This is a genomic window from Vibrio sp. Makdt, assembly GCF_027587015.1.
GTDB lineage: Bacteria > Pseudomonadota > Gammaproteobacteria > Enterobacterales > Vibrionaceae > Vibrio > Vibrio chagasii_B.
Genome location: NZ_JAPPTH010000001.1, coordinates 461373 through 506573 on the forward strand (window position 1 = coordinate 461373; position 45201 = coordinate 506573).

41 protein-coding genes (1 of these 41 cut by a window edge) are annotated in these 45201 nt (G+C 44.9%); 30 read left to right on the forward strand and 11 right to left on the reverse strand.

Annotated features, from left to right (window positions below):
* Positions 1 to 685: the 3' portion of an L-2-hydroxyglutarate oxidase gene (gene lhgO / locus OH460_RS02040; RefSeq protein ID WP_269994599.1), read on the forward strand. 530 nt of this gene lie to the left of the window's left edge; 685 of the gene's 1215 nt are visible here — the last part of the coding sequence; its start codon lies beyond the left edge, outside the window; the stop codon is at positions 683 to 685.
* 142 nt (positions 686 to 827) lie between these two features.
* Here lhgO and OH460_RS02045 read toward each other — a convergent pair whose 3' ends face one another.
* The 5 genes from OH460_RS02045 to OH460_RS02065 form a co-directional block, all read right to left on the reverse strand.
* Positions 828 to 2363, reverse strand: coding sequence for a M28 family metallopeptidase (locus OH460_RS02045; protein ID WP_269994601.1), 1536 nt, complete (start codon positions 2361 to 2363; stop codon positions 828 to 830).
* 113 nt (positions 2364 to 2476) lie between these two features.
* Complete coding sequence (locus OH460_RS02050) at positions 2477 to 4846, reverse strand: M4 family metallopeptidase (RefSeq protein WP_269994603.1); 2370 nt, start codon at positions 4844 to 4846, stop codon at positions 2477 to 2479.
* Positions 4847 to 5385: 539 nt separating this feature from the next.
* Positions 5386 to 5661, reverse strand: coding sequence for a hypothetical protein (locus OH460_RS02055; RefSeq protein WP_008216093.1), 276 nt, complete (start codon positions 5659 to 5661; stop codon positions 5386 to 5388).
* Between the two features lie 198 nt (positions 5662 to 5859).
* A complete protein-coding gene (locus tag OH460_RS02060) occupies positions 5860 to 7179 on the reverse strand; it encodes an ATP-binding protein (RefSeq protein ID WP_269994607.1) in 1320 nt (439 codons plus the stop codon).
* A 36-nt stretch (positions 7180 to 7215) separates the two neighbouring features.
* On the reverse strand, positions 7216 to 7920 hold the full coding sequence (locus OH460_RS02065) for a response regulator (RefSeq protein WP_105058565.1): 705 nt from the start codon (positions 7918 to 7920) through the stop codon (positions 7216 to 7218).
* A 452-nt stretch (positions 7921 to 8372) separates the two neighbouring features.
* Between OH460_RS02065 and OH460_RS02070 the strand changes: the two genes are divergently transcribed.
* From OH460_RS02070 to OH460_RS02150, 17 genes are all read left to right on the forward strand, one after another.
* Positions 8373 to 9464 (forward strand): alpha/beta hydrolase, encoded by a 1092-nt coding sequence (locus tag OH460_RS02070; protein ID WP_269994612.1) that lies wholly within the window; start codon positions 8373 to 8375, stop codon positions 9462 to 9464.
* Between the two features lie 227 nt (positions 9465 to 9691).
* Positions 9692 to 11374 carry an LruC domain-containing protein gene (locus tag OH460_RS02075; RefSeq protein WP_269994614.1) on the forward strand — a complete coding sequence of 561 codons (1683 nt, stop codon included), beginning with the start codon at positions 9692 to 9694 and terminating at the stop codon, positions 11372 to 11374.
* A 9-nt stretch (positions 11375 to 11383) separates the two neighbouring features.
* The gene (locus OH460_RS02080) at positions 11384 to 11893 is read left to right on the forward strand and encodes a hypothetical protein (protein WP_269994616.1); all 510 of its coding nucleotides are present in this window, start codon (positions 11384 to 11386) and stop codon (positions 11891 to 11893) included.
* 404 nt (positions 11894 to 12297) lie between these two features.
* A complete protein-coding gene (gene betI, locus OH460_RS02085; protein ID WP_269994618.1) occupies positions 12298 to 12900 on the forward strand; it encodes a transcriptional regulator BetI in 603 nt (200 codons plus the stop codon).
* A gap of 104 nt (positions 12901 to 13004) precedes the next feature.
* The gene (gene betB / locus OH460_RS02090) at positions 13005 to 14465 is read left to right on the forward strand and encodes a betaine-aldehyde dehydrogenase (protein WP_269994620.1); all 1461 of its coding nucleotides are present in this window, start codon (positions 13005 to 13007) and stop codon (positions 14463 to 14465) included.
* A gap of 72 nt (positions 14466 to 14537) precedes the next feature.
* Positions 14538 to 16241 carry a choline dehydrogenase gene (betA, locus tag OH460_RS02095; protein ID WP_269994621.1) on the forward strand — a complete coding sequence of 568 codons (1704 nt, stop codon included), beginning with the start codon at positions 14538 to 14540 and terminating at the stop codon, positions 16239 to 16241.
* Between the two features lie 112 nt (positions 16242 to 16353).
* Positions 16354 to 17325, forward strand: coding sequence for a choline ABC transporter substrate-binding protein (locus OH460_RS02100; protein ID WP_269994623.1), 972 nt, complete (start codon positions 16354 to 16356; stop codon positions 17323 to 17325).
* A gap of 76 nt (positions 17326 to 17401) precedes the next feature.
* Positions 17402 to 18244, forward strand: coding sequence for a choline ABC transporter permease subunit (gene choW / locus OH460_RS02105; RefSeq protein WP_269994625.1), 843 nt, complete (start codon positions 17402 to 17404; stop codon positions 18242 to 18244).
* Between the two features lie 2 nt (positions 18245 to 18246).
* Positions 18247 to 19461, forward strand: a complete 1215-nt coding sequence (gene choV, locus OH460_RS02110; RefSeq protein ID WP_269994627.1) for a choline ABC transporter ATP-binding protein — start codon at positions 18247 to 18249, stop codon at positions 19459 to 19461.
* Positions 19462 to 19822: 361 nt separating this feature from the next.
* Positions 19823 to 20305 (forward strand): MarR family winged helix-turn-helix transcriptional regulator, encoded by a 483-nt coding sequence (locus OH460_RS02115; protein ID WP_017632044.1) that lies wholly within the window; start codon positions 19823 to 19825, stop codon positions 20303 to 20305.
* A 275-nt stretch (positions 20306 to 20580) separates the two neighbouring features.
* Positions 20581 to 21996, forward strand: a complete 1416-nt coding sequence (locus OH460_RS02120; RefSeq protein ID WP_193841204.1) for a coniferyl aldehyde dehydrogenase — start codon at positions 20581 to 20583, stop codon at positions 21994 to 21996.
* 72 nt (positions 21997 to 22068) lie between these two features.
* Positions 22069 to 22512: a hypothetical protein gene (locus OH460_RS02125; protein ID WP_017070129.1), complete on the forward strand. Its 444-nt coding sequence runs from the start codon at positions 22069 to 22071 to the stop codon at positions 22510 to 22512.
* 216 nt (positions 22513 to 22728) lie between these two features.
* A complete protein-coding gene (locus OH460_RS02130) occupies positions 22729 to 23934 on the forward strand; it encodes an iron-containing alcohol dehydrogenase (protein WP_269994637.1) in 1206 nt (401 codons plus the stop codon).
* A 194-nt stretch (positions 23935 to 24128) separates the two neighbouring features.
* Positions 24129 to 24560 (forward strand): tetratricopeptide repeat protein, encoded by a 432-nt coding sequence (locus OH460_RS02135; protein ID WP_269994639.1) that lies wholly within the window; start codon positions 24129 to 24131, stop codon positions 24558 to 24560.
* A gap of 75 nt (positions 24561 to 24635) precedes the next feature.
* Positions 24636 to 26381, forward strand: coding sequence for an arylsulfatase (locus tag OH460_RS02140; protein WP_050643489.1), 1746 nt, complete (start codon positions 24636 to 24638; stop codon positions 26379 to 26381).
* 119 nt (positions 26382 to 26500) lie between these two features.
* Complete coding sequence (locus OH460_RS02145; RefSeq protein WP_269994643.1) at positions 26501 to 27748, forward strand: anaerobic sulfatase maturase; 1248 nt, start codon at positions 26501 to 26503, stop codon at positions 27746 to 27748.
* 10 nt (positions 27749 to 27758) lie between these two features.
* Complete coding sequence (locus OH460_RS02150) at positions 27759 to 27914, forward strand: hypothetical protein (RefSeq protein ID WP_269994644.1); 156 nt, start codon at positions 27759 to 27761, stop codon at positions 27912 to 27914.
* On the opposite strand, the gene OH460_RS02155 is transcribed toward OH460_RS02150, so the two are convergent.
* Positions 27911 to 28501, reverse strand: a complete 591-nt coding sequence (locus OH460_RS02155; RefSeq protein ID WP_269994645.1) for a TetR/AcrR family transcriptional regulator — start codon at positions 28499 to 28501, stop codon at positions 27911 to 27913. The genes OH460_RS02150 and OH460_RS02155 overlap by 4 nt on opposite strands.
* A gap of 319 nt (positions 28502 to 28820) precedes the next feature.
* Here OH460_RS02155 and OH460_RS02160 point away from each other — a divergent pair, with 319 nt between their 5' ends.
* From OH460_RS02160 to OH460_RS02195, 8 genes are all read left to right on the forward strand, one after another.
* The gene (locus OH460_RS02160) at positions 28821 to 29477 is read left to right on the forward strand and encodes a QnrS family quinolone resistance pentapeptide repeat protein (protein WP_269994646.1); all 657 of its coding nucleotides are present in this window, start codon (positions 28821 to 28823) and stop codon (positions 29475 to 29477) included.
* Between the two features lie 119 nt (positions 29478 to 29596).
* On the forward strand, positions 29597 to 30028 hold the full coding sequence (locus OH460_RS02165; protein ID WP_269994648.1) for a GNAT family N-acetyltransferase: 432 nt from the start codon (positions 29597 to 29599) through the stop codon (positions 30026 to 30028).
* A 539-nt stretch (positions 30029 to 30567) separates the two neighbouring features.
* Positions 30568 to 31011 (forward strand): PTS sugar transporter subunit IIA, encoded by a 444-nt coding sequence (locus OH460_RS02170; RefSeq protein ID WP_017065190.1) that lies wholly within the window; start codon positions 30568 to 30570, stop codon positions 31009 to 31011.
* Between the two features lie 29 nt (positions 31012 to 31040).
* On the forward strand, positions 31041 to 32444 hold the full coding sequence (locus OH460_RS02175; protein ID WP_269994651.1) for a PTS mannitol transporter subunit IICB: 1404 nt from the start codon (positions 31041 to 31043) through the stop codon (positions 32442 to 32444).
* Between the two features lie 48 nt (positions 32445 to 32492).
* Positions 32493 to 33764 carry a zinc-binding dehydrogenase gene (locus OH460_RS02180; protein ID WP_269994652.1) on the forward strand — a complete coding sequence of 424 codons (1272 nt, stop codon included), beginning with the start codon at positions 32493 to 32495 and terminating at the stop codon, positions 33762 to 33764.
* A gap of 52 nt (positions 33765 to 33816) precedes the next feature.
* A complete protein-coding gene (locus OH460_RS02185; protein ID WP_269994688.1) occupies positions 33817 to 34335 on the forward strand; it encodes an MltR family transcriptional regulator in 519 nt (172 codons plus the stop codon).
* Positions 34336 to 34345: 10 nt separating this feature from the next.
* Positions 34346 to 35080 (forward strand): nucleoside/nucleotide kinase family protein, encoded by a 735-nt coding sequence (locus OH460_RS02190; RefSeq protein ID WP_269994653.1) that lies wholly within the window; start codon positions 34346 to 34348, stop codon positions 35078 to 35080.
* 15 nt (positions 35081 to 35095) lie between these two features.
* A complete protein-coding gene (locus OH460_RS02195; protein WP_269994654.1) occupies positions 35096 to 35842 on the forward strand; it encodes a phosphatase in 747 nt (248 codons plus the stop codon).
* A gap of 115 nt (positions 35843 to 35957) precedes the next feature.
* On the opposite strand, the gene OH460_RS02200 is transcribed toward OH460_RS02195, so the two are convergent.
* The gene (locus OH460_RS02200; protein WP_061032013.1) at positions 35958 to 36173 is read right to left on the reverse strand and encodes a hypothetical protein; all 216 of its coding nucleotides are present in this window, start codon (positions 36171 to 36173) and stop codon (positions 35958 to 35960) included.
* Positions 36174 to 36621: 448 nt separating this feature from the next.
* Between OH460_RS02200 and OH460_RS02205 the strand changes: the two genes are divergently transcribed.
* Positions 36622 to 36882, forward strand: a complete 261-nt coding sequence (locus OH460_RS02205; protein ID WP_269994656.1) for a DUF5062 family protein — start codon at positions 36622 to 36624, stop codon at positions 36880 to 36882.
* A 90-nt stretch (positions 36883 to 36972) separates the two neighbouring features.
* Here OH460_RS02205 and OH460_RS02210 read toward each other — a convergent pair whose 3' ends face one another.
* Entirely contained in the window at positions 36973 to 39210 is a 2238-nt protein-coding gene (locus OH460_RS02210) for a hypothetical protein (protein ID WP_269994659.1), read from the reverse strand.
* Positions 39211 to 39542: 332 nt separating this feature from the next.
* On the opposite strand from OH460_RS02210, the gene OH460_RS02215 reads away from it, so the two are divergent.
* Positions 39543 to 39698: a DUF5993 family protein gene (locus OH460_RS02215; protein WP_162884309.1), complete on the forward strand. Its 156-nt coding sequence runs from the start codon at positions 39543 to 39545 to the stop codon at positions 39696 to 39698.
* Positions 39699 to 39707: 9 nt separating this feature from the next.
* Positions 39708 to 40247 carry a disulfide bond formation protein B gene (locus tag OH460_RS02220; protein ID WP_269994662.1) on the forward strand — a complete coding sequence of 180 codons (540 nt, stop codon included), beginning with the start codon at positions 39708 to 39710 and terminating at the stop codon, positions 40245 to 40247.
* A 97-nt stretch (positions 40248 to 40344) separates the two neighbouring features.
* Here OH460_RS02220 and OH460_RS02225 read toward each other — a convergent pair whose 3' ends face one another.
* The 3 genes from OH460_RS02225 to OH460_RS02235 form a co-directional block, all read right to left on the reverse strand.
* Complete coding sequence (locus OH460_RS02225) at positions 40345 to 40974, reverse strand: bifunctional 4-hydroxy-2-oxoglutarate aldolase/2-dehydro-3-deoxy-phosphogluconate aldolase (protein ID WP_269994664.1); 630 nt, start codon at positions 40972 to 40974, stop codon at positions 40345 to 40347.
* Positions 40975 to 40989: 15 nt separating this feature from the next.
* Positions 40990 to 41958 (reverse strand): sugar kinase, encoded by a 969-nt coding sequence (locus OH460_RS02230; protein WP_269994666.1) that lies wholly within the window; start codon positions 41956 to 41958, stop codon positions 40990 to 40992.
* Positions 41959 to 42071: 113 nt separating this feature from the next.
* Positions 42072 to 43505, reverse strand: a complete 1434-nt coding sequence (locus tag OH460_RS02235) for a PTS transporter subunit EIIC (protein ID WP_061032024.1) — start codon at positions 43503 to 43505, stop codon at positions 42072 to 42074.
* Between the two features lie 261 nt (positions 43506 to 43766).
* Between OH460_RS02235 and OH460_RS02240 the strand changes: the two genes are divergently transcribed.
* Complete coding sequence (locus tag OH460_RS02240; protein WP_269994669.1) at positions 43767 to 44966, forward strand: enolase C-terminal domain-like protein; 1200 nt, start codon at positions 43767 to 43769, stop codon at positions 44964 to 44966.
* Positions 44967 to 45201 lie beyond the last annotated feature (235 nt).

Sequence of the window (45201 nt, forward strand, 5' to 3'; positions counted from 1 at the left end):
TGATGAGCAAGACGATGAGGTTCAGTTAACCTGCAAAGTGGATGGACAGACCTTGCAGTTGAACAGTCGATTCTTGATCACTTGCTCAGGCTTAATGGCGGATAGAATGACCAAGATGCTTGGTATTGAAACCGACTTCCAAATCGTCCCTTATCGCGGTGAATACTATCAGCTTGATCCTAAACATAACCAAGTGGTGAACCACCTTATCTATCCGATCCCTGACCCTGAACTGCCTTTCCTCGGCGTTCATTTAACACGCATGATTGATGGCTCGGTAACGGTAGGACCTAACGCGGTTCAAGGGTGGAAGCGAGAAGGTTACGGTAAGCTTAATTTTAGCGTTAAGGATACCTTGCAGATGCTGAGCTTTACTGGTTTTTGGAAGGTGACGGCTAAGCACCTAAAAACCGGTTTGGTTGAGTTTAAAAACTCGTGGTGGAAGCCGGGGTATCTAAAGTTGGTTAATAAGTACTGCCCAAGTATCACTGTGTCTGACTTCAAGCCATACCCTGCAGGTATTCGTGCTCAAGCGGTACTCAAAGATGGTACCTTGGTTCATGACTTCCTGTTTGCGGAGAGCCCAAGAAGCTTGCATGTGTGCAATGCACCATCGCCAGCGGCGACCTCAGCGATGCCTATTGGTGAGTATATTTGTACTAAGGTGATGAAAAAGACGGCGTGATGATCGTTTAAGGTCATTGTTCGAACTTTCCTCTGGAGAGAATAAGAAACCCGCGAGCTCAATTCTATTTAGGATTGAACTCGCGGGTTTTTAGTTTTTGCAGTGTTTTTCGGGTTGTTGATTAGTTAGTAATCAACCGACCTTACAACCAATCAGGAACAAAGTTAGCGACGATAGATACATCGCTGAAGTTGCGATAGCCGCGTACCATGATGCTGAATTCACCCGCAGGTTTGTCCAATACACATTGTTCGTTGCTGCTATTCTGGTACGGGCGGCAGTCAAAGTTCGCTTTCGATACCACACCGTTATATTTGACGTATAAGTCGGCATCGCCACTGCGAGGTCCAGTCATGGTTACGGTCAATTTCCCTGCGTATTCCGTCGTTACGGTAAAGAATTGCTCTTCACCGTAGCCTGCGGATAGCCCTTCAACAGGGATGTCATATTGAAGTTCTGTTGGACCTGCAACGGGCGAATCTAGGCTGGTTTCAACGAGATATGCAATCGCCAACTTAGCGAACTTTGAGGCATGGGTTGCTGTCGGGTCTGAGTTCTCAATCGTATCATGCTGCGTGTGGATGCTCGGGTTGTAATCGTTGAACATGCTCTCGAACGGCATAGCTGCTGGGTAGCCAACGTTGTGCCATGAGGCGTGATCGGAACAGGCATAACCACAACGGTCGAAACTGTAACTGATGTCGCTAGCATAGGTGTCAATCAACTCACCTAGGTAAGCCGTTAGGTTGCTGTCAGTGTAGTCAGTGATGAAGGTGATATCGTGCGCGGAGCCGTTGTAGTTAGTCATGTCTAATTGAAGTACAGAGACAACATTTGCTTGTTCGTCTCTAAGTGCATTAGCAACATCTTGTGAGCCACGTAGTCCGACTTCTTCAGCCGCATAGCCATAGAACTTGATGGTTTTGTCTGGCTGAATACCACTAGCTATCATCAAACGCAGCGATTCAGTAACCGTAGCAATCCCCGACGCATCATCGTCTGCTCCTGGAGAGATTGTGCCTTCACTCGTCCAAGAACCAACAGTTGAGTCGAGGTGTCCGCCAACGACAACGATCTCTTCTGGATACTTCGCGCCAAGTAAGGTGACTTCGACAGACTTTTGCGGATACTCTGCGTGCGTGATTTGGCGTGCCGAAGCGTATGGCACATCTTTGATTTCCCTTTTCCAACGCTCTAGCAGCCAATCTGAAGCCGCAACACCCGTAGAAGTGGTATAAAAACGGTTGGTGAAGTTGGTTAGATTTTCGATGGTCGTAACCATGTTGCTAGGCTCAACCTGAGCGAGTAAATCATTCACTGTCTCTTGATGGCTGATCACCGGTTTTTCGAAGGTGCTCATTGTTAGTGGCATTGCTGAAGCTTTAAGCGCGCTTGCTTTATCTTCGTGCACCATGTAGCCGCCACAACGGTGAGTCTCTTCGTGCATATGGCTCGAGAGCGCAGCCAGTTGCTTCGCATTGATTTTTGCGACGACCGAGTGTTTGTTTCCGTTTACTGCAGGATAAACCGTTGCGCCGTGCTCCACTATCAGGTGCTGAGCGTCAGCATCGGTGGTGATCCAAACTTCTGAGTTTTCTGGTGGTGTAATACCTAGAGATGCGTAAGCCGTTGCGCTGCCAAATAGAGCCACTGCGAGAATGCTTTTTTGAATAGCCATTTGATGTCCTTTCTATCGTTTATATTGTTGTTTTTCTTATTGCTTTAGCTATGAGGGTTTTCATCATCCACATAGTCAAAGGGCTCCTTTCGGAGCCCTGAATTAACTATCGATTATTGTGTTTTGATGAAACGGTAGTGCTTGGTTTCTGAACAAACATCGCTTGAGGTACACACTTGGTACTCCACATCTACTGTGCCGTTGTGACGGAACTTATCGACGTATGAGTTGAAGTCTGTTGCACCAACATTTTTGCCATTACGCTTAATCACGAAGTAATCGTTGGTGTCGTAATCCCATGCCAGCTTGACGCGAGCTTTACCATTCGGGTTCTTGTTACCGAACTTCAGTTTTAGCGGGAAACCTTCCGCAGAGTCACCTTCAATCGTGATCGATTTACTTGTTGATGTTGCAACGCCAGCATCGTCAGTGACGGTCAGTGTTACTACGTAGTCACCCGCTTCAGCGTAAGTGTAGCGAGTTACTTCACCCGTTTGCGTGTTGCCATCGCCAAGGTTCCATTGGTAAGAGACGATCTGGCCGTCGCTATCTGAGCTTGTGCTGCGAAGTTCGACTTCTTTGCCAACCACAGTGTGTTCGAACGAAGATACCGGTGGTACGTTAGTGCTGCCAGCTTCGTATGACGCTTTCAGGTTGGCACCTGTGTAATCTGAGTAGCCCAGAATGTTAACGGTGTAGCGACCAGCTGTTGGGTTATCGATAACACAGACTTCATCGGTCACGCTTTCACTTTTACAGATGTTCTCTTGTGGGCTTGGTGCATAATCGAGACCGACATACATATCTGGATCACCCGTAGAGACATCCAGATCAATCGTCAGTTTGTTTTGGCCTTCTGGTACTTCGATATCAAAGTAAGTCTTGGAACCTGTTTCACCAGCCACTGGTGCTTCAACACCATTTTCTAGGCGTTGATATTCAGGCTCTGGCGGTAGTGGTGGCTCATCACATGGTGTTACACCAACCAGTGCGAACGCGGAAACCACATCTTCGGTACTGTAACCAAGGTCAGTGGCTGAGTTTTTCACGCCACACGCACCCTGCCAAAAATCACTGTTTTCCTGCCAGTAGATTTGGTTTGCTAAAACGAAAAGTTCGAACGCTTTCTTGGTATCCCAACCTTGTGTCGTTGCTAGGTGGTAAAACGCCTTATTGAACACGCCTGAGCTGTAGTGCACGTTTAAGCCGTCGTAGTATTCCGATGCGTTGTTGATGGAAGAACCGTCACGCGATGGGTCATCCATGTAACGCAAAGCGCCGTCACCTTTAAAGATGTTACGACCCACCATCCAGTCGTTGGTGCCTTTCATGTAGTATTCTGCTGCTTCTCCGGCCATATCAGAGAATGCTTCGTTCATACCACCAGATTGGTTTGCGTAGATCAGACCTGAGTTTTGCTCTGTGAAACCGTGACTCACCTCGTGGGCAGACACGTCTAAGCTTACAAGTGGGTAGAAGAAGCTTTCACCATCACCAAAGGTCATCGCTTTGCCATCCCAGAAGGCGTTTTCGTAGTTCGAGCCGTAGTGGACACGCATCATGAGTTTGAAAGAGAGTGGTGCTGTATCGAACCAGTTTTTATACATGTCGAAAACGATGTTACCGAAGTAATGAGCATCGTTCAGAGGAGAGTAAGCTCCGTTCACTTCTTTATGTTCGTTGCGAGGGCATTCGTAGCTGTAAACAGTATCACCGTCTGTTGCGCCATTTAGGTCAACCGTGACAACGTTTTCCGATTCCATCACACACTCAGTGCCATTCTCTTGAACATCAAGGTAGTGGTAGTCGGTACCGTATTCGTACATGCCAGTCTTCTCGTTACCGCCTGGGCCTGTCCCTATTTGAGCGTGAGCAATACCTTCCCAGCGGTCGATGATTTCACCCGTATGAGCGTCGAGCATAGTGAATGGGCGTGAAGGCTTTTCGCTACCTTTCACAAGGTAAGAAACCACGTACACGAGGCGTGTCTTATCAGCCGCTTGTGCTCCAACACCTTGCTTCGACGCGCCTTGGTAGATAAACAGCTCATGTTGTACGTTGTCTAGTGATTTGCTAGCTACGCTCTGGGCTTTCAGGTCTTTACTCGCTAGTTCAACAGCTTGAGCACTGTTGATGGATGGCTTAACGAAAGATCGCTCCAGAGTGGTGGTTTTTAAGTAGCGACCTTGAACGGACTTAAGCGCGCCACCTTGAACACTTTGGGTTGCGTTTAGGTAGTGTCCCCAAACCGGCGTCCCCCAAATGTTTTGTTGGATCTTAACTTTGTAGATACCACGCTTTTTCAGGTTAACTTCCTTAACCATCTTGAAGCTAGAGGCATTACTGACGCCTAGCTGAGTATTTAACCCAGAGAAGCTAGTAAAGTTGATCGGTTGATTAATGCTAACGGATTCACCCGCGTGTACGGATAAAGACATAGCACTCGCTATAGCAACGGCAACTAAACGCTTTTTCATTTTCATTGTTATTTTCTCTTTCCATGTAAAATCCATGAAAACGTAACAAAAATATCATATTGAATTTACATTATTCGATCGAATTAATTAGTAGCATGGCAGGGCTCTCTTTTATTCATGAAATATATATTTCTCGTATTTACAGATGGTTATGATTTATGTTTATTTTTCGATGTGCTTATATTTTTTATTTATAAAATCATGACACTTTTATTAATTGATACTTTTTTATGCGAAATAAGATCTTCACGTGAATTGATCTGTGCCTCAATTAATCGAGCTTAAATTGATAGAAGGGTAAATGGTTGGGAGGAGTACGTTACGCGTTTCGGCTATTAGCTGATTTTAAGAACAGTTTTGACGAAGTTTTTATCTTTTAGAGGGTTATTGCCTAATTTGTCATTTATTTTGCATTGCGCTTTTTGAGGAATTTTTTGGCACAGAGCTCAAAACGTCAGGAATAAAAAAACCAGCGACGAATGCCACTGGTTTGAAGATTCTTGCTTGGGTCCGCTAGCGTTTAACGTTACGTAAGCTCTCGCAAATTACTGCTTTTTACCGCCAACTTGAACGTAGTCGATACCGATAATGCGGTTGATGATACCAAGGGCAGAGCTTGTGTCAGAGTTTGTAGAACGGATTGTATCAACACTTGCACCTTCAGGAACCAATTCCATTGCACGATCCTGTGTATTACCAGGAATTTGGAAGCCTACGATGTTGAAGCTTTCAGCGTGCGCAGTGTACACCTCATCGTTGTGGGTAATACCTGAACAACCTGCAAGAGAGACAATACCTAAAACAACTAATAATTTTTTCATAAACATACCTTTAGAATAAATGGGATCTAGAGGCTTTGCCTTTGGCACTAATGACTCGTAAAGAACGTCGGAGCGGTTCTTCGCCGCACTCAAGTGACAAGCCATTAATGTGGTGCCAAGGTTATCTAGATCGAATAAATGGATAGGGAGACAGTGTCTCCCAACCGATGTGAGCATTATTTCAGAGGTGTTTTGTCGTTACTGTATGGCTTTGTCAGCTGCTTCGTTACACAGTGGAAAAGTGATGGTGAAGACCGCACCTTTCAAACTTGGGCTTTGAGCAATTTGGACGGTTGCATGGTGTTGGGCGCAGATTTTATGGACGATAGATAACCCTAAGCCATGACCACTCTTCGCTTTGTTACGTGCTTTGTCGCCAACATAAAAGGGATCGAATAGGTGTGCTCGGTGTTCTTCTGCAACGCCATCACCATCGTCGTGTACCGCGATTTGCAGCTGCTCTTGGTGTTTAGTTACTTCAATTGAAATCTGTGTGCGTGCAAATTTCATGGCGTTACGTACGAGGTTATCCAAAGCACGATTGAGCAGGGTTTCGTCAGCCACTATCGATTGCTCGTGTTCTGGTAAGTAAAGGTCAATACTGAGCGCGGTCTCTTTGCTCCAGCGCGTCGTCGCGTGCTCGAGAAAGTCTTTTATTTCCAATGGCTGCTGTAGGCTTTCGAGTTCAGTGCTATCGAGCTTGGCATAATACAAGAGCTCATCAACCATCTTTTCCATCTCTTCCGTGTCTTCAACAATGCTCTCAATGGTTTTCTCTTGTTCTTCGCTTAACGGTGTGTCTTTCAGCATTTCAGCTTGCCACTGAATACGAAATATTGGTGTGCGCAGTTCATGAGCGACCGCATTGGTGAGCGAGCGATTACTTTCAACTAAGCGGTGAATTCGATCGGCCATGAGGTTGAAGGACTTGTTCAAAGAGCCAATTGCGATGCCGCTAGAGGTTTCAGCTCGCGTCGAAAGATCCCCTTCTGCAAAACGCAGAGTAGCGGATTCAAGCTTCTTAACTCGTCGAAAGATGATCAGTACATGGCATAAGCCATATAAGATAAAGCTAGCTAAAAAGAACAGCCATATTAGGTCATCCTCTAACTCTATCTTTTGCCTCACTAACGCTTCACTGTTTGGGAGATAGTGATAAGTGTTGTCACTGTTTGCTAAGCGGAACCACAGGTCACGTTCGTCATCATGAAAGATAAAGGTATTCGGGTTGGCGGTGAAGAATTGTGAAACGGGGCCTGGTATTTCATCTTGTGGGCTGAGGATCACCAGTTTATTTCGTGTGGTTTCGACAAACTGGTTTATCGCTTGATGAGCAGCTTCAAGCCCTTGATTCTTAGCGATGTTTTCTATCAGCTGTTGATGGGCTGCCGCTTCATAATCTTGCAGTACATATTCGTAGTCAGTATTGAGCTGATAGACACTGATTTCATAGGCGATAATACCTGCCATAAAACAAACTAACAGCCCTATTAGGGACTCCAAATAGATACGTCGCATAATTGTTCTCTTTCATTACGCTCGTACTGAGCGAGGTTAATGCCAAGCGGTGGAAACAAATAAGTAACCTTTACCGCGAATGGTCTGAATTTTTTCTGCTGGCGCATGGTCGTCACCCAGTATTTTTCTCAGGCGTACGACCTTGTTATCAATGGTTCTATCAATCCCGTCATACTCAATGCCGCGCAACGTTTGTGTTAAATAGTCGCGAGATAGTGGTGTATCTGGGTTACTCGCTAATAGCCAGAGTAGGTCAAATTCACTGTCGGTAAGTGACAAAACCTCACCCGCCAGTTCGCATTTCTTATAGGTGTTTTTCAACAACAGTTGATCGAACTGTAGGCTGTCCGAGTCATCGGCTGAAGCGGTGTTAGCGTCTTGGCGGCGTAATAATGAACGAACTCTTGCAAGCAGAACTCTTGGTTTGATTGGCTTGGTGACATAGTCATCAGCCCCTGTCTCTAAGCCTGCGACATGATCAAAGTCGTCGTCGCTAGCAGTGAGCATCAGGATTTTACCTTTGTAATGTGTACGCGTCTGTCGGCAGATTGTAAGTCCGTCGCTTACAGGAAGCATCAGATCCAGTAAGACAATGTCTGGCTGTTCAGCGAGGATAGTCTGTGCAGCACTGCCGCCATCATCGAGTACCGAGACGTCAAAGTCTTGTGCGATAAAGTAGTCTTGCAACATTCTTTGAAGCTTCAAATCATCTTCCACGATGATCATTCTAGGTTTTGTCATTCCATTATCAGCCTTATCGTGTGTTTAACTTATGAGATTTCGTGAGTGCAATTACCTTACCAGGATAATCATAGTTGCATATTCGGTTCGAATGCTTCACGAAAAATACCTGATGCAAATGATTAAACACTTTATAAGTTAGTTCAATGCTGAATTGGCATTTATAACAAAAATAAAAAACATTGTTCAAATGTAAGACTGGCCGCCACCAAACCCAATTTTCGAATGGGTTTAATGGCGAGGTTCTATTTCAAGAGACTAGATGTAAAGCGGTAGGTGCACTAAGCCATACCCAATGGGATACTTGGAACTCTCGGGTGACTTTCAATAAGCCTGGAGGCAGTCCCGTTTTTTCGAGTATCAGTCGCTGTACATTCTATTACATTCCCACTACAGATAGTTTGAAGTCTAAATAATAGAATTTACCCATCTTACGTTTGGGGAATCATTGCATGAAGTATTATCGAAACGCGCTGTTGGCATTACCATTAATCTTTTTAGCTGGATGCCACTCTGGCTCCAACACCATGAAAAAACAATTACCTCAACCCAAAGCCGATTACGTGTTCTCATCGGCCAAGCTAGGAAAGTTGTATCAAGACCGAGAAGAGCTCCAAGAAGCCTTCACACTGAATTACGATGGCGTGCAGTACGAGAAAGTGATGTTTGCTGAGGATATTAGCGGGCAGAAAAAAGTCATCAGGCTTGTCGACCGACTAGGTCAAACCATTGACATGTATTTCCCTGATGCTGGAGTCGATACCTGTGGCATATACAAGGAAGGGGATTTCTATGATGCGTTTGATTGCAATGCTGCCCAGCGATCAGTGTCGAATGAAACCACGTTAATCCAAACGACAACCAGTGATAGAAAACGGCCTATCGAATTTGAGTTTTTTACCGAAGCGTTAGATGACGTGACGAGGCTAGGTTCTACGGTTCTAACCCGCTCTCTACAAGATAACAAAGTCACGATTACTACCTCGTTCGCTTTTAAAACCTTCTACCGAGATAGATTTAATAAGCCTGCTGTTGGTGAGCGCATTGGCTCAACGTTAGGCGTATCAACCTATTCTCAGCTGTTTGATATTGTGAAGTTATCTCAAGGCCGAGATATGACATTAAAGTTCGATAATCATATTGGGGGGAGTGGCGATGATGAAATCAACATGTACACCGGACGCATGATCCATAGCAATAAGATGACAACCATCGTGACTCCAAGAGGGTCGGTTTTCTCGGGTGGTACGGACTTATTCGCAGCGGGTTACCCACGTATTTTACAACGTGCAGACACCAGTAAAGCCATTGAACAGAATAAGCAGGTTGGTGTGCATAGTTGGGATGAGGGAGATAAAACCGCGAAAGAATTTCCTTACACTAACGAGAGCCATCGCAGCCAAGCGACTTACTTTAACAAGGTGATGGGAGACAAAGGGATCGCTTTTTATATGTTTACCCTAAATTCAGCCCCAGCTTCTGGTGCGCATTGGATGACGAAAGCGGACTCTGATAAATACAGCTTCATTACCCGTATTGAGTAAGTTTGGGGACGACAACTGATCGTTCTCCACCGATTGTTAAAGGTTGATAGTGGCTTTGTCATTATCAACCTTTTTTTGTGGTTTCTGTTTCCATTTCAACTTCATTCTCAAATTGAGAAAAATGAATGGCTCGATTGTAAGGTTTTGTTATAAAAGACTTTATTTTTCGGCACTATACTTGCTCGAATTCTCTTTACACGTTTAAGGCTGGTGAGAGAGGGAACAGAATGAGAAATTGGAATTCAGTCATACTGCCGAGTTGCTTGGTGCCATGTGTCGCGATGGCGTTGACCACGGCGGATCTAACGTTTGAATCTGGCGCGGATGCGTCCAACTATTCAGCAAAAGGTAAACCTAATAATACGTATTCGGTGTCAGCATCACTGCCCCAAGACGTGCTAACCAACGTCTATTCGATGTTGCCTGAAGGTACCACCGTCAACAGCGCTTTTATTGCCCCTGAGCGCTACTCGAGCATCGACATTGATGATGAGTTGGACGGTGCAGAGTACGCCACAGCCACAATCACTTTTTTGAACGAAGGAGCGGGTTACCGAAATACCCTCGGTTACTTTGTTTATGATACCGACAACCCACCTGCAACTAAAGATGACATCAACGCACACGTTGTGGTGTTTCCTAATACATCCGTTGCTGATGTTGGGGAAATGCAAGAAGGGGATACCATCGATCTCAATGTCCAACTCACCGCGGGTCAAACATTGGCCTTCTTTGTCATTTCGAATGGTTGGGGCTGGGAAGGGTCTTATAACAACATTCCTTGGCTTGGTGGTTGGGGAACGCCTTTCTACAGCTATCCTGCTTTGAATCCAGAGGCGACTGCTGAAAATAGAAGACACAATGTCGCCTTCCTAGATACAGAGAATGAGTTTTTGGTGCTTGGTTTTGAGGATATTTATCGTCCAACCGGAGATAACGACTTTAATGATTTGATCTTCACCGTTGAAGTGACGCCATTTACTGCTGTTGATGGGGTTAATGAGGACGGCACAACCGACTCGAAATACGAGGTGCTTGTTCAAGAGAACAATGAAGATGTGACCGTAACAACGGTGTACCCAAGCTCGAACAGCTACGCAACGATCGCATTTGAAGATAATTGGCCATTGAAAGGGGACTACGACTTCAATGACGTGGTGTGGCGCTACAAAGTGACAGAGCAGCTTAATGGTCAACGAGAACTCAAGAACTTGACCGTAGATTACACCCTTCAAGCAATGGGAGCGGGCTACTCAAATGGTTATGCTGTGAAGCTACCTAACGTTTTACCTGCTAACGTAGCGTCGACAACATTAACTCGTAACGGTGTTGCAGTCGGTCATACGATTTTGCAAGCAGGTGATAGTGAAACGATATTGATGGTCTCTGAGGATTTGAGAGTAGACCTAGAGAATCTTGGTGAACTATCGGAAAGCTGTGTTTTCTACCGAACCCAAAGTGCATGTTCTGGGGTACAAAACGCTGACGTCCTCAACTACCAGCTGTACGTGGAATTCACTACACCAGTATCACGTGATGACATAGGTTACCCACCTTATGACTCGTTTATCTTTGGGGCTGATGGCACTTATCATGGTGACTTCGTCGCGACCCCTCCGGGTATGACGTGGCAAACTCACTTAAAAGAGTTTTCAGGTACCAGCGATATGAATAACTCCTTGTTCAATAGTCATGATGACAGCTCTTCAGGTTCTGAATCGTTCAAAACCAGCAATAACATGCCGTGGGTTATTAATATTCGTGACGAATGGGATCACCCTGTAGAACTGGTTGATATCAGTGATGCGTATACGTCATTCCCTACATGGGTAACCAGCAGCGGTGAGACCGATGGTGAATGGTACAAAGCATCGACCACCAACAAAGTTATATCAGCGACGGATGAGTAGGAGAGCACCATGAATAAGATAAGTAAATTAATCACCATGACATCTCTCTCGTTAGCGATCACTGCTTGTGGCGGTGGTGGAGGAGGTGGCGGTGGTAACACCAGTGCATCACCTGCGCAGACTCCAGCTGCGACACCAACACAGACGCCAGCTCAACTGCCTGCATCAGCAATCCAGCCTGCCGCGATCAGTACGTCTGATATTGTGGCGCCTGTCGGCTTCTCATTTGATATTGGGGAGAAGATCAGCTTGTCGATGGATTACACGGGAACGACGGCAGGGGCTCTTCATTTGTACTCTGAGTCAGCATTTGTCATGAGTAATGGTGATGTTGTTGCGGAGCCTACTTCTCGAATCACAACCGTTTATCCAACACACGCCGATGTCGTGGAATTGGAAATCAATGGTAACTGGGAGCAGATCTATGCCCGTTGGGTGCCAATGAGCAGTAAGGAGCAAGAACAGAGCTGGGTGATCACACTCGATCAGTCGAGCAATAGCTATCACTTGGCTTTCTAGCAACGTTTCGCTTCTCGGTAAAATATCGAGTGATAGTATTTCCAACTTAAAGTACCCAAATATTTGGGTACTTTTATTTTTTCACCGGCTTCTTTCCTTCATTAATGTCAAAGAAAAATAGAGCTGAAAAGAGGGCTTTCTCGTTTAGTCAGCTCGCCTCCTCTATTGCTCAAAACTTAGGCGTTTTAATCAATATCTGTTGAGCCATAACCATCACAGTTCAAACTTTTAATGAATTTGATTAGTGCTCTAAATGAATGTTAAGTGTTTGTTTTTCTGATGTTTATTGTTGTGATGGTGGCTCTTTGTTAATGGTTTGTTTTAAATAATCATTTGAACCCTAACTAAATTTCTGTCATTTTATATTTAACTGAACGTTCAATAAAAAATAAAAGGACTGAGAAATGCCGAAGGTTGGGATGCCTGATATACGTAAACCACAACTTGTTCAAGCCACTATGGCCGTGATCGATCGAGTGGGTTTACATGCCGCGAGTATTGCGTTGATCAGCAAAGAAGCGGGAGTCTCTACTGGTATTATCAATCACTATTTTGGCGGCAAACATGGCCTGCTCGAAGAGAGCATGCGCGAAATTCTTCGTCAACTTTCCAATACCATCACTACCTCATTAAAAGCACTCCCTGTTGATGCTCACCAACAGAGGATCAATGCGATCATCGATGGCAACTTCGAAGGCTATCAAGCAGAGAATAAGGTCGCGAAGGCGTGGTTGGCGTTTTGGTCTTACTCCATGCATGACGAACAGTTAAAACGATTGCAGCGCGTAAATGAAAGACGTTTGCTCTCGCATTTACGCCTTGAATTAAAAGGTATTTTGGAGCATGAACAAGCGGATCTCGTTGCTCACGGGATTGCTTCTCTGATTGATGGTTTATGGCTGAGAGGCACGTTAAATCCTGATGGTATCGATGCTAAGAAAGCCAAAGCCATCATCAATGATTACCTTGATAAGCAACTGACGTTCTACTCGTGTCATACCAAGTAGACCACAGTTTAGTCATAGAGCAGCACTAGAACGACCAATACTTACAGCTAACATTCAAACAAGACCAGCAGAGTCTAATAACAACAATTAAGTCAGAATCTCAAATGGAAATGAACTCGTTATACATTGACGGCGCAGCAGTGAAAGCTACGTCTGGTGAAACCTTTGATAGCATCAATCCTGCAAACGGCGAACCTATTGCCAAGCTGGGACAAGCCTCTACGGCGGATGTAGATAGCGCTATCGAATCAGCAAAACGTGGCTTCGCAGTGTGGTCTGCAATGACAGCAGTCGAGCGCAGTCGCATTCTTTTGAAGGCAGTAGAAATACTTAGAGCTCGAAATGATGACCTTGCAACACTTGAGGTTGTTGATACGGGTAAGCCACTACAAGAAGCGATTGAAGTGGATGTAGCCTCTGGCGCGGATGTCATTGAATACTTTGCTGGTTTGGCTCCAACGCTGCAAGGCGACCAACAGCCGCTGAGCGAATCTCAATTTTTCTACACTCGCCGCGAGCCGCTAGGCATTTGTGCGGGCATTGGCGCGTGGAACTACCCAATTCAGATCGCGATGTGGAAATCGGCTCCGGCATTGGCCGCGGGTAACGCGATGATTTTCAAACCTTCAGAAGAGACTCCGCTCACAGCTCTAAAGCTTGCAGAGATCTTTACCGAGGCTGGTCTTCCTGATGGCGTGTTTAACGTGGTTCAGGGCGATTACCGTGTAGGTCAAATGCTAACGGCGCACCCAGATATCGCGAAAGTGTCGTTCACGGGCGAAACCGGTACCGGTAAAGCGGTAATGTCAGATAGCGCTAAAACGCTGAAATCGGTCACCATGGAACTTGGCGGCAAGTCACCAATGATCGTGTTTGGTGATGCGAAATTGGATGATGCGGTTTCAGCTTCGATGGTCGCAAACTTCTACACCCAAGGCGAAGTGTGTACTAACGGTACCCGTGTTTATGTTCATGAGAACATCTATGACGCATTCATCGACCAACTTAAAACACGCACTGAGAAGCTGATCATTGGTAACCCAATGGATATGGAGACTCAGATCGGCGCGTTGATTTCTAAAGAACACCTTTCAAAAGTCCTTGAAGCAATTGAGCTAGCTAAGCAGTCGGGTGCAACCCTGCTGACGGGCGGCTATCAAGTGACAGATAACGGCCTCGAAAACGGCAACTTTGTTATCCCAACCGTGTTTGTGGATTGCGAAGACAACATGCCTCACGTTCAACAAGAGATCTTCGGCCCTGTGATGTCAGTGTTGAAGTTTACCGACGAAGACGACGTGATTCGCCGCGCCAACGACACCAAATATGGCCTTGCTGCTGGTGTGTTCACGCAAAACCTTTCTCGTGCGCACCGTGTTATTCACCAAATGCAGGCAGGTATTTGTTGGGTGAACACGTGGGGCGACTCACCAGCAGAAATGCCAGTTGGTGGTTACAAGCTTTCGGGTATTGGCCGTGAAAATGGACCCGAAACCCTACTTCATTATACGCAGACTAAGAGCATTCTTATTGAACTTGGCGACTACGCCAGCCCTTATGCCTAACGCGTAACACTCAATTTTATGGGGTAGCTTAACAGAGCTAGCCCTACTGACTCATCTCAGGGAAATCAAAACATGGAACAACGCTACGATTATATTATCGTCGGCGCGGGTTCGGCCGGCTGTGTGTTAGCGGATAGGCTAACGGAAAGCGGTGAACATAGCGTTTTATTACTGGAAGCTGGTGGCACGGATAAGAGTATTTTTATCCAGATGCCAACCGCGCTTTCTTACCCAATGAATACTGAAAAGTACGCTTGGCAATTTGAAACAGAGCAAGAACCGGGCCTTGATGGACGCGAACTGCACTGCCCACGTGGCAAAGTGTTAGGCGGCAGCTCATCAATTAACGGCATGGTTTATGTTCGTGGCCACGCGTGTGATTTTGACCAATGGGAAGAAGAGGGCGCAGCGGGTTGGAACTACCAAGCATGCTTACCTTACTTCCGCCGTGCTGAATCATGGAACAAAGGCGGTGATGAATACCGTGGTGACAATGGCCCTGTCGGCACATGTAACGGTAACGACATGGCGCTTAACCCACTTTACCAAGCCTTCATCGATGCAGGTAAAGACGCAGGTTACCCAGAAACCAACGATTACAACGGCTATCAGCAAGAAGGCTTCGGCACCATGCATATGACGGTAGATAAGGGTGTTAGAGCCTCAACCTCTAACGCTTATCTGCGTCGCGCAGTGAAGCGCCCCAACCTTACGTTGAAAAAAGGCATCGTAGCACGCAAGTTTCTGATCGAGGCTCAATCGGATCAAATCAAGAAAGCAGTCGGTGTTGAGTTCGAAAAGTCTGGTCACGTTCAAACCGCGATGGCGAACAAAGAAGTGATCTCTTCTGCGGGCTCTATCGGTTCTGTTCAACTACTGCAACTGTCAGGTATAGGCCCGAAAGCGGTACTTGAAAAGGCAGGCGTGGAAGTTAAACACGAGTTGAATGGTGTGGGTGAAAACCTTCAAGACCACCTAGAAGTGTACTTTCAACACCACTGTAATGAACCTATCACGCTTAACAGTAAGCTTGGCTTAGTGAGTAAAGGAATGATAGGTGCAGAGTGGATTCTTACTCGCAAAGGCTTAGGTGCAACCAATCACTTTGAATCGTGCGCCTTCATTCGATCTCGTAAAGGATTGAAGTGGCCAAATATTCAATACCACTTCCTACCAGCGGCAATGCGTTACGACGGCCAAGCCGCTTTTGATGGTCATGGCTTCCAAGTACACGTTGGACCTAACAAGCCTGAAAGTCGCGGCACGGTAGCTATCACTTCGGCCGACCCGCATGCTAAGCCAGAGATCATTTTCAACTACATCTCGACCGAGCAAGACCGTCAAGATTGGCGTGATTGTATTCGCCTAACGCGCGAAATTTTGTCGCAACCTGCGATGGATATTTACCGTGGCGAAGAGATTCAGCCGGGCTCGGATGTGACTTCTGATGAAGCGATTGACGAGTGGGTTAAGCAGAATGTTGAAAGTGCTTATCACCCATCTTGTGGCTGCAAAATGGGTGCTGACGATGATCCGATGGCAGTGCTTGATGAGCAGTGTCGCGTTCGCGGCGTTGATAACCTGCGTGTCGTTGACTCGTCTGTTTTCCCAACCATTCCAAACGGAAACTTAAACGCGCCAACCATCATGGTTGCTGAGCGCACTTCCGATTTGATTTTGGGGAAACCAATGCTCAAAGAACAAGACGTGCCAGTGTGGATTGCGCCGGAATGGCAAGAAAAGCAAAGAATCAACAAACCAGTCAGGGAAGCGTAACGCCCTATGACTAAGTGAAAAACAGCAATAAAAATAATTAGTTAAAAGTCAGCAAAACTGCCTCTACTGTTTGAGAAGAGGCAGAAAAAAGGAAAGATTAAAAGGAACCATTATGACGACTCTAAACATGCACAACGTGACCACAAAAACGTTAGCCACATTTGCGATTAGCTCAGTTGCATTTGCAGCTAACGCTTCCGTTGAACCACAACAATGTGAAAACGTCCGTTTTGCCGATGTCGGTTGGACTGACATTACTGCCACCACAGCTGTCACTACTGAGCTTTTAAAAGGCCTAGGCTACACCACCAAAACCGACCTACTTTCAGTACCTGTAACTTACTCTTCAATGGCTAACGGTGACATCGATGTGTTCCTAGGAAACTGGATGCCGACTATGGAAGGTGACATTGCTAAATACCGCGAAGCAGGCACTGTCGAAACGGTTCGTGCCAACCTTGAAGGTGCGAAATACACACTAGCGGTACCTAAATACGTGTACGACGCGGGGGTTAAAAGCTTCGCAGATCTTGCAAAGCACGCTGACAAGTTCAAAGACCGTATCTACGGCATTGAACCAGGTAATGATGGTAACCGTCTAATCCAATCGATGATCGACTCAGACGCATTCGGTCTAAAAGATTTTAGCCTAGTTGAGTCAAGCGAAGCGGGTATGGTATCGCAAGTATCACGCGCAGCACGCCGTAGCCAATGGATTGTTTACCTTGGTTGGGCACCGCACCCGATGAACAGTAACGTTGAGATGGAATACCTTTCTGGCGGTGATGACTTCTTTGGCCCGAATTACGGTGGCGCGAATGTTTACACCAATGTTCGTTCAAACTACCTATCTGAATGTTCAAACGTCGGTCAGCTTCTGCAAAACCTAGAGTTCACATTAGAGATGGAAAACCAGTTGATGGAAGCGATTTTGAACCAAAATGTGAAGCCAGAGAAAGCGGCTCAGCAATGGTTAAACAGTAATCCACAGCAAGTGGAAGCTTGGTTAGACAACGTAAAAACTCATAAAGGTGAATCAGCAACTCAAGCGGTTACTGAATACCTAAAGCAAGTAAAAGCATAGTTCTACCTATCTGTTTACCAAAGCTACATAAAGAATAAAGGTGGGCTTCGGCCCGCCAATAATGAAAGGCAATATTGTGAATTTTATTACGGAAAACAAAATCCCTGTCGGACAATGGATGGAAGCTGGTGTTGACTGGTTAACTATCAACGCAGCGGGCTTTTTTGATGCTATTTCTATCTTTTTAGAAACCGTTATTCTGTTTTTAGTCGATGTATTTAAATGGATGCCGCCTGCGCTCCCTATCGTGATTACTGCTGCGATCGCTTGGTATTTACACCGTAAATTGTCGTTGGTGTTCTTCGTTGTCGCGGCGCTTCTGACCATTCTCAACCTTGGCTATTGGCAAGAAATGCTGGAAACCTTTGTTCTCGTCTTTGCGGCGACAACGATTTCCGTATTAATTGGCGTACCGGTTGGCATCATGGCGGCGCACCGCCCTTGGCTTTACACCTTATTGCGCCCAATCCTCGATTTAATGCAGACGGTACCAACGTTTGTGTACCTTATCCCGACCTTGGTTCTATTTGGCTTAGGCATCGTTCCGGGCTTAATCTCGACCATTATTTTTGCTATTGCCGCGCCAATACGTTTGACCTACTTGGGCGTGACTAAAGTACCTGAAGAGTTGATTGAAGCAGGCAAAGCCTTTGGTGCTAGCCGTATGAAGTTGCTGCTTAAAGTGGAATTGCCGGCGGCTCTGCCAAGCATTATGGCAGGTGTTACTCAGTGCATCATGTTATCGCTTTCGATGGTGGTTATCGCCGCTCTTGTCGGTGCTGATGGGCTTGGAAAACCTGTTGTTCGTGCATTGAACACAGTGAACATCTCACAAGGTTTTGAAGCCGGACTGGCGATTGTATTAGTCGCTATCATTCTTGATCGTTTGTGCAAAACACCAAACCAGAAGGAGGCTTAATCATGCCTAGCTCTCAGGAAACAAAGACAATGGATGCGATTACGATTAAAAATCTTGATGTCGTTTTTGGTGATAAGTCGAAGCAAGCGCTTGAGCTACTCGACCAAGGTAAAACTCGCCAAGAGATCATTGATGAAACTGGCCAAGTCGTGGGTGTAGATAATGTCTCTCTCACGGTTGAAGAAGGCGAGATCTGCGTGCTGATGGGCTTATCGGGTTCGGGTAAATCTTCGTTGCTTCGTGCTGTGAACGGTTTGAATGAGATCAGCCGTGGTTCATTAGCAATCAAAGATGGCGATAAGCTGGTGGATTTAGGTGAACAGTGCGACGAAGCGACACTGCGTCATCTACGTACTCACCGTGTTTCTATGGTGTTCCAAAAATTCGCTTTAATGCCTTGGTTAACCGTGTTAGATAACGTGGCGTTTGGTCTTGAAATGCAAGGTGTCGCCAAAGATGTTCGTCGTGCTAAGGCGCGTGAACAGCTTGAAATGGTTGGCCTAGCTGAGTGGGAAACGAAATTCCCGCATGAGCTTTCTGGTGGTATGCAGCAACGTGTCGGTTTAGCGCGTGCCTTTGCCATGGACACCGATATTCTATTGATGGATGAACCATTCTCGGCGCTTGACCCATTGATTCGTGCTCAGCTTCAAGATGAGTTGATCACACTTCAAAGCAAGCTAAACAAAACCATTCTGTTCGTCAGTCACGATCTAGATGAAGCGCTGAAGATTGGTAACAACATCGCGATCATGGAATCAGGCAAACTAATCCAACACGGTAAGCCGGAAGAGATCGTGCTGACGCCGAAAACGGAATATGTGAAGGACTTTGTTGCTCACACCAACCCGTTGAATGTACTTAAAGGTCGTTCTTTGATGCAGCCTCTTGATTCATTGACGCAAGAGAATGAGAGCTGGAAGATCTGCGATTCAAAAGATCTCTGGATTGAACAGAGTGAAGGTGCTTTATCGGTAAAAGGTGAACCGACGTTGGCACTTGTTGAGTGGAGTGAGTCTGACGACTTAACGGCGATCAGCGAGTCGAGCGTCGTGGTCACAAGCCCTGAAATTGGTATGCGTGATGCGATTAAGCTCAAACAGCTCAGTAACCATCCCATTTTGCTGGTTGAAGACAATCAATTGGTTGGGATCTTGGATAACAGCGAGTTCTACAACGCGCTGACAGGTAATTTTCAACTAAACAGTGCTGCTTAATCTTTTGAACTAAAATAGTCAGATGTCGAAACATTAAATAGGTAGTGAGGCCATCACAATCTCTCTACCTATTTGACTGCTCTGCTTTTTTATTTGTTAACGACTTCTGGCTTTTTGTTACCTTGTTAGCCGATATAAGAGCGAAAATCGTGACTCATTGAGCAAAAGTGTTGCCCTGCGCAAATTCAGAGGCATAGAAAAGATTGAGAATAGTATGAACATCAGTACAATGCGGAAAAATTAATGACGTAATTTATCAATTTACAGTGTAATTCGAGCGGTCCTGACTCCGATTTCATGAGAGCTCTTCGCTTCGACGCTGTAAAATCACTCACAGTATATTAGTACAAAGGTCTGCATCTTGGACAAACATGACGAAATCCTGGTCGCTATTCGACAAATTATTCGCGCTATCGATTTACACTCGAAGAAGCTGAGTAAAGAGTATGGTTTGACTGGCCCTCAATTAATTCTAATGAGAGCAATCCAAGAAATGGGTAATGTGACGATCAAAGAATTGTCGAATCATACCAATGTAAGCCAAGCCACAACCACGACGATCATCGATCGTCTAGAGTTGAATGGTTACGTACAACGTATCCGTAGTGTTGCTGACCGTCGTAAAGTGCATGCGAACTTGACGGAAAAAGGCCAAGAGCTGCTAAATAATGCGCCACCGCCGCTGCAAGATAACTTCGTGAAAAAATTCCAAAACCTAGAACCGTGGGAGCAGAGCTTACTGCTTTCTTCGATGCAACGCGTGTCATCAATGATGAACGCAGAAGACATCGACGCCGCTCCAGTACTTCAACTTGAAGGCATTGCAAACGTAGCCAAGAGCTAACCTTATTTGTAAATTGTTTATTTAGAACAACAACTTAAATAATTGTCAAATGGTCGCATTAAGCGGCCATTTTTGATCCTGCCATTTAAAATCTCTATTTGCCCTGCGTGTTAGTTACGCCTTCTTATTTTAAATCCCCCTGACTTTTTGCCTCGTTTGAAGCCGCCTCATTGGATTGTAATCAAAACTCCATTGACGATTCTCTGACAATAAAACACTAGACCGACCGGTCTGTTGTGTATTATTGTGTGCTTATCTTAACCACGAGGTGATGTATGAAACACGAATTGACGCCAACACAAATGACCATGACGTTGAACAGCATGCAGGGAGCTTTTGCACAGAAACCGATGCCCGCGATATCGGAGAGAATTGAGCAGCTGCTCGCACTTAAATCTGCGCTTATCGATTACACAGATCGTTTGTGTGTAGCCGTGAGTGAGGACTATGGTCACCGCAGCCGACAAGACACTTTGATGGCTGACATATTGCCTTGTATCGGAAATATTGATCACAGCATTGAATGTTTGCCTCATTGGTCGACATCTTCAATTCGTCATTCCGGCCCGTTGCTTTCAACCTCTCGTGTGGAGGTGGTTTATCAACCCAAAGGCGTCGTCGGGATTATTGCTCCGTGGAATTTCCCGATCATGTTATCCGTCGGCCCGCTTATTTCTGCTCTGGCTGCGGGAAATCGCGCCATGATCAAGATGAGCGAATTTACCCCAGCGACGAACCAAGTATTAACAGCGCTATTGGCGGAAGTTTTCCATGCCGATGAGGTGTGCTTGGTTGAAGGTGAGGTAGAAATCGCAGCCGCATTTTCGGCGTTGCCGTTTGATCATCTTCTATTTACAGGGTCAACCCAAGTGGGTCGCCAAGTGATGAAGTCAGCGGCTGATACGCTAACCCCAGTCACGCTAGAGCTGGGTGGAAAGTCGCCGGTTATCGTGGCAGAAGACATGCCGATTGATATTGCGGTAGAGCGAATCATTTATGGCAAGAGCCTAAACAACGGCCAAGTCTGTGTCGCTCCAGATTATGTGCTACTCCCTGAAGATAAGCTCGAAGCCTTCATTCTGGAGTACAAAAAACAATACCAACAGCTGTTTGATGAAGGGATCTACTCTGAGAGTTTAACCTCGCTCATTAACCCTCGCCAATGTGATCGTATCGCTGGTTTATTGAATGAAGAGCAGGAAGCAGGGACACGAATCGTTGCTTGCCATGATGAAGCGATGGACCTAGATACTCATCGCTTGGTGACACATTTGATCGTTGAACCAAGCCTGTCATCCAAAGTGATGAACGAAGAAATTTTCGGCCCATTATTACCTTTGATTACGTATCGCAATGTCGAAGAGGCGTTCCAAGTCATCAATAGCAAACCAAGGCCGTTAGCACTCTACCTGATGAGCTTTGATTTGAGTTTACAGGCTCAGGTTAAGCACCAAGTTCACTCCGGTGGCATGTGTATTAATGACTGTGTTTTCCATTTAGCGGTTGATGACGCGCCGTTTGGTGGCATTGGTGAATCAGGTCAGGGCAACTATCACGGCAAAGAAGGTTTCCTGACTTTCTCCCACGCCAAAACAGTCTTGGAAACGGGTTTAGATCATCGAGTTAAGCATCTGTTTTCAAAAGAAGACAACGAATTAAAAACAGCAGTGATGGGCATGCTTGGCCAGTAAATCACTGTTGGTATGACACTGTTTATTTTTCAAAAAGTTATTTTCACGAAATTATTTTAAGAGGTTACTTTTATGTTGGAACGTTTTTTTGAACGTACGATCAAATCGTATTTGATGATTACAGGTTTCTTAACAGCGACGGCTTTTTCCACTTTCCTAGCGCCAGATTGGAGTATGCAGACGCTGTTCTCGTACAACGATACCATGATGGAAAACAAAGAGTATTTGCTCGGTACTTATCAACACTGGGGTGTGATGGTTGGCTGTATTGGTGTGTTGTTGATGTTCTCGGCGAAGTACAAATCGCTGCGAACTTCGACGATGATTTACAGCGCATTTGAGAAGTCGATGTTTGTTGGCATCTTCTTATACAACGTGTGTATCAACGATTATGAGTGGTTCTATGGTTGGAGCGGCGTGTTTGCGCTCGATGGTTTTGTGACCGTTTATTCTTTGGTTTATCTGTATTACTACCTCACTAGAGATAAGAGCAAGGTCCCAGCTCACCTTCGTTAATCGTTAACCGTTTGTGAGTTGCTCAGGGTGAGTCAATGACACTTCTTTAATGATCAATAGCTTACTTATGATCACAGCCCGCATTTGCGGGCTTTTTTCGTTTTGGGGCAATGATCCATAAAGATCTTAATTGACATATCTTTGACATTTACTCTCTAGACCGACCGGTTTGTTTTGGTTATTGTTTAGTCATCAACTAGAAATGAGGTAAACACCATGACAACCAATAATTTTAACTTTCAACTTAAAACCATTGTTCATGCTCAAGAGAACGGCATTGAAAATATCCCTTCTCTGTTTGGTCGCTTAGGTGCGCAAAGAGTCGTGCTCTTTTCTGATAAAGGTTTGGAGTCTCTTGGCTTTGTTGAGCAGTTCTCGGCGTTGTTTGTAAACCAGAATGGGAATCAGGAAGCGAACCAACAAGCGGTTCAGCTTGTTGGCGTGTACACCGATATCGCGCCAGATGCGACTTGCGACAACATCAACGCAGCCATTGAGTTTGCAAACAGCGTCAATGCCGATGCGATCTTGTCTGTTGGCGGCGGCAGCGTAATTGATGCTTCTAAAGGTGTGAAATACGCATTTCATAAGAAGATCGATGACATTCGCACCGTAATTGCAGGTGGTGGTCATATGGATGTGTGGCCAAACAATGAAGATATTCGAGTGCCTCATATTGCTGTTCCAACAACGGCTGGTACGGGTGCAGAAGCCTCTCCGATTGCTGTTTTTTACAACGAGCATGAAAACATTAAGGCAAGTTTGGTGGCGTCTGGTTTAGAAGCTGACATTGCGATTCTTGATCCAACGGTTACGACTAAATTGCCCGCTCACCTTACTCGTTCCACTGCGATGGATGCACTTACACATGCGGTTGAAGCGATTGTTTCGCCAATGAGCAACTCTTTTACCGATGCTTACGGTATCCAAGCGGCAAAATTGATTGTTGAAAACTTACCCGTGGCACTTGAGGAGCCTGAAAATCTCACGGCACGCGGCAATCTTCTTCAAGCTAGCACCATGGCGATCTCTGCGTTCTACTCTTCATTGGGCGGTATTCCGATTCATAACTGTGCTCACGCTTTTGGTGCGATTAGCCACATTCCACATGGCGATGCCAATACGGTACTGATGCCGGTTGTGATTGAAGCGCTACCGGAATTCTATATGCCGAATGCGGCGAAGTTAGCTCAAGCTTTCTCGGTCGACACGACGGGAACCGATGAGATGGTTTACCAGAGAGTGTTGGATTTTTTAAACAACTTCCAAACCCGCGTCGGTGCGATGAAGCGTTTCAGCAGCTGGAACTTTGATGAGCAAGAGAAGATCAACATTGCAGAAGCGATTGAAAAAGACATCTGCTTTCAGTTCTACCCAATCTCGAAACAGATGATTGAAACCATCATTGAGAAAGCGATTTAAGTCTCTGTCTTAATCGACTGAATTTTATGACCATTTAGTTCAGTCCCTGATTCACTCACAACCATTACTCGAGAGCCAATTATGAAAATTGAAAACGTATTGCTATCAAGCTTGTGCATCATCGCGCCATTCCTACTTTTCACCTAACTCATTCAACAGGGACGTTGTGACCTTTATTCCCGAGGAGGAAATAAATGATCAATAAACGTTTAACTACCGTGATTCTGACTGGTGTTTTGGCTGCTCTGTTTTTTGCCAAAGCAAGCGTTGGAAGCGAAAGCTCTAAGAACGCAGCCACCATGGATCAATCGCAGCAGCATCAAGATGTCGTGCAACTGTTGGATCAAGCTTACCAAGGACAATTGGATGCCCAACTCTCTGTCGCTTACTTATATCTGAGCGGAGAGGGCGTAGAACAGAATGATGAAAAAGCCGCGGAGTGGTTCGTCACCGCAGCCAATAACGGTAGCCCTGAAGCTCAAACGCAGCTTGGGTTGATGTATATCTCTGGAAGTGGCGTTCAAGCCAGCCAAGCGGAAGCTGTCACCTGGATCGGCATGGCAGCAGCTCAAGAGTATGACCCTGCGCTCGACTTATTACATTGGATGTCGCAAGCCGCGCACTAATTCAAATCCTGCTCAAAGTTAATTATAGAAAAAGTTATTCACAAAAAATTAATCACAGAAATTGGAGAACGTCTTATGCAGACATTCAAGAAATCTTTAGTGTTCACGGCAATGGCGGCGGCAAGCAGTGCTGCTCTTGCGGCTGAATCAGAAAAGCCGAATATTGTTGTTATTGTTGGCGATGATGTGGGCTTTGCCGATACACAGCCTTATGGTTCAGAAGCGGATACCCCAAACCTAATGGCGCTGGCTGAAGAGGGGGTTAAGTTTACTAACTTTCACGCGTCCCCAACTTCATCGGTAACGCGCTCTATGATGCTAACCGGAGCAAACAGCCACGAGGTTGGGCTTGGTACCTTCGACTATGCCGTCTATCCGGGCGCGATTGGTAAGCCGGGTTATGAAGGTTACCTCACCAAGAAAGGTGTTACGGTCGCCACGCTGCTTGAAGAGAGCGGCTATAACACCTACCTCTCTGGTAAATGGCATTTGGGACACGAAGATGGATTTTTACCGGATGATCGCGGTTTTGGTGAGAGTTACGGTATTTTAGCGGGCGGTTCGAATCACTTTAACCGAGATATGATGTTCCCAGCCAAAAACGCTGCGACAGCGGATGCGCTGCAAAAAGGCGATATTCCAGGTGTTGAAGTTGAGCCAACTTACCGCAACGGTGAAGTGGTTGAGGATAAATACAAAGGCGAATACTCAGACCAAGTTTACACCAACGAGATCATCAAGATGATCGACAGCAAAAAAGACGACGGTAAGCCTTTCTTCGCTTACGTCCCATTCACCGGTATTCACCTGCCACTGCAAGCGCCTGAGTCTGCTTATCAAGATAAAGTCGATTACTACGTTGAACATGGTTGGGACTCGGTTCGAGAAGATCGTTTCGAACGCATGAAAGAGATGGGCGTGATTCCTAAAGAGGCGGAGATTTCAGGACGTAATTCATTAAGCCGCCCTTGGGACTCGCTCTCTGAGAAAGAACAAAAGTGGTACGGCAAGAAAATGGCTGTGGCGATGGGCATGATGGAAATGCAGGACCAACAAGTCGGTCAGATAGTTGATTATCTGAAAGAAATCGGGGAATACGATAATACCTACATCATGTATCTAGCGGATAACGGCCCAGAAGCGGCGGATATTACCGGTGAAAACATCAGTGACTTGATCCGAACCTGGACCGCTCATCACTTCGATAATTCGACCGAAAACTTAGGTAAGGCGAACTCCAGTGTGTCACTGGGTCCTGAATGGGCAAGCGCTTCAACCGGCGGCCTATCTTGGTACAAAGCTTACACAGCAGAGGGCGGTATCCGTGTGCCGTTTATCGTTAAGCCAGCCAAAGCGCTTCTTGAAGGTGAAGATGCGTTGCAACCGGGAACTCAAACAGACGACTTGTCACAAGTGAAAGATATCGCTGCCACGATTCTCGAGATTGCAGAGGTAGAGCATCCAGGAACGGAATATCAAGGTCGAGAAGTCGCACCAATGAGTGGCGTGAGCTTGTTGCCTTACTTCAAAGGTGAAACGGCAGAGGTGCACAGTGCCGATAATGCGATTCCATTTGAATTGTTTGGTAGCGGGATTTTGCTAAAAGGTGATTACAAGATCATTCGAATCTCTACCGGTATGGGCGGTGACAGTGAATGGCACTTATACAACACCAAGAAAGACCCTGCTGAGCAACATGACTTGAGAAATCAAATGCCAGATCTGTTCCTTGAAATGGTCGCTGAATATCAAGAGTACGAAAAAGCGCAAAACATCGTCCCGGTTGACGAAGCGTGGAACCCGTTTGAAAACGTGAAATAGAGGAAATGAACCACTCGGCCAACCTAATGCCATCTAGCTTGGTTGGCCGATGAACACCGTGTAAAGGAATTACGAATTGTTTTGGCTAATACAATAACTTTTACATCGAGGCACTCTTCATGACGACATTATCGCTATCAAATTTGAGTTCAATTCCGCAGTTCAATGGCAAAGCACACAGCAAGCTTCAAGCGCTAGCAAAACCGATTGGGGCGGTGTGTAATATCAGTTGCACCTACTGTTATTACCTAGAAAAACAACAGCTGCTTGAATACCCAAAAGGCTCTCAATATACGATGGATGAAGTCCTGTTAGAGTGTTATATCAAACAGTACATAGAGGGGCAGAACACGCCTGAAATCATTTTTTCTTGGCATGGTGGAGAGCCTACCTTATTGGGGATTGAGTACTTTCAAAAGGTTGTCGAGCTGCAAAAAAAATATTGTCCTAGTTACAGCAAGATCAGCAATGACCTTCAAACCAATGGCACGTTATTGAATGATGCGTGGTGCGAGTTCTTCAAGAACAATGACTTTATCATTGGCGTGAGTATTGATGGACCAGAGCACCTACATAATCACTACCGAACTAACCGTGCAGGCAAAGGCACTTTTTCTCAAACAATGCGTGGTATTCGCTATTTGAAACAACATAACGTCGAGTTCGCGACCCTAAGCTGCGTGAATGATGTGACAGGTATGTATCCACTCGAGGTTTATCGCTTTCTACGCGATGAAGTGGGTTCGAAGCAATTGCAGTTTATTCCTGTGGTCGATAAGCGCGAAGCTCACACCAACAATAAATGGTTGAGCAATCAACAAGCGATCATTCCTGTATCAGGCGAGGTTGAACCGTGGAGTGTCGGTTCTACGCAATGGGGACAATTCCTCACTACCGTTTTTGATGAGTGGTTTGAACACGATTTTGGTCGGGTATTAGTGCCGTACTTTGAAAATTTTGTCGGCGTATGGATGGGCAGAGAAAGCACCATGTGCACGCTGAGTGAGATCTGCGGCAAAGGGTTAGCAGTTGAGCCCAATGGCGATGTGTACTCATGTGACCATTATGTATTTCCTGAATTTCAGCTGGGTAATATTCAGGAGCAAGCACTTTCAACTTTAGCCTTCTCGCCAAAGCAGCAGAGTTTTGGGTTCGCCAAACAGAAGTCTCTGCCGAAACAATGCCAAACCTGTGAGTTTAAATTTGCATGCCATGGCGAGTGCCCAAAAAACCGCATCATCAAAAGCCGAGATGGTGAGGCTGGGTTAAATTATCTCTGTGAAGGATGGCTGATCTTCTTCAAGCATGTCGACCCTATTATTAAGGGCCTACTCAAAGCTAATAATATTGCGTCTCGTCTGGGGTAATGGAGTAGGCGTGAATGGATTCAATCTAGATTTAAAGTTAGATAAAAGGCTCGCTAAATTGTGCGAGCCTTTTGGTATTTGGTATTTGGTATTTGGTATTTGGTATTTGGTATTTGGTATTTGGTATTTGGTATTTGGTATTTGGTATTTGGTAACGGGTATCTAGTCAGTCGATTCTTGTACTGGGCTCATGGAAATAATAGTTTCATCCATGGCATTGTTTAGAATCGAACGATTGCGCTGCATAGCGGCCATAAGCGTTGAGCCTAGCCATAAACCATAAAGCGTTCGAGATAGCGATTCTGGCTCTGCGATAGTGAAATCACCGGCCTCATTGCCTTCTTCAAACAGCTTCGCCATACGCAGGATGATCTTTTCCGCGCCTTCAGCCATGGTCGATTGCAACGGGTTTTCAGATCCAGCTACTTCTCCCGCCAGTTTTACGACAAGACATTGGATATTGAAATCTTCAGTCAGTTTCGACGCACACCAAAACTCGAAATAGGCTTTAACGCGGTCACGACGAGAAAGCGACTCATCACTTAAAAAGTCATCCAGCTTAGCGAGATGCTCATCAAAGTAGTTAGTAAGCAGGATCTCACCAAAGTGCTCTTTCGATTTGAAGTAATGGTAAAACGAACCCTTCGTGCCTTCTGCTTGATTGATGATCTTCATCAGGCCAACACCAGCAAAACCGTGTTCATTAATTAGGCTAAACCCTGCATCGAGCATAGCTTGTCGCATGTCTTTCATTGTTCTTACTCTTTATGCTGAGAATGAGGAATAGTGTAACGAGCAACATACCAACCGTCCAGTCTAGCGCGTTAGGACGTTGTCAATAATTGACTCGAACGGTCAAAGTGGCCTTTCTCTTATTGGTACTTCTAAGCGACAAAACTTTTTTCAAGATAAGCGCATGCTATAAAACGAAAATAACAACCTTAAAGAGCTTGTTTGGTGCCTTAAAATAGCTAAATTGGGGTGTTTTAAGTTGCTGTTTTTGTTGGTTTTTAATTTGGTGTTTTCTTGAGATCGCAATGGTAGTCTTAGCTTAATTTCTTTAGGGGGCTAAATGGACACCAATAACAGCACTTATCATCACCACAGTTTTGCTCAGCAAGACTTATCAGAGCTTACATTTACAGCCTGCACGTTTATCCGTTGTGATTTCAGACGTTCGAACTTACGTGATGCAACGTTTATTAATTGTAAGTTTATTGAGCAAGGCGATATTGAGGGATGCCACTTTGATGTTGCCGATTTACGAGATGCAAGCTTTCAGAATTGCCAGCTGGCGATGGCGAATTTTAGTAATGCGAATTGCTATGGGATTGAGCTACGTGAATGCGACTTGAAAGGGGCTAACTTCACTCGTGCTAACTTTGCCAATCAGGTAAGCAATAGAATGTATTTTTGCTCAGCGTATATTACGGGCTGTAACCTGTCATACGCCAACTTGGAGCAAGCTTGTTTAGAGAAGTGCGAGCTGTTTGAGAACCGTTGGATAGGCACTTATCTTGGTGGCGCGTCACTGAAAGAGTCTGATCTAAGCCGAGGTGTGTTTTCGGAAGACGTATGGGGGCAATTCAGTATGCAAGGTGCTAATTTATGCCATGCTGAATTAGAAGGGTTAGATCCTCGCAAGGTAGACACATCGGGAATTAAAATCGTTGCTTGGCAACAAGAGCAACTGCTTGAAATTATGGGTATTGTGGTAATGCCTGATTAACAGGGTTAGCGAAATCTTTGATTAACCGAGAATAGACGGTTGTTTTGCTTTTCTAACCACTGCTAGACTAAGGTTTCGCGGCTGCACATGTTTATATTCAGTTCAATCCAGAGAAAATTATGACTATAGAAAATGTGCTTCCTGAAGATTACGCAGAAATGCTTAAGGTTTGGGAGAATTCAGTCCGAGCAACTCATGACTTTATTACAGAAGAGGATATTGAGTTTTTTAAACCTATCATCATGGAACATGCGTTCCCTGCGGTTTCTTTGAAATGCGTTAAAAATGAAAGCGGTTCGATTGTTGGCTTCGTGGGTGTCCATGATGCAAAAGTCGAGATGCTTTTTGTTTTGAATGAAGTTCGAGGACAAGGGGTGGGCTCGGTGTTGTTGCAACATGCGATTAAGCAGTTAGCAGCTACCAAAGTTGACGTAAATGAGCAAAACCCGCAAGCGGTAGGTATCTATCAGCACATGGGGTTTAAAGTAGAATCACGCTCACCACTTGATGATATGGGAAAACCATTTCCAATTCTGCATATGACGCTGTAAGACTCGGTTGTCGTATCACTCGGTTGTAATCAACCACAGTCGCTAGAAGAAAAGCCCAAAGCTAATAACTTTGGGCTTTTCCGTATCTGAACCAATGATAACCAAATTATCCAATATGAGGCAGATCTGAATAGGTGCGTGAACGAGGTGTTACTCACTTACAAAGCGGTGGTGTTTGTATTTCATACGGGATCTTGGTCACTGATTTAAGCGCGTCAAACCATTAAAACGACCAAATTAAATGTAATCATTATCACAATTAATGCTTGGTCAACATGCGGAAATAGATCTTTATCACGTTTGTGATATTTAACTTTAATTCTTAATTTGATTGCTTTATCAAATTTACAGTGTTGACTTGTTGTTAATAATAGATTTGTAATTAAATTTCATGGCAAATATGAGAGGTAGAGAATAACTAATCATTTGACAGTAAAGTTTAAGTGATGGAAATCTCATTTTGTTGCCATTTCTCTATTCCTCAACTTCCATTGATAATAATCCCAACAACAACGAACAAAGAATAACTGGGATATATTATGCTTTATGACCTTATTGACCACGACTTAATTGATGTTATTAACCACTCTGAATATAAGTGGGAAGATGCTGTTAAGGAAACAACTCGTTACCTGCAAGACAAGGGGTACGTTACCGATAACTACGCAGACGCGATCATCCAGTCAACGCATGATAATGGACCTTATTACGTTCTTTGTCCAGGTATTGCTATGCCTCATGCCCGTCCAGAAGCAGGTGTACTAAAGACAGGTCTTGGTATTCATGTCTTTTCTAACCCGGTGGATTTTGGGTCTGATATGGGGCCTGCCAATGTCTTATTAACATTAGCTGCAAAGGATTCAGATACACATATAGAGGTTATTCAAGCGCTGAGCGAAATGCTGGTTGATGAAGAAAACATTGCCAAGCTGGCTGCTTCTTCTTCAAAAGCTGAAGTGCTTGAAATTATTAAAAGTTACTAATAATAACCTTTGAAAATAAGGAATATAACGTGTCTACAAATATAAGAGCCAAAGTGCAAGCTTTTGGTGGTCATCTGACTGCCATGGTATTGCCAAATATCGGAGCCTTCATTGCTTGGGGCTTTATTACCGCATTATTTATCCCAACAGGTTGGATGCCGAACGAGTATTTCGGTGAGCTTGTTGGTCCGATGATTACCTATTTATTACCGTTACTTATTGGTTATACCGGTGGTCAAATTGTCGGTGACAAGCGTGGTGCTGTAGCGGGTGCCATCGGTACTATGGGTGTTATCGCTGGCGCTGAGATTCCAATGTTTGTTGGCGCAATGATCATGGGCCCATTGAGTGGCTGGGTGATCGTTCAAATCGATAAACGCTTGCAAGACAAGATCCCTTCAGGTTTTGAGATGGTGGTAAACAACTTCTCGCTAGGCATCTTCGGCATGTTGATGTGTCTATTTGCTTACGCGATTGTTGGTCCAGCTGTAACTGCAGCGAACCTATTCGTTAAATCGGGCATCGAAGCGCTTGTAGCGACTGGCTTCCTACCGTTACTTGCAATTATTAACGAGCCAGCAAAAGTCTTGTTCCTTAACAACGCTATCGACCAAGGTATCTACTACCCACTAGGTCTACAAGCGGCGGCGGAAACGGGCAAATCTATCTTCTTTATGGTGGCGTCTAACCCTGGCCCTGGTTTAGGTATGCTTCTGGCTTACGCTAAGTTTGGTCAAGGTCTAAGTAAGAAATCAGCACCAAGTGCCATCATCATCCACTTCTTCGGTGGTATTCATGAGCTGTACTTCCCATACGTGCTAATGAAGCCAATCATGATTCTCGCGATGATTGCAGGTGCAGCGACAGGTATTGCAACGTTCAACCTACTTGATGGTGGTCTAGTTGCAGGTCCAAGCCCAGGCTCAATCTTCTCTTACCTAGCATTAACACCAAAAGGCAGCTTCTTCGCAACCATCGCCGGTGTAACAACAGCAACGATTGTGTCTTTCCTAGTGGCAAGTGCAATCCTGAAAGTTAGCAAGAAGACAGAATCTGAAGATGAGTTCGAGCAATCTGTGACTGACATGAAAGACATGAAAGCTGAAGGCGTAGTGGCTAAAGCTCCAACAGCAGCGGTAAAAGCAGAAGCTAAAGACATCAAATTCGTCGCCTTTGCATGTGATGCAGGCATGGGTTCAAGCGCGATGGGGGCATCAACCTTCAAGCGCAAACTCGAAAAAGCCGGCTTTAATGTTGAAGTGAAGAACTTCGCAATCGAGAAAGTTCCAAGCAACGCGGACGTGGTGGTGACCCACGAGAGCCTTGAGAGTCGCGCAGTCAAAGCAACAGGTCTTCCTGTGGTGACTATCAAGAACTTCCTACATGACCCAGCATTAGACAACCTAATGGACACCATCGGTCAGCAAGCTTAATTAATATTCTGGGGTCAGGTATTGGCCCCACTTTTCGGAGATAAAATCATGGTTCAAACAACTGCAGCGGTAATTTGTGGTGAGAAAGACGTTCAACTAAGAACCTTCGATCTACCAAAGATTTCAGATGATGAACTGCTGGTTAAAAACGTTTCAAACAGCATCTGTCTATCGACTTACAAAGCGGCGCTCCTCGGCAGTAATCACAAACGTGTGCCTGAAAATATTGCTGAAGTACCTGTAATGACAGGCCATGAATACGCAGGTGTGATTGTAGAAGTGGGCGCTAACTTACAAGACCGTTTCAAACCAGGTGAACCATTTGTACTGCAGCCAGCAATGGGCTTGCCAACAGGCTACTCAGCAGGCTACAGCTACGAGACATTTGGTGGTAATGCAACCTACTCAATCATCCCTAAAGTTGCGATTGATTTAGACTGTGTGCTGCCATACAAGAGCTCTTACTATGCAAACGCATCGCTTGCAGAGCCAATGTCTTGCATCATCGGTGCGTTCCACGCTAGCTACCACACAACGCCTTACGTGTATGAGCACCAAATGGGCATTAAAGAGGGTGGCTCTCTAGCACTTCTAGCGTGTGCAGGCCCTATGGGTATTGGTGCGATTGATTACGCGATTAATGGCCCTGTGAAGCCAAGCCGTATTGTGGTGACTGATATCGATGAAGCTCGTCTCGCACGCGCAGAAAGCCTTATCCCGGTATCAAAAGCGACCGAGAATGGTATTGAACTCCATTACGTAAACACAGCGAAAATTGACGATCCTGTTGCGTACTTAAAAGAACTCAATGACGGTAATGGCTATGACGATGTCATGGTATATGCGGCGGTTGCACAGGTGCTTGAGCAAGCTGATGAGCTATTAGGTAACGATGGCTGTCTGAACTTCTTTGCGGGTCCAACGGACAAGCAATTTAAAGTACCGTTCAACTTTTACAATGTGCATTATGAATCTACGCATATTGTAGGAACCTCTGGCGGTTCAACAGGGGATATGGTTGAATCCATTGAACTTTCGGAAGCGGGTAAGATCAACCCATCATTTATGCTAACTCACGTTGGTGGCTTAGAGGCGGCACCTCACACTATCCTAAATCAACTGGATATTCCGGGTGGTAAAAAGCTAATCTACCCGCATATTGACCTGCCACTGACGGCAATTGATGAATTCCACAAGCTAGCAGAACAAGACCCGTTCTTCGGCGAACTAGACCGAATTTTGAAAGACAACAACTACGTTTGGAACGAACTGGCAGAGAAAGCACTGCTTGAGTTCTACGGCGTTAGCCTAACGGCGTAATCGATGATTTCGTGGCAGCTACACTGCTGCCACGACCAATAAGGAACATGTTATTACGGTGCAAGACGAATTATTAGATGCCTTAGAAGAGTGCGAAACCGCCACTCGTTTTATCCAAGCATCTCATAAGCTGATTAGCGTTAAGTTAAAGCATTTGTTACCAAGGGTATTTGTTCAAGATCCTTTGGTGATTGAGTATGCCGTGACCCCTCTACTCAAAGAGGATGGTCCTTTGGTCGAGATTGATGTGGTATCAAAGCTGATGTTTGCGATGGGTAAGATCTCATTAGAGAGTTACGCAGATATTAACTTGTTTGACCAAATGCACGGTTTTGTCGCGCAGCAACAAGAGCCAATTTCGTTTAGTGATGATGTCATTTACGACTTCATCACTAATCAAGCGACGCTCTCGAAGAGCGACGGCAGCATCTATCTTGATTCGATTAACCAGTTAAAATTTTCATCATTCGACTCCTTTTCTCAAGCTCGCTATGAGTCACTGGTCAAAACCGTGTTGAAACTCGCTTGCGAAGGTTTGTTAGAAACCGTGGAGAACGAAATCTTAGATTAAGGCTTTTCATATGAAAGTTTCCCTAAATGTCAGTGGCTTTGAGACTGAAGCTGTATTCCCAGATAACAATATCGAACAAATTCATAAGCCATTGGTTGAAAAGTTTTCTCGCCTTTACCAAGAAAAAAACGAACGAACGGTGATATTCCTGGCTGCGCCTCCCGGCAGCGGGAAATCGACCTTAGCGGCATTTTGGGAGCATCTATCCCAAACCATTCCTAATGTCGTGCCATTACAGGTGCTGCCTTTTGATGGTTTCCACTACCCAAATGAGATTCTTGATTCGAATTACACCATGCGCGGTGAAGAGAAGATAAAGCTGCGTAGTATTAAAGGCGCACACGAGACCTTTAACCTCACATCCCTGATAGACAAGCTAAAAAAACTCAAAGTCCAAGATCCGAAATGGCCATACTATGACCGTAACCTACATGATCCGGTTGATGATGCTATCACTGTTGAAAAAGAGATTGTGGTGATTGAGGGGAATTGGCTTCTGCTCGATGAACCAGTGTGGAGTGGGTTGAATGAGCTGGCTGATTTCACCATCTTCATCGATACCGATCCTAAGTTTTTAGAACAGCGTTTAGTGAACCGTAAGATTCGTGGTGGCTCAACGTCTGAAGAGGCCCTCGCTTTTTATCAAAGTTCAGATTCTAAGAATGTAGACATGGTTTTAAATCATTCTGTAAAAGCGGACCTGACTCTATATATGAACCAAGATGGTTCTTTTGATATCAATTAATTCTAGGAGGTCGCTATGAAGATCGTCGTCGACAGCCATACTCATACTCTTGCCAGCGGCCATGCTTACAGCACTATTATTGAGAACGCTAAAGCAGCACAGGGTAAGGGGCTAAAACTTCTTTGTACAACGGATCATGCTCCTGAAATGCCGGGTGCCCCCCACTACTGGTTTTTCAACAATCAAAGAATTTTGCCCCGCTTTCTTCACGATGTTGGAATCCTTCGTGGAGTGGAAGCAAACATCACCAACATTGAAGGAGACTTAGATCTCGCCCCTTCAACCTATCAGCACCTTGACTGGACCATTGCCAGCTTCCACGAACCCGTATTCCCTCCGTCCACTGAAGAGATACATACTCGAGCCCTCATTAATGTAATTGAGGGGGGAAAGGTTGATGTACTTGGGCACCTTGGTAACCCAAATTACCCGTTTGATATTCGAGCCGTGCTTGAGTGTGCTAAACAGCACAATGTGGCGATTGAGGTTAACAATACCTCTTTGACGGGAAAAAGCCGCAAGGGAAGTGATGTACGCTGCTCTAAAATCGTCGAAATCGGTAAGGAAGTGGGCGTGTATTTTTCAACAGGCTCAGATGCTCACTTCTGTGAAGAGATAGGGCGTGTAGATCTCGCCATAGCGCTCCTTGAAAAGCATGATGTGCCTGAAGAGAAAGTAATCTCGACTTCCACAGCGCGCTTTCTAAACTTTTTATTGTTGAGAGGAAAGAATCGGATTGAAGAGTTTGCAGAGCTCTATTGAATATATTTCTGATGCAATTTGCGCTTGAAGCAAAAACGCCCAAAGTGGATAACTTTGGGCGTTTTTCTTGAAATTTTCTATAGTTTTATGGGCTTAAAGTAATCAGAACCCGAGATCAGTGCATACCCGAACGCATTTTGTCGGCAAGGGCAAAGAATACAAACAGCACAAAACACACCAAAGCAACACAAAGTGAAATTAGTATTGTTGTGGCATCTTTTGTCATTAATGGAACCACGATAGAAGCTAACGCTACCAAGATAACAAGGATATGAACGATTCGTCCGGGAATCGGGTTTTTATGGCAGAATGAAGCCCATAGGTAACGCATTTTTAACACCAGTATAAAATTAGTGGATTTATTCTATTTTCTTAATGAGTGTTTTGTAAATAAGTTTTCGTTATAGGTGACTGTAAATATGAACTAAGTCATCATTATATAAAATTAGTTAAATAACAGTGGTTTATCTATAGAAAAGAGAGTGCTTATTATTTTTATAAGAAAACATAGTATTCGGTATTTTGTTGGATATTAAGCTAAAATTCGCTCCGTTTTGATTTCTGGGCTTAAGATCTCACTTATTGAGTATTTTGTTAAGATACCGTTTGCGTATTGATTTCCGCCCTGTACATGTCAATTAGGCAGGTATCTATTTAGGGGTTGGAATTCGTTTAATGTCATTTATCAAAGAGAGTGTTCGAATTGAGAGCGCGGTAATCTTGTCTTAGATTCAGTTTGGTATACTCAAGGTTCAATCTACGAAGATGATGGAGATGATATGTCGAAAACCGCGAAGATCATGAATGAAGATAAGCTGGTTAAGAAGGCTCTAGAAGTCGGTTTTAAAATGGCAAAGTTGCAAGGTTTCGATTTGCCGAACTCATCTCAACCAATCAAGGTTAAGGCTGTTTATCTATTTCTTGTTGAAGTTAATCAAATCACTGCGTTACCAGACAGTAAGTTGGATGGTGCAAATATTAAGAAGCGCCTAGCGTTATGGATACACAACGCTTTGCCTGATAATGATCCTCTGAAGTAAGCTGAGACTAACTCGTTTTTATGTGTGAAACCTAGCGGTCACTCGCTAGGTTTTTTTGTTTTATGGTGATCAATTCAAGTTCGAGATGCTTCAATAAAGTAGTATCAAACCTTGGTAGCCAGCGATCTGTATTTCATCGACATATTCTCCCACTCTGCCGTCAGCACTTACGGGCTTCATTGGTGGGTCTAATCGAATCGAGATTTTCTCTGCAGCATAAAAGTCAGCATTTTTCCCATAAAAATCGGTGCGATAGAGAACTCGTCCATGCTCAAACTCTCTGGCTATCACCATGTCTTCTGGACCGCCTTCTACAACCTGTTTATCTGATTGATAAAGGAAATAGGTGTGAGTCGGTAACAGTGAAACCTTGCCATCCGGTAGATCTTGATGAGCGACTTGGGATTGCGAAGTGTTGCCAACAATCGTGTAATCCTCAGATTGTGGAGTACGAGTTGAGAGCATCAATGAGATAGGTTCAAACCCCGAAGGAATCACACCTGAAGGTTTTCCAAGAGTGATATCGAGCAATGCTGTGGGCTTATAAGCCATGTTTTTGGGTACGCCCGGTTTCCAGAAGTTATCTGTTGTGGTGTTGTTGCTCCCATACACGTAACTGTTGTTCCATTGATTGAAATAGCTGTGTTCAGGGTGGTAGTTGAGGTAATAGACAGCGAGAGTTGAGTACTGGTCTTGTTGCCAATTCTCTTGGTTGTTTCCAAAGAACTGCACTCGTCCATAGCGCGTAGTGGCTTGTTGAATAACCTTCGACCCTGAATAGCCGAGTGCTGAGTTATCCCAAAACTTCGATAGCCCGCCATAGCCGCTAAAGCCCGTTGACGGAAATATATAGTGCTCCCTGAAATACAGGTTTCCTGCATCGATAAGGTGCGCTTGCCCATTTCGACCATAGAGGTTAGCCGTTCCAATGTTGAGCCCGATTAATGGTTTGTCATTAACGGCAGTCAATCGTTTGAGAAAGGCGGTGAACTGTTGTTTATAGCGTTCATCCGCTTCAGTTAAGCCTGCGATAGCATCAAGCTCAGCGATGTTTCCCCCAGAGTAAATATCAAATTGATTGCTACCTAAGAGCTTATTGGTGTCATCGTTGTAGGCGCCACGGAGTCCTAGTTTTGTCCAGTGTTGACCATAATAACTGCCCATTGCCATCAATAGCCCGGGATTAGCCAGATTGGTTAGCGACCATGACGAATTTTGGTCCCACATTCGACCAAAAGGAATAACACGGGACTGCCAACGAAATCGAGCCGTGGCAGATTTGTTGCTTCGGTTTTGGTATTCAGCAGGAGATAAATAGTTGTCGTCGTTGAGATCGGCCGATTGGTCGAAACCACGAATTTTTCTCCAATGCGTTGTTTTATCGGGAGAGCGGTTATTTACTGCTGCTGCTGACAAGTCTTTTGGAGCGACTTTCGGAAAGCTATCTCCGAGTTGAACACGGTTTAAACGAGGTCGAATATGATTTGCGTGGCCTTGCCAGCGCACTCTAACAACGTATAAACGCCCACCATCACGGACAAAAGATGAGCCAAAAAATTGGCCGCCACCATAACTTTGGCCACTACCATCATGAGTGCTTGCTCGTACCCAATCAGAGGGCACTTGCCAGCTAACCGCTTGGTTTTGAGTCATGTTCTCAGTGTTATCTTCATTTATAACAAGATGAGACCATGCAGTGACTTGATTGTTGGCGTTCACCTCAGAAGGATATTCAATCCAAAACCTCCCACCTTGTGCAAAGCGCGAAAACTTAAAAGCGACACTATCGAATTGTTCAGAGTGGTAAAGGTAGAGTGCGCCACCTTGTTGGAAGTGTTCGAAGACATCGGCATCCCAAGGTGGTGGCTGGTAAAGGGCAAAACCTGCGTGCATTGCGTCTGCGGTATAACCCATAAGCATGGGTTTACGGTTTAACAGGGTATTCTCACCATGATTGGGGTTTGGCTCTGCAAGGATGGTGTCTTCTGAAAAGTGTAAAAAGAAATCTTCGTAATCGATGCCGTACCGTTCTGCTATTTCTCTAATCTCGTCTTCGAGCGGACCTGAGTTTAACTCTAACTTTTGGTTGTACATGTAGCCAACGGCCGGAATATTGGTTTTAAGGTTTTGGTTAGCATTAGCTCCAAATATCAAATCACTATGGTTGAGCTCCCAATCAATCACATCGTGGGCAGATATTTCATTACCTTGTAAGTCGATCCCTTGCTCATGTTGACCGGGTAGAACGATCGCGTAGTTGGCCCAAATAATATTAGGAATGGTAAGGCTGGTAAGAAATAGGGCAGAGACTAATCGTGTTGTTTTCATTAAGTTTCCTAGCCATTCACTCTTTTAGTGTTATCCCTATTTGGTAAGTGTAGCCAATCGTAATATCTGTGCTTCGTTTCGTGGTATGCCTGATTTTGAGGTGTGCGTGCTTTTCTTGATTCGGCGTGTTACTTGCATCTTCTCTTCATAGAAGGCTTTGTTAGTCGTGGAAACTTGACAGGTTAACGCTTACTAACAAGTATTAAATTGATGATTTTTAATCCGTAATCCATAGATTTGCCGATTTTGAATGCTGTTTGGGGCGTAGGTGTGGATATTCATTTTGACGTTCAATATGACTGGACTTGATAAATAGCGAGGGAATACCTCTTATGATGTCTTTACTGTTTCTACTATTACTCGTGGCGATGTTATGCGCTTTTTTCGAAAAGAAGACCGCGGCTTATGGCTTTTTTGCGGGCTCTGTGATCCTTGGGTTGTATTGGTTCAATCACCATGCGACTGATTCATTACCCATCTTATTGTAAGGAGCTAACATGAATCGAAATCAGTTAACGTTCCTAAATACGCTTGGCCTACTCGGCATGACCGCTGTGCTGTTGATAGGCTTTATCCTTCAATTTGTGCTTCATGAGTTGCCTTGCCCGCTGTGTTTGTTGCAACGTATCGGTTTCGTGATGGTTGCGTTTGGCTTTATGTTGAATGTGGTTTATGGGCCCCAACCCCGTCACTATGGCATTGTTTTGATCGGGGCCTTGTATGGTGTCGCCACCTCACTACGGCAGGTATCGCTGCATGTGATTCCAGGCACGCCTGGCTATGGTAGTCCTATCTTTGGGATGCACTATTACACTTGGGCTTTCGTGTTATTTGCTGCGACCATATTAGCGGTTGCTGTCATTCTAATATTGACTAATAAAGAGCCATCGCAAGAAGCGTATAAGATGAGTAATTTGGGGCGTGTGGCGTGCTTATTAGCCATCGTCGTGGTTGCACTCAATGCTATCGCTACCTTTGTTGAGTGTGGACCTTATCAGTGCCCAGACAATCCCGTGAGCTATTGGCTGCTTAATTGATGGATTCCGTTTTATAGTGAAAAGAAAAGCCACAGCGTCTGCTGTGGCTTTGTTGCTATGGAATCAAGAGAATTTGTGCTTTCTAGAACGTTATCGACTAGCGATTCACTTGCTCGACAATCTCGCGTGTTAGGCTAGCAATCTCATCCCACTCTCCATTTTCAACGAGTTTCTTGTCGACCATCCACGTACCACCGCAGGCTAATACTTGAGGCACTGCTAAGTAGTTATCGATGTTTGATGGCGTGATACCGCCTGTAGGCATGAGTCGAATATCGCCGTATGGGCCAACGAGTGATTTAACCATACTGATGCCGCCTGATGCTTCTGCTGGGAAGAACTTCAAGGTTGTTAAGCCCATCTCAAGTGCCGCTTCAACGGTGCTTGGATTGTTCACTCCTGGAATGATATAGATGCCGATCTCTTGGCATGCTTTAACTGTGTTTGGATTGAATCCTGGTGATACCACAAACGTTGCGCCCGCTTCTTTCGCGGCCAGTGCTTGTTCACCATTCAAAATCGTTCCGGCACCAATCAGCATGTCAGGCTGAGCTTCTCGTAGAAGTCGAATAGCTTCAACAGCGGCTTCTGAACGGAACGTAATCTCAGCAGCTGGAAGCCCATTCTCTGCCAATACTTTGCCTAGTGGGATGATGTTTTCTGCGTTATCAATGGCGATAACAGGGATAACTTTAAGTGCTTTTAGCTGTTCGTTAATTGTAGACATGTGTACTTCTTAATATCAGTTTGAAAGAGTGTCTGTGATGGGTTTTGGGATGATTGCGCCATGATGTTGAATCACCAATCTGGCTAATGCATTACCTTGGTGGCAGGCTTCTTCAATAGAACCTCCAGCGAGATAGCAAGATAAGAAACCACCGTTAAAAGAGTCGCCAGCAGAGGTGCTATCAACCACAGTTTCGACCGGTGTCGTTGTGACTTTTACGGGATCATTTTCGGGGTTTTCGCTGATCAAGCAGCCTTCAGCTCCAAGCTTGACAACAACGGTTTTGACACCGAGTGCATGCAGCCTTGTTATGGTGTCTTGTGGTGTTTGATCGCACCACAACAGTTGTTCATCATCGAACGTGACTAGGGCGATGTCGGTCGTTTTATAACCTAATAGATAGCATTCTCTAGTTGCGGCCTCCGAGCTCCACAGCTTTGGTCGATAGTTGCTATCAAAGGCGATGGTAACGCCACGTTCACGTAGGCCTTCGATGATAGTGAGCAACTTAAGTTGATCGCTGTGTGGCAGTATCGCGAGGGAAATACCACTTAGAAACACCATATCAACGTCACGAAGTTGGTTCGCTATCTTATCGAAATCGGGGTGCTGTACCATGTAGCGAGCCGCAGAATCGTTGCGCCAGTATAGGAAGGTTCGCTCACCAAAATCGTCGAGTTGAATCAGATAGAGCCCGGGTGAACGCTGCTCATCAATAAGCACGAACTCGGTTGATAGTCCTTCATCTTGCCATCGATTAAGCATCTCTTGGCTGATAGCGTCTGAGCCTAGCGCCGTGACATAGCTTGTTTGTATCGCTGGATTCGCAGTGTTATTACTGCTCATGGGATTGCTAACCGCAGCGCTACGGTTCAAATAGATTGCCCCGTTTAATGTGTCTCCACCATAGCTTTGATGCATGTTACCAAATGGAGATCCATTCAGTTCAATCATGCACTCACCGATGATTGCGATGTGGGTCATAATATAGCCTTAGAAAGGAAAGATTGGATTTGTTCGTATTGAGGAAAGCATGACCATAACGAGATATGGTCATGCTTTTTCGATTCTAATCTTACGGGAGTGGGACTAGCCGATTACTTGTTGTCTAGTTTTACGAACAACATCGTAAGGACGAAAGACAGTGCGAATACACCCACCACGCCCATAATTGCCTGAAGGAAGTTTTGTGTACCGCTTGCAAGGTAAGCTGGCAGGCTGAATACCGAAGAAAGAATGTAGCTTGTTAAGTGCGTATCGATTGTTACCGAGATAGCACCGAACACACCTGCAGCCAAACTCGCGGTCATCATCGCTTTGGTGTATTTAGTTAGGACACCAAACAGAGCAGGCTCTGTAATACCTAGAATCGCCGTTACACTTGAACCCATCGTAATCGAAGATTGCTCTTTAGAAACAGTCTTGCGCTGTTTGTGCCAGATAGCCATAGTTGCGCCCGCAATCGCCATGTTACCCAAACACATGATAGGCATCAGTAGATCCTTACCATACAGTGCGAAGTTGTTCAGGCTGATTGGCGTCATGCTGTGGTGAATACCAAACACAATCGTAATCGGGCGAGTTAGACCAAATACAAAGCCCGTTAACGTCGGAGAGATCTCCAATAATGAACTCATTACCCAACCAGCACCGTTACTTAGCCAAATGCCTGCAGGACCAACAAATGATAGCGTGATGGTTGAAGTAACCGTAAAGGCAAGCAGTGGTGTAAATACAGGCTTCGCTGAAGAAGGTACTAGACGGTCAACTAACGGAGTCACTTTAGACAGTAACCAGATTGCAAGAATCGCAGGAACAATTGCACCGCCGTAGTTGAGCAGCTCAATAGGAACCACGCCAAGAACGGTTAGCTCCGGAGCTGCACCTGCGTCTTTTAGCATTGCTGCTTTATCAACAAGCAGAGGCGCTAGCATTGCTGAAGAGACAGCAAGCGCAATATATTCGTTTACTTTGAATACTTTAGCTGCAGAGAAAGAAACCAGCATAGGTAAGAAGAAGAACACCGCGACAGAAATTGAACGGAAGAAGTAAACCGTGTCTGAGGTTTCAGAGATAACATTGGTAGCAATAAGGCCCGATAGCAGACCCATGAGCATACCGGCACCAGCAATGGCTGGAACAACAGGACCAAAGATACCCGCGACAATACGCATCACACCTTGGAATAGCTTGCCTTTCTCTAGCTCATCAGCAGGAGTCGCGTCAGCTTGCTGAGTGTTTGAGAGTGCGTTGAACCACTTCTCGACCTCAACTCCAATGATGACCTGGGTTTGGCCTTGTTGAAGGACCACACCTTTCACATCTGCGATCTGCTTGATCGCTTCTTCGTCTACCAGCGATTCGTCTGCTAATTTGAAGCGCAACCTTGTCATACAGTGCGTGATACTCACGATGTTGTCTTCACCACCAACAGCGGTGACTAATAACTGTATATTTTCGTTGAAATTTTTCTTTTTCGATGATGACTTAGAGTTATTCACAACGGCATCACTCTTTTCTACCATTTGCATACTACACCTGTTATTGGAATATATTTAACTCGAGAAATCATAACGACAACCAATTTAAATCCAACGGAGAAAAAAGAGATCTCAATCACATTTAAAATTCGAAAAATTAATTTTTCAGCGTTTTTTGCCAATTGGTATGTTTTGTTTATCAAAAAAAAACACTTAACGTACCAATTATTTTTGGGCAAAAATTAGCGCTTGAAATGTGATTTTTAAAGCGGTTAGATAATAGGAGTTGACTTAAGTTTAGGTTATTTAATTGTGAAAGAAACTATTATATCCGATATCCATTGTATTATTACTAAGCCAGACAGACACAATCTCATTACCGTTGTCGTTGAAACGAATGAAGGTGTGACTGGCTTTGGCTGTGCGACATTCCAACAAAGACCGCTTGCTGTAAAAACAATGGTCGATGAATATTTAAAGCCTATTCTTATGGGTAAAAATGCCAACAATATTGAAGACTTATGGCAAATGATGATGGTCAACGCTTATTGGCGAAATGGCCCTGTCATCAATAACGCGATTTCTGGTGTTGATATGGCACTGTGGGATATTAAAGCCAAATTGGCGGGCATGCCGCTACACCAATTATTTGGTGGTAAGTCTCGTGATGCTATTCCTGTATACACACACGCGACTAGCGACACGATGGAAGGCATTTATGAGCTGGTGGAATCTTTCCTAGACAAAGGCTACAAGCACATTCGTTGTCAGCTTGGTTTCTATGGCGGTGTTCCAACCGATTTGCATACCACTCAAAACCCGACTGAAGGTTCGTACTACGACCAAGATCAGTACATGGACAATACTCTAACGATGTTTAAGTCGTTGAGAGAGAAATATGGTAACCAATTCCATATTCTCCATGATGTTCATGAGCGCCTATTCCCGAATCAAGCAATACAATTTGCCAAAGAAGTCGAGCAATATAAGCCTTACTTCATTGAAGATATTCTGCCACCAAATCAAACGGAATGGTTGGATAATATTCGTAGCCAAAGCTCAGTTTCATTAGGTTTAGGGGAGTTATTTAATAACCCTGAAGAGTGGAAATCATTGATTGTTAACCGTCGCATTGATTTCATTCGTTGCCATGTTTCACAGATTGGTGGTATTACCCCAGCTCTGAAACTCGGGCATCTATGTCAGAACTTCGGTGTTCGTATTGCATGGCATTGCCCGCCAGATATGACGCCAATTGGTGCTGCGGTAAACACGCATTTGAATGTGCATTTACACAATGCCGCCATTCAAGAACATGTCGAGTACAACGAGAATACACACAAGTTATTCCCGAACGCTGCAGAGCCAATTAATGGTTACTTATACGCTTCTGAAATCGCAGGTATTGGTGTTGAAATCGACCGAGAGGTTGCAGCCGAGTTCCCTGTTATGTATCGCCCCCACGAGTGGACTCAAAGTCGCCTTCCTGATGGCGCAATTCATACCCCTTAACTCGTATTTATAATATAAAATGGTCGCTAGTAAGCGGCCATTTTTTTAATATAAATTAATCGTCTAGTTTATATCTCCTTGCTTAGCACTCTTTCATTTTCTTTCCTATTACAGCACATAGCTTACTTCCTTTTCTGCATTATATTCAGTGCGTACCGTACAATTATTTTTTAATAAACACTCATTTCTAAATAAGGGTTAGACTAAATCATACCAATATGTGCTTCGGCTGAAC

Excerpts from the sequence above, each read along its gene's own strand:
- OH460_RS02045 (WP_269994601.1), bottom strand. The coding sequence starts at position 2,363 with ATGGCTATTCAAAAAAGCATTCTCGCAGTGGCTCTATTTGGCAGCGCA.
- OH460_RS02050 (WP_269994603.1), bottom strand. The coding sequence starts at position 4,846 with ATGAAAATGAAAAAGCGTTTAGTTGCCGTTGCTATAGCGAGTGCTATG.
- OH460_RS02055 (WP_008216093.1), bottom strand. The coding sequence starts at position 5,661 with ATGAAAAAATTATTAGTTGTTTTAGGTATTGTCTCTCTTGCAGGTTGT.
- OH460_RS02060 (WP_269994607.1), bottom strand. The coding sequence starts at position 7,179 with ATGCGACGTATCTATTTGGAGTCCCTAATAGGGCTGTTAGTTTGTTTT.
- OH460_RS02065 (WP_105058565.1), bottom strand. The coding sequence starts at position 7,920 with ATGACAAAACCTAGAATGATCATCGTGGAAGATGATTTGAAGCTTCAA.
- OH460_RS02070 (WP_269994612.1), top strand. The coding sequence starts at position 8,373 with ATGAAGTATTATCGAAACGCGCTGTTGGCATTACCATTAATCTTTTTA.
- OH460_RS02075 (WP_269994614.1), top strand. The coding sequence starts at position 9,692 with ATGAGAAATTGGAATTCAGTCATACTGCCGAGTTGCTTGGTGCCATGT.
- OH460_RS02080 (WP_269994616.1), top strand. The coding sequence starts at position 11,384 with ATGAATAAGATAAGTAAATTAATCACCATGACATCTCTCTCGTTAGCG.
- betI (WP_269994618.1), top strand. The coding sequence starts at position 12,298 with ATGCCGAAGGTTGGGATGCCTGATATACGTAAACCACAACTTGTTCAA.
- betB (WP_269994620.1), top strand. The coding sequence starts at position 13,005 with ATGGAAATGAACTCGTTATACATTGACGGCGCAGCAGTGAAAGCTACG.
- betA (WP_269994621.1), top strand. The coding sequence starts at position 14,538 with ATGGAACAACGCTACGATTATATTATCGTCGGCGCGGGTTCGGCCGGC.
- OH460_RS02100 (WP_269994623.1), top strand. The coding sequence starts at position 16,354 with ATGACGACTCTAAACATGCACAACGTGACCACAAAAACGTTAGCCACA.
- choV (WP_269994627.1), top strand. The coding sequence starts at position 18,247 with ATGCCTAGCTCTCAGGAAACAAAGACAATGGATGCGATTACGATTAAA.
- OH460_RS02120 (WP_193841204.1), top strand. The coding sequence starts at position 20,581 with ATGAAACACGAATTGACGCCAACACAAATGACCATGACGTTGAACAGC.
- OH460_RS02125 (WP_017070129.1), top strand. The coding sequence starts at position 22,069 with ATGTTGGAACGTTTTTTTGAACGTACGATCAAATCGTATTTGATGATT.
- OH460_RS02130 (WP_269994637.1), top strand. The coding sequence starts at position 22,729 with ATGACAACCAATAATTTTAACTTTCAACTTAAAACCATTGTTCATGCT.
- OH460_RS02135 (WP_269994639.1), top strand. The coding sequence starts at position 24,129 with ATGATCAATAAACGTTTAACTACCGTGATTCTGACTGGTGTTTTGGCT.
- OH460_RS02140 (WP_050643489.1), top strand. The coding sequence starts at position 24,636 with ATGCAGACATTCAAGAAATCTTTAGTGTTCACGGCAATGGCGGCGGCA.
- OH460_RS02145 (WP_269994643.1), top strand. The coding sequence starts at position 26,501 with ATGACGACATTATCGCTATCAAATTTGAGTTCAATTCCGCAGTTCAAT.
- OH460_RS02155 (WP_269994645.1), bottom strand. The coding sequence starts at position 28,501 with ATGAAAGACATGCGACAAGCTATGCTCGATGCAGGGTTTAGCCTAATT.
- OH460_RS02160 (WP_269994646.1), top strand. The coding sequence starts at position 28,821 with ATGGACACCAATAACAGCACTTATCATCACCACAGTTTTGCTCAGCAA.
- OH460_RS02165 (WP_269994648.1), top strand. The coding sequence starts at position 29,597 with ATGACTATAGAAAATGTGCTTCCTGAAGATTACGCAGAAATGCTTAAG.
- OH460_RS02170 (WP_017065190.1), top strand. The coding sequence starts at position 30,568 with ATGCTTTATGACCTTATTGACCACGACTTAATTGATGTTATTAACCAC.
- OH460_RS02180 (WP_269994652.1), top strand. The coding sequence starts at position 32,493 with ATGGTTCAAACAACTGCAGCGGTAATTTGTGGTGAGAAAGACGTTCAA.
- OH460_RS02190 (WP_269994653.1), top strand. The coding sequence starts at position 34,346 with ATGAAAGTTTCCCTAAATGTCAGTGGCTTTGAGACTGAAGCTGTATTC.
- OH460_RS02195 (WP_269994654.1), top strand. The coding sequence starts at position 35,096 with ATGAAGATCGTCGTCGACAGCCATACTCATACTCTTGCCAGCGGCCAT.
- OH460_RS02200 (WP_061032013.1), bottom strand. The coding sequence starts at position 36,173 with ATGCGTTACCTATGGGCTTCATTCTGCCATAAAAACCCGATTCCCGGA.
- OH460_RS02205 (WP_269994656.1), top strand. The coding sequence starts at position 36,622 with ATGTCGAAAACCGCGAAGATCATGAATGAAGATAAGCTGGTTAAGAAG.
- OH460_RS02210 (WP_269994659.1), bottom strand. The coding sequence starts at position 39,210 with ATGAAAACAACACGATTAGTCTCTGCCCTATTTCTTACCAGCCTTACC.
- OH460_RS02215 (WP_162884309.1), top strand. The coding sequence starts at position 39,543 with ATGATGTCTTTACTGTTTCTACTATTACTCGTGGCGATGTTATGCGCT.
- OH460_RS02220 (WP_269994662.1), top strand. The coding sequence starts at position 39,708 with ATGAATCGAAATCAGTTAACGTTCCTAAATACGCTTGGCCTACTCGGC.
- OH460_RS02225 (WP_269994664.1), bottom strand. The coding sequence starts at position 40,974 with ATGTCTACAATTAACGAACAGCTAAAAGCACTTAAAGTTATCCCTGTT.
- OH460_RS02230 (WP_269994666.1), bottom strand. The coding sequence starts at position 41,958 with ATGACCCACATCGCAATCATCGGTGAGTGCATGATTGAACTGAATGGA.
- OH460_RS02235 (WP_061032024.1), bottom strand. The coding sequence starts at position 43,505 with ATGCAAATGGTAGAAAAGAGTGATGCCGTTGTGAATAACTCTAAGTCA.